The sequence below is a fragment of the Streptomyces sp. cg36 genome (assembly GCF_041080675.1).
GTDB lineage: Bacteria > Actinomycetota > Actinomycetes > Streptomycetales > Streptomycetaceae > Streptomyces.
This window is the reverse complement of record NZ_CP163520.1, coordinates 3869850-3924781: the sequence shown is the minus strand read 5'-3', so window position 1 is coordinate 3924781 and position 54932 is coordinate 3869850. Positions and strand designations below refer to the sequence as shown.

Annotated in this window: 58 protein-coding genes, 3 tRNA genes and 2 pseudogenes (1 of these 63 only partly in view); 21 read left to right on the top strand and 42 right to left on the bottom strand. The window is 72.3% G+C overall.

Features of this window, described 5'->3' with window-relative positions:
* The 12 genes from AB5J87_RS17470 to AB5J87_RS17415 all read right to left on the bottom strand — a co-directional run.
* Positions 1–1392: the 5' portion of a phage tail tape measure protein gene (locus tag AB5J87_RS17470; RefSeq protein ID WP_369383565.1), read on the bottom strand. The gene continues 1023 nt to the left of window position 1, outside the view; 1392 of the gene's 2415 nt are visible here — the first part of the coding sequence; the start codon lies at positions 1390–1392; its stop codon lies beyond the left edge, outside the window.
* A gap of 236 nt (positions 1393–1628) precedes the next feature.
* The gene (locus AB5J87_RS17465) at positions 1629–2111 is read right to left on the bottom strand and encodes a hypothetical protein (protein WP_369377663.1); all 483 of its coding nucleotides are present in this window, start codon (positions 2109–2111) and stop codon (positions 1629–1631) included.
* Positions 2111–2638 carry a phage tail tube protein gene (locus AB5J87_RS17460; protein WP_369377662.1) on the bottom strand — a complete coding sequence of 176 codons (528 nt, stop codon included), beginning with the start codon at positions 2636–2638 and terminating at the stop codon, positions 2111–2113. Before AB5J87_RS17460 ends, AB5J87_RS17465 begins: the two co-directional genes overlap by 1 nt.
* A gap of 11 nt (positions 2639–2649) precedes the next feature.
* Positions 2650–3081 (bottom strand): minor capsid protein, encoded by a 432-nt coding sequence (locus AB5J87_RS17455; protein ID WP_369377661.1) that lies wholly within the window; start codon positions 3079–3081, stop codon positions 2650–2652.
* A complete protein-coding gene (locus AB5J87_RS17450) occupies positions 3078–3434 on the bottom strand; it encodes a hypothetical protein (RefSeq protein ID WP_369377659.1) in 357 nt (118 codons plus the stop codon). Before AB5J87_RS17450 ends, AB5J87_RS17455 begins: the two co-directional genes overlap by 4 nt.
* A complete protein-coding gene (locus AB5J87_RS17445; RefSeq protein WP_369377657.1) occupies positions 3431–3748 on the bottom strand; it encodes a hypothetical protein in 318 nt (105 codons plus the stop codon). The genes AB5J87_RS17450 and AB5J87_RS17445 overlap by 4 nt, the downstream gene beginning before the upstream one ends.
* Positions 3745–4140, bottom strand: coding sequence for a hypothetical protein (locus AB5J87_RS17440; protein ID WP_369377656.1), 396 nt, complete (start codon positions 4138–4140; stop codon positions 3745–3747). The genes AB5J87_RS17445 and AB5J87_RS17440 overlap by 4 nt, the downstream gene beginning before the upstream one ends.
* A 2-nt stretch (positions 4141–4142) precedes the next feature.
* The gene (locus AB5J87_RS17435; protein ID WP_369377655.1) at positions 4143–4340 is read right to left on the bottom strand and encodes a hypothetical protein; all 198 of its coding nucleotides are present in this window, start codon (positions 4338–4340) and stop codon (positions 4143–4145) included.
* Positions 4340–5350 (bottom strand): major capsid protein, encoded by a 1011-nt coding sequence (locus tag AB5J87_RS17430; RefSeq protein ID WP_369377654.1) that lies wholly within the window; start codon positions 5348–5350, stop codon positions 4340–4342. The genes AB5J87_RS17435 and AB5J87_RS17430 overlap by 1 nt, the downstream gene beginning before the upstream one ends.
* Before the next feature lie 20 nt (positions 5351–5370).
* Positions 5371–6078: a hypothetical protein gene (locus AB5J87_RS17425; protein ID WP_369377652.1), complete on the bottom strand. Its 708-nt coding sequence runs from the start codon at positions 6076–6078 to the stop codon at positions 5371–5373.
* A gap of 90 nt (positions 6079–6168) precedes the next feature.
* On the bottom strand, positions 6169–6324 hold the full coding sequence (locus tag AB5J87_RS17420; RefSeq protein ID WP_369377650.1) for an Rmf/CrpP fold protein: 156 nt from the start codon (positions 6322–6324) through the stop codon (positions 6169–6171).
* A gap of 10 nt (positions 6325–6334) precedes the next feature.
* Positions 6335–8578 (bottom strand): phage minor capsid protein, encoded by a 2244-nt coding sequence (locus tag AB5J87_RS17415; protein WP_369377649.1) that lies wholly within the window; start codon positions 8576–8578, stop codon positions 6335–6337.
* Between the two features lie 267 nt (positions 8579–8845).
* Between AB5J87_RS17415 and AB5J87_RS17410 the strand changes: the two genes are divergently transcribed.
* A complete protein-coding gene (locus AB5J87_RS17410) occupies positions 8846–8980 on the top strand; it encodes a hypothetical protein (protein WP_369377647.1) in 135 nt (44 codons plus the stop codon).
* A 19-nt stretch (positions 8981–8999) separates the two neighbouring features.
* Here the strand turns inward: AB5J87_RS17410 and AB5J87_RS17405 are convergent, their stop codons facing one another.
* The 15 genes and pseudogenes from AB5J87_RS17405 to AB5J87_RS17335 form a co-directional block, all read right to left on the bottom strand.
* Positions 9000–10475 (bottom strand): phage portal protein, encoded by a 1476-nt coding sequence (locus tag AB5J87_RS17405; protein WP_369377645.1) that lies wholly within the window; start codon positions 10473–10475, stop codon positions 9000–9002.
* Positions 10462–10899: an HNH endonuclease signature motif containing protein gene (locus AB5J87_RS17400; protein ID WP_369377644.1), complete on the bottom strand. Its 438-nt coding sequence runs from the start codon at positions 10897–10899 to the stop codon at positions 10462–10464. Before AB5J87_RS17400 ends, AB5J87_RS17405 begins: the two co-directional genes overlap by 14 nt.
* Positions 10900–10972: 73 nt before the next feature.
* Positions 10973–12208: a PBSX family phage terminase large subunit gene (locus AB5J87_RS17395; protein WP_369377643.1), complete on the bottom strand. Its 1236-nt coding sequence runs from the start codon at positions 12206–12208 to the stop codon at positions 10973–10975.
* Positions 12208–12654 (bottom strand): hypothetical protein, encoded by a 447-nt coding sequence (locus AB5J87_RS17390; protein ID WP_369377642.1) that lies wholly within the window; start codon positions 12652–12654, stop codon positions 12208–12210. The genes AB5J87_RS17395 and AB5J87_RS17390 overlap by 1 nt, the downstream gene beginning before the upstream one ends.
* A gap of 111 nt (positions 12655–12765) precedes the next feature.
* Positions 12766–13560 carry a hypothetical protein gene (locus tag AB5J87_RS17385; RefSeq protein WP_369377641.1) on the bottom strand — a complete coding sequence of 265 codons (795 nt, stop codon included), beginning with the start codon at positions 13558–13560 and terminating at the stop codon, positions 12766–12768.
* On the bottom strand, positions 13557–13919 hold the full coding sequence (locus tag AB5J87_RS17380) for a hypothetical protein (protein WP_369377640.1): 363 nt from the start codon (positions 13917–13919) through the stop codon (positions 13557–13559). Before AB5J87_RS17380 ends, AB5J87_RS17385 begins: the two co-directional genes overlap by 4 nt.
* Positions 13916–14152 (bottom strand): hypothetical protein, encoded by a 237-nt coding sequence (locus tag AB5J87_RS17375; RefSeq protein WP_369377638.1) that lies wholly within the window; start codon positions 14150–14152, stop codon positions 13916–13918. Before AB5J87_RS17375 ends, AB5J87_RS17380 begins: the two co-directional genes overlap by 4 nt.
* The gene (locus tag AB5J87_RS17370) at positions 14149–14955 is read right to left on the bottom strand and encodes a hypothetical protein (RefSeq protein ID WP_369377637.1); all 807 of its coding nucleotides are present in this window, start codon (positions 14953–14955) and stop codon (positions 14149–14151) included. Before AB5J87_RS17370 ends, AB5J87_RS17375 begins: the two co-directional genes overlap by 4 nt.
* A complete protein-coding gene (locus AB5J87_RS17365) occupies positions 14952–15701 on the bottom strand; it encodes a hypothetical protein (RefSeq protein ID WP_369377635.1) in 750 nt (249 codons plus the stop codon). Before AB5J87_RS17365 ends, AB5J87_RS17370 begins: the two co-directional genes overlap by 4 nt.
* Before the next feature lie 159 nt (positions 15702–15860).
* Positions 15861–16010, bottom strand: coding sequence for a hypothetical protein (locus AB5J87_RS17360; RefSeq protein WP_369383775.1), 150 nt, complete (start codon positions 16008–16010; stop codon positions 15861–15863).
* Between the two features lie 684 nt (positions 16011–16694).
* Positions 16695–17210 (bottom strand): annotated as a pseudogene (locus AB5J87_RS17355) (DNA cytosine methyltransferase); the annotation flags it as partial.
* Positions 17210–18112: a recombinase RecT gene (locus tag AB5J87_RS17350; protein ID WP_369377634.1), complete on the bottom strand. Its 903-nt coding sequence runs from the start codon at positions 18110–18112 to the stop codon at positions 17210–17212. The pseudogene AB5J87_RS17355 and the gene AB5J87_RS17350, both read right to left, overlap by 1 nt.
* Entirely contained in the window at positions 18109–19173 is a 1065-nt protein-coding gene (locus AB5J87_RS17345) for a YqaJ viral recombinase family protein (protein ID WP_369377633.1), read from the bottom strand. Before AB5J87_RS17345 ends, AB5J87_RS17350 begins: the two co-directional genes overlap by 4 nt.
* A complete protein-coding gene (locus AB5J87_RS17340) occupies positions 19170–19406 on the bottom strand; it encodes a hypothetical protein (protein WP_369377632.1) in 237 nt (78 codons plus the stop codon). Before AB5J87_RS17340 ends, AB5J87_RS17345 begins: the two co-directional genes overlap by 4 nt.
* Positions 19403–19609 carry a hypothetical protein gene (locus AB5J87_RS17335; protein ID WP_369377630.1) on the bottom strand — a complete coding sequence of 69 codons (207 nt, stop codon included), beginning with the start codon at positions 19607–19609 and terminating at the stop codon, positions 19403–19405. The genes AB5J87_RS17340 and AB5J87_RS17335 overlap by 4 nt, the downstream gene beginning before the upstream one ends.
* Positions 19610–19858: 249 nt before the next feature.
* Here AB5J87_RS17335 and AB5J87_RS17330 point away from each other — a divergent pair, with 249 nt between their 5' ends.
* The 4 genes from AB5J87_RS17330 to AB5J87_RS17315 all read left to right on the top strand — a co-directional run bounded on the left by AB5J87_RS17330 (position 19859) and on the right by AB5J87_RS17315 (position 24337).
* Positions 19859–20320: a helix-turn-helix domain-containing protein gene (locus AB5J87_RS17330; protein WP_369377629.1), complete on the top strand. Its 462-nt coding sequence runs from the start codon at positions 19859–19861 to the stop codon at positions 20318–20320.
* Between the two features lie 174 nt (positions 20321–20494).
* On the top strand, positions 20495–20779 hold the full coding sequence (locus AB5J87_RS17325; RefSeq protein WP_369377628.1) for a hypothetical protein: 285 nt from the start codon (positions 20495–20497) through the stop codon (positions 20777–20779).
* Positions 20780–20860: 81 nt separating this feature from the next.
* Positions 20861–22600: a recombinase family protein gene (locus AB5J87_RS17320; protein WP_369377626.1), complete on the top strand. Its 1740-nt coding sequence runs from the start codon at positions 20861–20863 to the stop codon at positions 22598–22600.
* Between the two features lie 78 nt (positions 22601–22678).
* Complete coding sequence (locus AB5J87_RS17315) at positions 22679–24337, top strand: long-chain fatty acid--CoA ligase (RefSeq protein ID WP_369377625.1); 1659 nt, start codon at positions 22679–22681, stop codon at positions 24335–24337.
* A gap of 179 nt (positions 24338–24516) precedes the next feature.
* Here AB5J87_RS17315 and AB5J87_RS17310 read toward each other — a convergent pair whose 3' ends face one another.
* Together AB5J87_RS17310 and AB5J87_RS17305 are read right to left on the bottom strand one after the other, a co-directional pair.
* Entirely contained in the window at positions 24517–28467 is a 3951-nt protein-coding gene (locus AB5J87_RS17310) for a PAS domain-containing protein (protein ID WP_369377624.1), read from the bottom strand.
* 303 nt (positions 28468–28770) lie between these two features.
* Positions 28771–29214 (bottom strand): SSI family serine proteinase inhibitor, encoded by a 444-nt coding sequence (locus tag AB5J87_RS17305; RefSeq protein ID WP_369377623.1) that lies wholly within the window; start codon positions 29212–29214, stop codon positions 28771–28773.
* Positions 29215–29467: 253 nt separating this feature from the next.
* Between AB5J87_RS17305 and AB5J87_RS17300 the strand changes: the two genes are divergently transcribed.
* From AB5J87_RS17300 to AB5J87_RS17240, 13 genes and pseudogenes are all read left to right on the top strand, one after another.
* A tRNA-Ser gene (locus AB5J87_RS17300) sits at positions 29468–29561 on the top strand.
* A 305-nt stretch (positions 29562–29866) separates the two neighbouring features.
* Positions 29867–29939 (top strand) — tRNA-Arg (locus AB5J87_RS17295).
* Between the two features lie 170 nt (positions 29940–30109).
* Positions 30110–30250 (top strand): annotated as a pseudogene (locus tag AB5J87_RS17290) (XRE family transcriptional regulator); the annotation flags it as partial.
* A gap of 2 nt (positions 30251–30252) precedes the next feature.
* A complete protein-coding gene (locus AB5J87_RS17285; RefSeq protein WP_369377622.1) occupies positions 30253–30723 on the top strand; it encodes an NUDIX domain-containing protein in 471 nt (156 codons plus the stop codon).
* 94 nt (positions 30724–30817) lie between these two features.
* Positions 30818–31720 carry a DUF2797 domain-containing protein gene (locus tag AB5J87_RS17280; RefSeq protein WP_369377621.1) on the top strand — a complete coding sequence of 301 codons (903 nt, stop codon included), beginning with the start codon at positions 30818–30820 and terminating at the stop codon, positions 31718–31720.
* A gap of 246 nt (positions 31721–31966) precedes the next feature.
* The gene (locus AB5J87_RS17275) at positions 31967–32497 is read left to right on the top strand and encodes an antibiotic biosynthesis monooxygenase (protein WP_369377620.1); all 531 of its coding nucleotides are present in this window, start codon (positions 31967–31969) and stop codon (positions 32495–32497) included.
* A complete protein-coding gene (locus AB5J87_RS17270; protein WP_369377619.1) occupies positions 32484–33374 on the top strand; it encodes an amidohydrolase family protein in 891 nt (296 codons plus the stop codon). Before AB5J87_RS17275 ends, AB5J87_RS17270 begins: the two co-directional genes overlap by 14 nt.
* Before the next feature lie 93 nt (positions 33375–33467).
* Complete coding sequence (locus tag AB5J87_RS17265; protein ID WP_369377618.1) at positions 33468–34205, top strand: response regulator transcription factor; 738 nt, start codon at positions 33468–33470, stop codon at positions 34203–34205.
* Positions 34206–34318: 113 nt separating this feature from the next.
* The gene (locus tag AB5J87_RS17260; RefSeq protein WP_369383564.1) at positions 34319–35950 is read left to right on the top strand and encodes an ATP-binding protein; all 1632 of its coding nucleotides are present in this window, start codon (positions 34319–34321) and stop codon (positions 35948–35950) included.
* A 26-nt stretch (positions 35951–35976) separates the two neighbouring features.
* Positions 35977–37251 (top strand): glycosyltransferase, encoded by a 1275-nt coding sequence (locus tag AB5J87_RS17255; RefSeq protein WP_369377617.1) that lies wholly within the window; start codon positions 35977–35979, stop codon positions 37249–37251.
* Entirely contained in the window at positions 37248–39416 is a 2169-nt protein-coding gene (locus AB5J87_RS17250) for a glycosyltransferase family 39 protein (RefSeq protein WP_369377616.1), read from the top strand. Before AB5J87_RS17255 ends, AB5J87_RS17250 begins: the two co-directional genes overlap by 4 nt.
* A 204-nt stretch (positions 39417–39620) precedes the next feature.
* Complete coding sequence (locus AB5J87_RS17245) at positions 39621–41147, top strand: MFS transporter (protein WP_369377615.1); 1527 nt, start codon at positions 39621–39623, stop codon at positions 41145–41147.
* 166 nt (positions 41148–41313) lie between these two features.
* Positions 41314–42093 carry a TetR/AcrR family transcriptional regulator gene (locus tag AB5J87_RS17240; protein ID WP_369377613.1) on the top strand — a complete coding sequence of 260 codons (780 nt, stop codon included), beginning with the start codon at positions 41314–41316 and terminating at the stop codon, positions 42091–42093.
* A gap of 185 nt (positions 42094–42278) precedes the next feature.
* Here AB5J87_RS17240 and AB5J87_RS17235 read toward each other — a convergent pair whose 3' ends face one another.
* Positions 42279–43919, bottom strand: a complete 1641-nt coding sequence (locus AB5J87_RS17235; RefSeq protein ID WP_369377612.1) for an MDR family MFS transporter — start codon at positions 43917–43919, stop codon at positions 42279–42281.
* A 32-nt stretch (positions 43920–43951) separates the two neighbouring features.
* On the bottom strand, positions 43952–44479 hold the full coding sequence (locus tag AB5J87_RS17230; protein ID WP_369377611.1) for a MarR family winged helix-turn-helix transcriptional regulator: 528 nt from the start codon (positions 44477–44479) through the stop codon (positions 43952–43954).
* Between the two features lie 190 nt (positions 44480–44669).
* Between AB5J87_RS17230 and AB5J87_RS17225 the strand changes: the two genes are divergently transcribed.
* The gene (locus AB5J87_RS17225) at positions 44670–44885 is read left to right on the top strand and encodes a hypothetical protein (protein ID WP_369377610.1); all 216 of its coding nucleotides are present in this window, start codon (positions 44670–44672) and stop codon (positions 44883–44885) included.
* Positions 44886–44910: 25 nt separating this feature from the next.
* Here the strand turns inward: AB5J87_RS17225 and AB5J87_RS17220 are convergent, their stop codons facing one another.
* The 9 genes from AB5J87_RS17220 to AB5J87_RS17180 all read right to left on the bottom strand — a co-directional run bounded on the left by AB5J87_RS17220 (position 44911) and on the right by AB5J87_RS17180 (position 50559).
* A complete protein-coding gene (locus AB5J87_RS17220; protein ID WP_369377609.1) occupies positions 44911–45645 on the bottom strand; it encodes a hypothetical protein in 735 nt (244 codons plus the stop codon).
* A gap of 167 nt (positions 45646–45812) precedes the next feature.
* Complete coding sequence (locus tag AB5J87_RS17215) at positions 45813–46760, bottom strand: RNA polymerase sigma factor SigF (protein WP_369377608.1); 948 nt, start codon at positions 46758–46760, stop codon at positions 45813–45815.
* Between the two features lie 234 nt (positions 46761–46994).
* Positions 46995–47846 carry an RNA polymerase sigma factor SigF gene (locus AB5J87_RS17210; RefSeq protein ID WP_369377607.1) on the bottom strand — a complete coding sequence of 284 codons (852 nt, stop codon included), beginning with the start codon at positions 47844–47846 and terminating at the stop codon, positions 46995–46997.
* A 178-nt stretch (positions 47847–48024) separates the two neighbouring features.
* Positions 48025–48318: a Dabb family protein gene (locus AB5J87_RS17205; RefSeq protein ID WP_369377606.1), complete on the bottom strand. Its 294-nt coding sequence runs from the start codon at positions 48316–48318 to the stop codon at positions 48025–48027.
* An 85-nt stretch (positions 48319–48403) separates the two neighbouring features.
* Positions 48404–48565 (bottom strand): hypothetical protein, encoded by a 162-nt coding sequence (locus AB5J87_RS17200; RefSeq protein ID WP_369377605.1) that lies wholly within the window; start codon positions 48563–48565, stop codon positions 48404–48406.
* A 468-nt stretch (positions 48566–49033) separates the two neighbouring features.
* Positions 49034–49118 (bottom strand) — tRNA-Ser (locus tag AB5J87_RS17195).
* 80 nt (positions 49119–49198) lie between these two features.
* Positions 49199–49627: a tRNA adenosine(34) deaminase TadA gene (gene tadA / locus AB5J87_RS17190; protein ID WP_369383563.1), complete on the bottom strand. Its 429-nt coding sequence runs from the start codon at positions 49625–49627 to the stop codon at positions 49199–49201.
* A 44-nt stretch (positions 49628–49671) separates the two neighbouring features.
* On the bottom strand, positions 49672–50220 hold the full coding sequence (locus AB5J87_RS17185; RefSeq protein WP_369383562.1) for a hypothetical protein: 549 nt from the start codon (positions 50218–50220) through the stop codon (positions 49672–49674).
* A gap of 144 nt (positions 50221–50364) precedes the next feature.
* The gene (locus AB5J87_RS17180; RefSeq protein WP_369377603.1) at positions 50365–50559 is read right to left on the bottom strand and encodes a hypothetical protein; all 195 of its coding nucleotides are present in this window, start codon (positions 50557–50559) and stop codon (positions 50365–50367) included.
* A gap of 112 nt (positions 50560–50671) precedes the next feature.
* On the opposite strand from AB5J87_RS17180, the gene upp reads away from it, so the two are divergent.
* Complete coding sequence (gene upp / locus AB5J87_RS17175; protein WP_101389265.1) at positions 50672–51307, top strand: uracil phosphoribosyltransferase; 636 nt, start codon at positions 50672–50674, stop codon at positions 51305–51307.
* Between the two features lie 583 nt (positions 51308–51890).
* On the opposite strand, the gene AB5J87_RS17170 is transcribed toward upp, so the two are convergent.
* Positions 51891–52523, bottom strand: coding sequence for a LytR C-terminal domain-containing protein (locus AB5J87_RS17170; protein ID WP_369377601.1), 633 nt, complete (start codon positions 52521–52523; stop codon positions 51891–51893).
* A gap of 150 nt (positions 52524–52673) precedes the next feature.
* The gene (locus AB5J87_RS17165) at positions 52674–52970 is read right to left on the bottom strand and encodes a type II toxin-antitoxin system VapB family antitoxin (RefSeq protein ID WP_053725882.1); all 297 of its coding nucleotides are present in this window, start codon (positions 52968–52970) and stop codon (positions 52674–52676) included.
* 96 nt (positions 52971–53066) lie between these two features.
* Here AB5J87_RS17165 and AB5J87_RS17160 point away from each other — a divergent pair, with 96 nt between their 5' ends.
* Positions 53067–54665, top strand: coding sequence for a helicase HerA-like domain-containing protein (locus AB5J87_RS17160; protein WP_369377599.1), 1599 nt, complete (start codon positions 53067–53069; stop codon positions 54663–54665).
* The last annotated feature ends 267 nt before the right edge of the window (positions 54666–54932 follow it).

Here is a 54932-nt window from a genome sequence, read left to right as displayed (position 1 = left end):
GGCGCTCTGGGTGATCCAGCCCCACACCACGAGGCCGGCTGTTGTGACGGCCTGGACGCCCAGGACGATGAGGGTCGGCAGCAGGATGGTGCCGATTACCACGGCGGCGATCTTGAGTTCGGTCGAGTGCTCCCGGATGAATCCGACACTCGCCTGCCATGCCTTGCCGAGACCGCCGGCGCCGACCCAGTCGGCGAGTGTCTCAATTACGGGAATGGCTTTGCCGCCGATGAAGTTGACGACCTTGGTTTCAAGGCCCCGCTTGAACTGCTCGATCTTGGTTGCGGCGTTGTCGCGCATCGCGTCGCCCGCTTTATCGGTGGCGCCCTTGACGTTCCCGAGGGCCTGCACCGCCGTTTTCGGGTCGAGCTTGAAAAGCGCTTGCTGTAGATCCTCGGCTTTCGTGCCGAAGAGTGCGACGGCGGTTGCATTGCGCTCCGCAGGGTCCTTTATCGCCTTGATGCGCTGGAGGACATCGCCGAGGGCTTTGGACGCGTTCGGGCCGCCCTTGGTGAAGATGGCGGCCATCTTCTCGCCGTTGAGGCCGATGGATTTGAAGGCGTCGACCGAGCCTTTGCTCATATCCTTCGAGCGGATCGCGAATTCCTTCAGCGCGTCCGCGACGGTGTCAGCGTCACGCGCTCCGCCCTGTAGGCCCTGCTGCATGAGGCCCATCGACGTCTGCGCGTCGAGCCCCAAATCCCTGAACTGCGTGGGATATTCGCTGAAGGTGTCGAGGAGATCCTCGGCGGCGTTCGTGCCGTTCTGTGAACCCTTGACGAGGACGTCCATTGCCTCGTCGGCGGATTTCGCGATGCCGGATTTCAGCATCGTGCCGACCGCGCGGCTCACCTTGCCGACGTCCTCGCCCATGACGGCGGCAGTGTCGGCAACGCGCTTGCCCATCGTCTGGACCTGCGCCTGTGTGGCCTCGGGCGGCAGGAGGCCGTTCTGGGCTATGCCCTTGATGACCTCGGCGCCGTCCTCGACCGAGTCAACGATCGCCCCCGAGTACAGGGCGCCGGCGACCTTGCCGTACTTGGCGGCGACCGGACCGGTAGAGCCGAGCTGCGCCTGCAACTTGCCGGTGACCTTGCCCTGCTCCATGGCCTTGCCGACCCCGGCCATCAGAGCGGCGCCGATACCGGCACCGATCACGGCTGCGGCAATGCCCTTGAGGGCGGTGGACATTCCGCGGGCGGCGCGGTCGCCGCCGGATGCCGCGCCGGCGGCGACCCCTTGGCCGAGCTCGTCGCCGGCCTGCTGTCCCGCGCGGTCGGCGGTGGCGGCGATCTGGTCGCCGCCGCTCTGGACGGCGGCGCGGGCGCGGTCCATGCCGGCTGCGGCGCCGGAGTCGTCGACGGTGACGGTCGCGGCGAGCTCGCCGACCATGAGCGCCACGGCTCATCACCTCCGGGGGGTCGTGCCTCCCGGTGGTGCGGGGGCTTGCGGCGGGGGTGTGAGCACGCGGGCGAGGCGGGACTCAGCGGAGAGAAGGGCCAGGATGCGGAGACGCAGCCAGCGCCAGGAGCGCGACCGGAGCAGTCCGGGGGCGCCTAGATCAATGCCGTAAAGCTCGTGCAGATCGGCCTCGACGAGCGGCCACTCAGCGAGGATCTGCGCCCACGTCAGCGCCGGTTGGTCCTGCCCTTGGCGCGGGGCCGTGCCGGGCGGGTACTCGTACCACTCGTAGAGCCCCGAGACCGGGTCGAGGTCGCCGCGCCCGATGGGCTGCGCCGTGCCGCTCGGTTCGGGGCCAACCTGTTTGGGTCGCCAGCCGCATTCCAGTACCGCTCAGCAGCGGCCTTGTCCTGCGCGACCCACACCATCGCCGTGAGGGCGCAGTGCTTCAGCACGGGCCACGAGACGCCGTCGAGCACCATCTCGTCGTAGGCGGTGCCGAGCAGGTCCCGGTAGAGATCGCGTTCGGCCGCGTCGCTGAGCACCTGCTCGTCGACGCGTCCGCCGTCGGCGGCGACAGCGGCGGCGTGCACGATCGCCTGCGTGCGCAGACCGACCTCGGCGGACGGGGCGGGCACCGTGTACGTGCCGTCGCCGACGGGGAGTTCGAGCGACTCGTCGAGCAGCTCGCCAAGAGCCTCGAACGCCACTACGCCTCACCCCCCTTGGCGGTCTGGACGGTGGGGCCGGGCGTCTTGGCTACGGGGTTGGTGATCGCGGTAAGCGGGCCGTTGCCGGTGAGCGTGACTTTGATCGTGTCGACCTCGTCCGGCCCTCCGCCGTCCGGTTCCCACGTCACCAGGGCCTGCCCCTGGTACGCGTCGTCGGCGCCGTTGCGGTCGTAGTACCGGACCTTGGCGTACGAGCCAGCCCCGAAGCTCATAGAGGCTTTGCGCAGCGCCTCTTGGGCCGGGTTGAACGCGCCGGTCACGGGGTGGGCGCGGTGCGCGATCGTGGTTTCGATGCTCCACGCGAGCATGGTCACGGCCTGTTCGGTCCAGCCCTCGGCGTCGTACGTCGTGACGTCCTGCTGCGTGGGCTCCACCTTGGGCGTGAATTCGGTGATGCCGGGGACGAGCGACCACGCCGGGGTGCCTGTGATGCTCGTGTCGAGCTCAAGCCGGTAGCGGCGGGCGAGTGCGGTGATCGTCTCGGCCGGGGGCGTCGGGGTGCTCAAGTGGGCGCCTCCTATTCGAGGTTGGGGCCCGCGCGGTGGGCGCGGGCGTAGTAGTTGCTGGTCCGCTCCCAGCGGCCCGAGGCGTCGGCGCCGATCGGGGCGGCCGAGACGCGGTAGACGAGCTGGACCGGAACGGCGCCGAAGGTGTGGGGGCCCGAGCCGTGCAGCAGCGCGTGCACCTGGTCGTCGAGCGCGTCGACCTCGCGGGGGTCGGAGCTCGTCCGGGTGCGCACCTGCACGCCCGTGGTGGTGTCGGTCAGCACCGGGGACTCGGTGACCGGGTAGGCGGACAGGCAGATCACCCGGTCCGGGGCGGGCGGGGTGGCGGCGATGGTGATCGCGGTCTCGCCCGGGGCGTACACGCCGTCGGGCCGGTAGACGCCGAGTCCGTGCTCGGCGAGCAGGAGGGCGAGACCGTCGAGCAGGTCGACGGTGTAGGTCATGAGCGCAGCGCCCGCCGGACCTGCGCGCCTATCAGGCTCTGCACGTCGCCGGCGACCTCGGGCAGCACCGATTCCAGGTACTTGGCCGAACGGCCGGGCAGATGGCGGGCGTTCATGTCCTCGTGCACGCGCACGGCGTACGGGGTGTCGTAAGAGACGACGGCGGCGAGCTGCTGCTCATCGACCGAGGCGGCGCCGCTCCGTTCGAGGACGCCCTCGTTGATGGGCACACGCTGCCTCGATGCGGCGAGGGTGTGCTCGGCGGCGAGCAGCAGCCCGCGCGCGGCGGCCTGCCGGATCGCGTCGCTTGCTGCCTGGCCGGTCCAGTGCAGGCGGGCGCGCTGGGGACTCATTCGCAGCTCACCTCCGTACAGGCCGGAACCGGAAGGCCGGGGGCGGTGTGGTGCGCGACAGTGATCGCGGTCGTCACCCGCCCGCCGGGCAGGGTGAGGCGCGAGCCGGGCGGGCAGTTGAGGCCGGGGGCGGTGATGACTTGTGCGGTCGAGGTGACCTCGCGCCCGTCCGGGGCACGCACGAGGCGCACGGCCTCGCCGACGAGCGCCGGTATGCCGGGCACGGCCTCGCCGTAGCGGGGGCCGTACGCCGAGTCGCCGAGGTAGGGCTCGACGGTGACCCGGTGGCGCAGCAGGAAGGCGGGAACGCTCACCACGCGATCACCCGCCCCGGGGTGAGTCCGGCACGGCGCAGTACCCGGTCGGCGCGCGGCGCGAGCTCGACCCCCGAGGCGGCCGGCGGTGCGCTGCTGCGCCCGGACAGGCTCACGGGCCCGATGCTCACGGAGTCCCACCGGCCCGCCGCGCCCGTTCCGTCGTCCCCGGTGGTGAGCCAGTACTCGACCTGCGCACAGGCGGCGTCCGCGAGCGCGGCGGCGATGGCCGGCTCGGTGGGGTCGCCGTCCTCGTCGACCCGGTAGACGGCGGTCAGCAGCGCGCTGTCGATGTCCTCTCCCGCGCGGGCGAGCAGACGCTCGGCGCTGGGCGGGGCGGGGGTGCCGGTCCATGCGGCGAGCTGTTCAGGGGTGGCGTAAGGGCGCCGCAAGTTCACCCCCTCGGCCTGGACCGGACAGCGGTGCGGCCGGTCGGCTTGTCGTCGAGCTGCTCGACGGCGTAGCCGTGGCGGCGGAAGTAGAGCAGCGCCCCCTCGTCGACGTCGTCAGCGGTGGCACGGCCGTTGGTGAAGGTGACGTCGGCGATCTGCTCGGTGCCCTCGTGCGGCGCGGTGATCTCGTACCGGGCCATCACTGCACCTTAATGTTGCGCAGCACGGCGGCGGCGCGGGTGGCCTTGAGGACGACCGCGACAGGGCCGAGCTCAACCTCGCCGGTCTTCACCGCTCCTGCGGTGGCGAAGTCGGGCAGCCACTGCCGCACGAGCTGCCCGCCGACGGTGGAGACGCCGTGGAAGCCGTCGAGGCCGATCCGAACGGCGTACAGGTCGGACAGGCCCGCGATCGCCGCCCCCTGCCCGGCGCCGTCGACGTCGCGGGACTCGATCGGGATCACCGGCGTGGTGGCTCCGGCCTTGTCGCCGAGGTCCACCAGAGCGATGCCGTTGTACGACTCGACGTTCTGCCCGAACGCGTTGGGCGAGCGGTCGTAGTAGCCGGCCCGGCGCGCGAGGCTGCGTACGCGCGCAATCGTCTTCTTGTTGCCGAGCAGCGCCGAGGGGGTGCCGTCGAGCAGGGAGAGGAACTCGTCGAGGGTGTCGAGCGCGTTGTTCGCCTTGCCCGTATCCGAGCCGATGGCTGCGCCAGTCCAGTCCAGCGACGTACCGGCGCCCATCTCGGTGGTGGAGCCGGCGAGGGCCTTGTCGAGGCCGTCGAAACCTTCCTCCTGGCCCGGGGTAGTGATGCGCTTGCCGTTGATGACCTGGTCGGAGAAGAACGCCCGTGCGCTCTTGATCGTCTGGTCCATCTGGAAGGCGACTTCGTTCGTCGCGGCCGGGCCCTGGTTGGACAGGATGCGGTCGATCTCGAACGCGCCGCCCAGCGGGGACAGGTCGACGCTGTAGCGCTGCCGCTTGGCCTGCGACTTGGGGTACTCGGTGTTCAGCTTGCGGAACTGCGCGGGCCGTTCGGCGACGAGGCGCGTGTAGCCGTAGCTGAGCGTCGCGCCGCCTCCTGCGGGGTTCACGACGTCGTCGAAGGTGAGGTTGTCGAGCAGCCACGAGGACTTGCGGAACTCGTCGATCACGGTCAGGTCGATGTCGTCCTGCGTGTTCAGCTTGGCGTCGGCGAGAGTGATCGCCATAGGTTCAGGGCTCCTTACTGTCAGCCGCCGAGGCGGGCGGCGATGGCGTCGTGCAGGGTGGCGGGCTTGCGCTCGCCGGTCGGGGCGCCGTTGAACTCGGCGCCGCCGCGCGCCGGGCCGGTGGGGGCGGCGCGGTAGAGGTCGGGGTCGGCGTCAACCGCGCTCTTGATCGCGGCGGCGAGCGCGGCATCGAACCCCTTGTCGCCGGGGTCGAGGTCGCCGACCGCGGTAAGGAATGCGCGGCTGTTCAGCAGCCGGTCGGCCCGCGCGCCCTGCTCGCTCGCGGCCTTGTGCGCGGCGAGCTCGACGCGCACTGTGCGCAGCTCGGCGGCGACCTGGTCGAGCTGCTTGTCGCGCTCGGCGACGGCGGCGGCGAGCTTGGCCGGGTCCTGCTCGGCCTCGGCGCCGTCGGGGTGGAGCGCCTTGGTCACGGCGTCCAGGGCGGCGCGCAGCTCGTCGCGCTCGGCGGCGGCCTGCTCGGCCTGCTGGGTGGCGGCGGCGAGCTGCTGCTCGGCGGCCGGATCACCCGCCGGGGCGGGCGGCGTGCCCGGGTCCGTGTTCGGCGCAGGGGCCGGATCGCCGGCGGGCAGGGCGGCCGGGTCGCCGCCCTCGCCGGACCCGCCCTTGATGGGCCAGATCGGGCGCCCGTCGCGGCGGAAGCCGAGGGCGGCCTCGCCCGTGCGCGGGTGGAGCGGCAGCGAGGTGTCGTCGGGGGTGTGCTCGGGCATAGCGGGGCGTGCCTCCGGGGCATGGGTGCGGGCAAGGGAAAAGGGCCCGCCTTCGGCGGGCCCGGAAGAAAAAGGGGGAGGGGCGGCGGCCTAACCGTCGGGCGGGGTGCGCGCACGGGCATACCCGCGGACCCATGCCGAGCGGCGCAGGTCGCCGCGCGGGTAGGGGCACGAGGTCACGGGGGCGGCGTTGCGTCCGGCCTCGATGCCGGCGAGCAGCGCGCGGACGATGTCACCACGTCCCACGGGCACCCCCTCAGAGCCGGTTGTTCTGCGTGTTGCGGGAGGCGCGGGCGGTTTCCGCAGCGTGGCTGCGTACGCCGGTCACCATCTCCTCGTACTCCGCGAGCGTCATGCGGGGGTTGTCCTGCCACCAGCGTTTGAGCTCCTCCGAGGCGCGCGCGTAGGCGACGTGCGCGGGCCCGGAGAACAGCGATGCGGGGTCGACGCCGACGAGCTCGGCGGTCTTGGTGAGCATGTAGCCGTTGGTTGCGGCCTCGGCTTCCAGGGCCTGCGCCCAGACGTGCTCTTGGTACATCTCGCGTATCTGCTCGCGGGTGTAGGCGGTGCGCTGCTGCATGTCGGCGTACTCGCGCTCCGCGATCCACCGCTCGGTGTCGGACATGCCCGCGTACCAGTCGACGGAAAGGCCGTTCCACGCGTCCGGCGTTTCGGCCGGGGCGAGCACCTCGTCGACGGCGGCCCGGTCAGCAAGCTGCCCCGCGACCGTGTGCGGCCCGCGCGCGGCGGGCAGCGGGGCGGGCGGGTACCGGTGGTCGAGCTCGTCGGCGATCCGTACGGCGTCCTCGGGGACGGCGTAGCGCACGGCCCAGCCGAGCACCTCGTCGCCGACCCCGGACAGGTCCGGGGCCAGGCGCCCGCCGGGGAAGACGTCGGTGAGCAGGCGGCGGCGGTGCATCTCGGCGCCGATCGCCGGCCGGTCGCCCTCGATGTGCCGGGCGCGGGCGGCGAGGTCCCGTTCGGACAGGCCGACGAGGTCCCGGCGGGCGCCGGGCAGGGCGGCGTCGACGTCGCGGCGGTCCATCTCCGCCATGACGCGCATCATGTCCTCGTCGCCCAGGTGCCCCGAGACGCGGGCGAGCTCGTAGTCGCTGAACTCGGCGAGGTTGCAGGCGAGTTGGCCGTTCGGGCGGATGCGGCCGAGCAGGTGCTGCTCGTCGCGGCGGTCGCCCTCGGCGCGGATGCGGTCGAGGTCGCGCTGATCGAGCACCCCCGGGCGGATGGCGGCGCCGAGCTGCTCCTCGCTCATCTCGGGCAGGGTCCGCGCGTCACCGGAGCGCACGCGCGCCGCCTCGAACGGGTCCGACCCCGGACCGGTCGGCGAGCCGGTGCGTCCGGCCGTGCCGCCGCTTGGGGGGAGGTTGCCGGCGCCGAGCTGCTCGCGCTCGCGGCGGCGGATCAACTCCGGGTGTTTGGCGAGGTGTTCGCGCTGCCTGGCCTGCCACTGCCGCACACGGGCCTCGGCCGCCCGCTTGCCCTCGGGAGTCGGTGAGCCAGCAGCGCGGTTCTTCCACTTGCGGATACCGCGCTCGATCGCGCGCTGCCGCTGGCTCGCTTCGTAGCCGTCGGGGTCCTCGGAGTGCTCGACCGGTGCCCGGGTGATGCCGGGCAGGTAGGCGCTCAACGAGTGTCGGCAGTTGGGGTGTTGAAATCCTCTCTGCCGTGCCTCGTCGAGGCTGCCGAGGATGTCGACGCGTACAAGCTCGCCGTCGGTGGTGGCGTGTTCGGCCTCGACCGTGCGGGCGCCGCCGGGCCCCGAGAGGCTCAGCACCTTGCCCTCGAACGGCTTGCAGAGCGGGCACTCGTGCGGCGCGTTGGAGGCGATCACGAGGTCGAGGCCGGCCGCGCGCAGCCGGTCGCCGTGCCCCTCGACCGCCGCGCGGCCGACGGCGGTACGGGTGGCCATCTCCGCGTAAGAGGTCATCTGCCACGCGCGCCCGCCCCGGTCAACGAACGTGCGCAGGCCCCGGTCGGCGAACCGCTCCATCGCGCGCTGTGTGGCCTGGCGGCGGGTGTCGACGCCGAGGAGCGGCGTCGCGGCTACCTCGGCGATCACCTGCCGGTATCCGTCCTCGACGCCCCGCAGGATTCCCCGGTGCGTCTGCGTGACGAGCTCGACCGTCTCGGCGGCGAGCCGGTCAACAGCCCGGGTATTAGGCGTGGCCTCAGCAATGCGGCGCAGGTCGTTGTCGTGCAGCGCACCGAGCTCGGCCAGACCCGCACGAGACCCGACGTTGTACGCCTCGGCGACGGCGTCGAACACCTCCAACTGCATGGCCGTACCGAGTGCGTCGACGACCCCCTGCGCGCCTCGGCGCAGGGCCTGAACGTCGCGCAGCTTGGCCGTGGCCCAACCGGGGGCCTCGTATCCGTCGGCGAGCTGCCGGGCGACGATGCCGAGCAGCCGCTGCTCGGCATCCGCGTACAGGTCACGGACGCCGGCCGACAGATCCTCGACCATCCCGGGGTGAATAGGCATGCCCACCCCCAGGATATTTCGAGTAAATGTCGAAAAACTCGGAGATGGGCGAATTGAATTTCACGTGATGTGTATCACTGGAATCCGGTCGCGCTCGGGCGGAGTCCCCTCTGTGGGTACACCTGAGAATGCGTGATTCGGGCGTCTGGCCTGCGGTGATGACGCGGAGCGATTCAGTTAAAGTACATCTCGAAATCCGATTAAGCAACTTAATAGGGTCACTCCATTAGGGGCGAGGGCGTGGAGGCTCGCGTAATGTCCCCGGCCATGAATGAAATGACGCAGGCATTCGCCGCATCCGGGCCGTTACTCGTCGTCGTGCTCCTCCTCGCGGTGGCACTCGCGCACCCTGACCCTGATGTCAGGGCGCGTGCGGAGCGGCTCTTTCGCCGGATCTTCTGACCCCATGCCGGCCGCCGTGTCAGGGGAGGGCGCCGAGCTGCATCGGGTCCGGGGCGGCTTGGCCGGTCTCGGTGAGAATGCGGTCGACCTCCTCTCGCACGGCCGTGTCGTCCCAGTCGGGATGCAGAGCGCGCACCTTGGTGTCGGTGCTGACGGCCTGCGCCTGCTGGAGCAGGGAAAGGGTCTGCGCGGTGCTGGCCGGGTCCTCGCTGACCGAGTCGCCGAACGTCACTCTCGGCCGCTCGGGTACGAGGCCCGGGGTGAACAGGGCGCGGTCGAGCCGCAGCATGACGAGCAGCATGTCGGCGAGCTCGGGTACCCAGTACCGCGACTTCTTGTTGCGGGTGGTCATCGAGCGGCGCTCGCGTGCCTTGACCTCGGTCGCGGTGACGGCGCCGCCCTGGTCGCCGAGCCCGAACGTCTGGGAGCTGTAGCCGGCCGACCGTACGGCCTGCTGCACGATGGCGTCGGCGGTCGACTGGTGCTCGGCGACCCTGATCGCGAACTGCGACAGGGTGATCCCGCCCGCCTCGGTGGGCGGGATGTTGAGCGTCTGCCAGATCTCCCGGTCGTCGTCGAACGAGGCGCCACGGCCGGGGCCGTGGTCGCGCAGGTAGCCGTCGGGCACGAGCAGGCGGGCGCGGGCGAGGCGGATGTCGCGCAGCCAGGACGACCATGTCTCGTCGAGCGCGTCCATGAGGTCATGGAGCGGCGCGGCATAGTCGGAGCGGCCGAACGGCGATCCGCGGTGCCTCCGGTTGGGGCGGATGTTGGGGACGTAGGCGGCAGTCAGCTCAGGTATGCCGGTCTCGATCGCGTCGCCCTCGGGGCCGAGCGAGCCGGCGAGGGCGGCGACCTCGGGGTGCTCGGTGAGCGGCACCCGTGTGCCGAGCCGGTCCGGCGTCCCTTGGTAGAGGCCGTGCAGGATGCGGCCGGGCTCGTGGCGCTCCAGGTGGCGCCACACGGTGGAGGAGTCCGAGGCGAGCTCGTGCCAGAAGGTGACGGCGACGAGCTGCCCGAACCGGAACTCGGGTACCGCGCAGTCGGCGTGCACGGCGGTGAGCAGCGGGCGCGCGGCGAGCGAGGCATCCCAGGTGATCCGCAGGTACACGCCCCCCAAGGCGGCGGCGACCTCGGCCGCTTCCAACAGGGTGTTGGCGACGCCGCCGGTCTCGATGAGGTCGGCGAGCCGGTCCTGCGTTGCGGTGTCGGCGACGGTGAACGTCGGCGGCTCGCTGAACAGCAGGTCGGCGGATGCGGTGGCGATGTCGCCGGCGAGCGGGATGTGCAGCCGTCCGTCGCGCTTGCCGGGCTGCTGGTGGCGGTGGCGTGCCCACAGTCGGCGCCGTCCGTCCTCGCGGTGCTGCTGGTGCCGGTAGACCTCGGAGAGGCGGCGGCGGTCGCCGGAGTACCACGCGTCATCGACGCGCATCTCGCGGTACAGCGGGGCGAGTTGGGCCGGGGGCCACGGCGTGTTGTTGTCAGGCAGGGGCATGAGTGACCCCCTGTCGCTTGTGCGGACGGTGCCGGTCCCCGGTGCGGCAGGCCCGGCAGTTGCGGGCACCGCTTGGCCGGACGTAGGTGTTCGCGGTGTCGAACCGGTGGCCGCGTACGCAGTGGGTGCGCCGGGCGTTGCGGGCGGTCGGGCCCTCGCCGCGCAGGATGTTGGTCCGCTGGGGCACGGGCTCCAGGTGGTCAGGGCGCAGGCACCTGCGGTTGCGGCACAGGTGGTCAATCACGAGTCCCGGCGGGATGGGGCCGACCATCACCTCGTAGGCGAGGCGGTGTACGTGGTGCTTGTGGTCGCCGATACGTACTTGCCCGTATCCGTTGGGCTTGATGTGGCCGGTCCACTCCCAGCAACCGCCCTCGCCGTCACGGATCTTGGCGAGGAATCGGTCGGTCCAGTCGCGCGGCATGGCGGCCCCCCTTGGGCATGGCAGAGCCCCGGGCGCCAACAGCGGCGAACGGGGCGGCAGTTGGCGGTGCGTGCTAGATGGTGCGGGTGAGCAGGTGGCGCCACTCGTTCGCGGTGGAGTGGACGGCGTAGCGCAGTGCGTCGACGCTGTGATCGTCTTTCTTGACGGGCCGGTCCTCGCCCCGGGCGGCGGCCTCGTCGCTCCACACGTAGCCGGGCAGTTCGTCGAGCAGGCCGGCACATGAGCGGTGAATGCGCAGCAGACCGGAGTCGAGGGCGCTTGCCACGCTGCGGATGCCGTCAAGCACGGTGTTGTCAGCGCGCGCGATGCCCGGGTGCCCGTCCGTCCACAGTTGGGTGGAGTACGAGGCGGCGCTCGGGTCAATGAACGTCCACTCTGGGGCGACGTCCAGCTCGGCGAGCCACGCGCGCACAGCGCGGCTGTACTGCGCGTCGGTCATCTGCCGGCGCACAGCGCGCGCGTCATGGCGCCACTCGGCAGCGGCGTACAGGCGGTCGTCGTCGCCGAGGCCGAGCAGGATCGCCGAGAAGGGGTTCGAGGTGCCGTAGTCGATGCCGAGCCAGTAGCGGCGCATCGGCGGCAGCTCGTCGACGACGTGCTGCTGCTCGTCGAACATGTCGAAGACCGCGCCCTCGGCGACCACCCAAGCGCCGTCGATCATGCGGCGGCGCCACAATCCGGAGTACTCCGCAGTAAGCGACGCGACGTAGGCGGGAGCGAGCGAGGGGTTATCAGCGAGGCGGAAGTGCCAGGCAGCGAGATCGAGTTCGGCGGCGCGGTCGAGATAACCGGTCTTGAGCCAGTGCCGGGGACTGTCGGGGTTGGTGGTGCCGAGCAGCTTCGCCCCGGGCACGGACAGGCGGGCGAGGAGCTGCACGAAGAACGGTTCGGGCAGCAGGGTGATCTCGTCGACGTACGCCAGGGATGCCGTCAGACCGCGCAGCCGTCCCTCGGCCCGAGCGTCGCTCGCGCCGATCAGGTGGACAACGCGCCCGTAGATCACGGCCGTTGTCGCGCCCCGGGTGTGCCGGACTTCCGAGGCGACGTCCGCGCCGAAGAGTTCGGGGTCTTGCAGGGGCTCGATGATGTTGCGCTCGACGGTCTGCAAGCTGCGCCCGCAGATCAGGATCAGGCCCGAGGCCGGAGCGCGGCGGACCATGAGCAGGAAGCACAGCAGGCTCGCAATCGTCTTCCCCGAGCGCACGCTGCCGTGCCACACGTTGATGCGGGCGCGTGCCTGGCGGATCGAGGCGAGTTGCTTGTCGGACAGCGGCGGAGGCGCGGCCATCACACCCCCTCGCCATCACCCCCGTCCGGCCCGAGCAGAGCGACGGCGAGGCGGTCGAGCATCGAGGCGCCGCTGCCCCCGGTGCCGGTGTGGCGGGTGAGCTCGGCGACGCGGGCGTGCACTTCGGTCAGGGCGCGGGCGGCGGTGGCATGGTCGCGGGCATCGCGCGCGCTCTCGGCGGCGGTGGTCTTGGTGACCTGCCCGAGGGCGCCGTCGAGGGCCTCGTCGGCGAGCTGCTCGCGCCGTGCGGCGGCGTCCTGGCGGTGCGCCTCGGTGGCGGCGGCAACGCGGGCGCCCCCGGAGAAGGTGAGGCCGAGCTCGGCGGCGATCTTGCTCACGGTGGCGGCGCCGCGCCCGATGGTCCGCGCGATGTGGTTCCGGCTCTTGCCCTCGGCGTGCAGGCGGCGCACGGCCTCACGGTCCCGGCCGGTGATCGGCTCGGCCACGCGCTCACCTCCCGGCGGACATGCGTACGCCCCGCCGCAGGGGGGGAGGCGGCGGGGCGTACGGGATCGGGGGAAGTTTCCGGGCACACCGGAGACGCCCACCAACTTAGGTCACGAACAGATAACGGCGCAAGTCCGTTCGGAATCCGGCTGGGCAGCGAACACGGCGAGCAGTCCGCCCATGTTCTCCCGCTCCCACACACGGTGTCCGTCGAGGTCGAGCGGGACCGGTGCCGAGCAGCTCGGGCCGGTCGAGCAGGTGATGCGCTGCACCTCCCCCTCGGCGGAGTGCAGCACGAGCGGCCCCTCGCACCACGGGCACGGGCGCCGGCCGGGTGCTGCCCGCTCGTCATGCCGCAGCGCCCCCAGTACCCGCCGGGCGCACTGACGCGCGACCCGGTGCGCCTCGTGCAGCAGGTGCTCGGGCAGCGGGGCGAACAGCGGCTCGCCGAGGCGGCCGTCGGCCTGCTGCCCGTCCCCGGTGAACTCGCCGAGCACGCGCCCCTCGACGAACACGGCGGCCCAGTGCGCGCCCTGCGCCCGCGATCCGGGCCCGTGCTGGGTGCGGTAGTTCCAGCGGTGCAGCTCGTCGAGCGGGGTGTGCTCCTGGGTGACGGCGGCCAAGGTGTCGGCAAGGTCAAAGAGCGCGGTCTCGACGGCGACCACGGCATCGTGGGCGGTGACGTTGATCGGCGCGGAGTACGGGCGCAGGGTGAGCGGGGCCCGGTCCTCGACGAGCAGCGGACCCTCAAGGGTGGCGGTCTTGTTGACGAAATCGCTCGTCTCTACCGGCGGCCAGTCTGCGGGCGTCGGCGGCTCCCCGATCGCTGCGTTCAGGTCGCCCCACTTGTCACGTACCAGCCGCAGGGCGGCGACGGTCTCGTGCACGGTGCGGTTGTAGGTCATCGGCGCTGCTCCTCGACGTCGTGCTGTCCGGCGAGCTGCTGCCGCAGGGCCTCGGCCTCGGCGGCGTACTGGTCGCGCTCGGCCTCGGTCTCGGCGATGCACTGCTCGGCGGCGGCGAGGGTGTTGTGCAGCCGCATCGCTGCTGCCTGCTGTCCGCCCGCCGAGCGGCGGTGGGTGTCGCTCTCGGCGACCTCGGCCTCGACGTCGGCGCGCAGGGCGGCGCAGTCCTCGGGGGTGAGCACGCCCCGGTCGGCGCGGGCGAGGAACAGGCGCAGGCGGTTGCGGCGCTCGTCGCGGCCGGTCGCGCGTGCGGTGATGCGGCCCCGGCGGGAGTCGGTACGGATACGGGTGTGGTTCATCGGGTCCCCCGGGTGGTGGTGCGGGCAAGGCGAGCGAGCAGGCGCCGAGCGCGCGAGGTCTCCCGCGCGCGAGGCGCGACCGGTCGCGCGTGCCTGGCGTGGTTGATCTCCCATCCCTCGATGGCGAGCCGGTCGAGAAGCTCGGCGGCCGTGAGGGTGGCGAGGTGCGGGTGCACGTCGAGTGCGTCGGTCAGGTGGGCTGCGATGGTGGCGCGCGCCGCGTCCGGGGTCATCGGTGCTGTCCTCCGGCGGTGTGGCGGGCGCGGGTCTCGCGCGGTGCGGGCGGGGTGCTCATGAGGCGGGCGAGGCGGTTGTGCTCGTCCTCGGCCTGTCCGGCGGCGCGGGCGGCGGTGTCGAGGCGGCAGGGGTGCGGGGTGGGCTTGGGGGCGCGTCCCTTGCCGTGGCGCCGGAAGCCGGTCATGCACGGCTGCTCGGGCTCGGCGCCGCACCACGTGCACTTGTGGGCGTAGGCGTCGGGCAGCCCGGCGGCGACGGCGGCCTCGCGCGCGGTCCGGGTGGGCCGGAACTCGGCGAGCTGCTCGGCGACTTCCGCGGGCATGTACCGGCGCGGCCCGTGGCCAACTCCGCTGACCAGGGCGGCCAATCGTTTCTGCCCGGCGGGGCTGATCTCGGCCCGGTACTGGGCGGGCGGGGTGTGGCCGTGGGCGACCGCGGACCGGGCGCCGAGCAGTTCCTCGCGCCACGCCTGCGGGTCGTCGGGGTCGGCCTCGGGCAGGGGGTCGGTGTGGCGGTTCATGAGCTCGGCGCGGTGCGGCGCCCAGGCGGCGAGCACGTCGTGCGGCTCGACCGGGCGGAACTGCGCCGAGCGGTCGCCGGCGCGCTGCTCGTAGTAGCGGCGCACGGCCTGCGAGGCGTCCCAACCGGTGTCCGTCAGGGTCGCCGGAACGTCGGTGAGTGCGGCGGTCCAATCGGCGATGGTGCGGGCGGACTGCTGCGGGTCGGCGAGTGCGCGGCGCACGCGGGAGTCGAGGCGGCCGGCGAATGCCAACAGGGCGGCGATGTGGTTGTCGATCACGGGGTGCCCTCCTTCTGGGCTTTCAGCAGGGCGAGCCCGGCGGCGAGGTTGTCGGTGTAGGCGGCGGGGGCGCGGTCGAGGTCGCCCCAGACCTTGAGCCAGTAGCGGGCCGGTTTCGGCTCGGTGCCGGTGGTGCGGCGGGCGGCAAGGGAGACGAGGGCCTCGACGCCGTGCGCCTGCACGAGCCGGACGACGTCGCGCTGCTCGCCGAGGCCGAGCGTCCAGCGGACACCGACGCCGGCTGCGGCGAGGGCGTCGCCGAGCGGGTGCAGCTCGGGTATCAGCGGGGACCGGGTCGCGCGCGGCTGCTGTGCTTCTGGTTCTCTCTTGTTGCTTATGTTCTGGGGGCCGATTTCCGATCCCCCCGGGGCCGGATTCCGGCCCTCCCCCGGGCCGGTTTCCGGCCCCCCGGGGGCCGATTTCCGACCCGGGCCGGAAACTGACCCGGGCCGGATTCCGGCCCCCTCCGAGCGGGTGTGACCGACGGCGAGCGGCAGCCGGTACACGGTCTCGCCGCCCGGCCCGACCAGGCCCTCGACGACGGCAAGCTCGCCCGAGCCGAGCAGCGCGTCGACCGCACCCCGCACGGTCGAGCGGGCGGCCCGGGTGCGCTGCATGAGCATCGCGGTACCGGCGTAGGCGGTGCAGTCGGCACCGGCCTTGTCAGCCACGGCGAGCAGCACCACGAGGGCGGTACCCCGGGCGGCGGACTGGGTCCATACCCAATCCGTGGCGTCGAGGCTCAACGGTCCTTCTCCTTACAGGGGTTGATGATCCAGAGGCTTCGGGCTGCCCGGCGAGGGCGGCGGGAGTATGGGCGGGGCAGCGGTGCCCGGTGAGGTAGTGGCGGACCCCGTCGACGGCGTTGCAGTGCTGCCGTTCGGGGCCGATCCAGTGGCCGCAGATCATGCGGCGGCCAGCAGGCCGGAGCGGTCCAGGAGCAGCCGCAGCGCGGCCTCGGCCTGGCGGGGGACTACACCGTTCCCGAGGGCGCGCAGCTCGGCGTTCCGGCCGAGGCCGACACCGGTCACATGGCCTTCGGGGATGCCCTGCATCCACTCGACGAACGCCGAGCTCAGCCGTCCTCGATCGTCAACTGCCCAGGGAGCGGGGCGGGTGAGGGCCTCCCAGCGGGCAACTGCGCCCGCGTAGATCCCCCAATCCCGATCGCGTACCGGGCGAGCTCCGGTCGGCACTGCACCGCCAGGCCGAGCGGCAGACTCGTGTCGGCCGCCGCACCGCTGGGACGCCGGTTGCCGCGACGGCGCAGCCAGTGCTCGGCAGCGTTCGGCCCCTCTTCGTGGTGCGACGCCCGCGGAGTCGGCAGAAGCGCAATCAGCACCGGCAGCGGGGGAGTCCCCACACCGACGCCGTGCCTGGCGCGCATCCGTTCCCGCCGCGCCCGCCACACTTCCGGAGACTTCCCGTCGTCGTGACCCGACGCTGACGGAGTCGGCAGCAGGGCCCCGCTGAACGCCACATCCGACAGGGTCGTGCCCGAGTGGTGCCTGCTGTCCGGGGCGCGGTTCACCGTGGCGTTGCGGGCATTGCGGGAGTCGGCTGCGGTCGGTGTCGGCAGCAGGTGCTCGACCTCGTCCGCGAGCGTCGGCCCGTGTCCGCCCTGCTTCCTCTTGTCCGGGTGCTGCGAGCCACCGTTCGACCCGAGATTCGACGTCGGCGTTTTCAGCAGCGGGCCACGCGATGATGAACGCTCGGTCGCGGCGGTGGGGAGCGCCGATCTCCGACGCGCGAACGCTGCACCACTCCGCATCGAGCCCGAGGCGGGCCACGTCGCCAAGTACGGCACCGAGTGCTCGCAAAGGATGCTGAGTTCCCGCGTCTCCCACACACCACGGGCAGCGTTCCATGTCGCTATGGGCGCGGGCTGCGAAGAGGCCGGGGACATTCTCGATCACCACCAGGGAGGGACGTAGGGCTTCGACCGCACGGGCCACATGCAGCCACAGGCCCGAGCGGGTGTTCTCGGCGAGACCGGCGAGCTTCCCCGCGAGACTCACGTCAGTGCAGGGGAAACCAGCGGTCAGGACGTCGACGGGCTCGACCTGGCCGAAGTCGACGGCGGTCAGATCGCCATGGTTGGGAACCTCGGGCCAGTGGTGCGCGAGGATCTTCGACGCGTTCACGTCGTTCTCGACGTGCCAGGCGACCGAACCGCCGAGCACCTGCTGCACCGCGAGGTCGAGACCGCCGTAACCCGAGCACAGAGACCCGATGCGCGGGCCGTCACTGCTCATCAGGCACCGTCCGCAGCGCCGGCCGGTACGGCGGCCTCGGGCCATCCGGCGAACTCCGCCGGGACGTCCTCGACTTGGCCCTCGGCCGCCTCGGCCTGCTCGACGACCTCGCCCTCGATGTAGTCCGGCGGCACGTCGAGCCCCTCGGGCGTCGCGTCACGGCGCACGGCCTCGTCGTGCGCGACCGCACGGGCAAGCTCCGGGCTCTTGGGCAGGATCTTGAAAAGCTGCCGGATCACGGTCTTCCGGGCCATCGCGTCGTAGTCCGTCGACCACGGGCCCGAGTCGCGCGCCTTGCTGCGCCGCCGGATCGCCTCGACGTCCTCGACGCTCATCACCACGAACGCCGAGCCGCCGTTCGACATCTTCGCGATGGCGTAATAGTCCGTCGGCCGCCCCCGGTTGGAGCGGGCCGGGACGTGCCGCAGCACGGGATTGAGACCGTCCTCGTACGTGAACTCGTCGTTCTCGTACACCGTGCGCGCGGTCAGGCCAGCGGCGGCCGGGTGCTGCCAAAAGAGCTTGATCATGCCCTGATAGCCGATGACGAGCTGCACCTCGTATGCCCGGACACGCTTGTTCCAGAACGGGAGCAGGTACGCCTCGCCCAGCGCGCCGCCCGGCTCCAAGCCGAGCTGCGCGCAGGTCATCAGTGCGCCGCCGAAGCTCTCCTGTGTGCACTCGGCGAGGTGCTCGACCCTGCGCAGCTCGGTCAGGGCGATACGGGCGATGCGCTCGGGGCTGGCGATGTGCGCGGGCAGCGCGCGGGCGATCTCGCCGCGCATGGACTGCACGAACTGCACGAGGCTGGGCTGCTGGTGGGCGACGGTGCCCCGGGAAGTCTGGCGGGCGGGGGTGTGGTTGCGGCGGGCGGCGACGCGCTCGGCAAGGTTGGTGCTCACGCTGCGGGGTGCTCCTTGGAGTCCACCACGACAAGGCGTCGGGCGCGGTGCGCCCGGAACTCGTCGGGGTGCTCGGCGGCGAGGCTCGTGGTGTCGAGCGCGTCGACGCGGTGCGTGTATCGGGCGGCGAGGTCAGGGTGCGCGGCGGCGAACCGCTTCGCCGAGAGCGGGCCGTTCTGCTTCCACGTGAACGCGGTCCGGCCCTGCACTTTGACGACCTCGGCCTCGCCGGCGATGGCTTTCAGGCGGTTGTCGACCTCGCGCAGCTCGGCCTCGGTGCGCTGCTCGCGTGCCTTGAGCTCGCGGCGCCGCTCCAGCAGGGGCAGCACTTCGGCCGGATCGGCCACGGTCACGGCGCCGGCCCTGACCTTGTGGAGACGGCCGAGGAGTTCCTCGGTCGCGGCCGAGCCGTCGACGGGCGGCGGCGTGCGGTCGAGCACGCGCTGCCAGAACTCGCCGACCAGGACGACGAGTTGCTCGATGAGCGCCTCGTCGCGCTCGACGCGGTGCACGACCATGCGGTTACCGCCGAGCAGCGCGGCGACATGCGCGTGCGTGTACCCGGTGACGGCGAGGTACCAGTGCGTTTGCAGCGCCGGGCCGTCCGGGACGCCGAGCAGCCACTCGTCGAGTTGGAAGGCGGACCGGGTCTTGATCTCCAACAGGCTCGACGGCACGGCCTCGCCCGGCTCGATCACGTACCGGTCGACGTTGGCGAGCATCCAACGACGCTCGACGTGCGCGAGCATCCCCGGGCCCTCGACGACGCCGAGACCGGACCGCTCGGCGAACACCTTCGCGATGGTCGGCTCGTGCTGGTGCCCCCAGAAAGCTGCCTCGGCGAGCTCGGGGGAGCGCGGCACGTCGCCGAGCTCGCCGAGCTTGTCGAGGTACAGCTCGACCGGGCTCGTGTACTTGCTCATCCCGAGCACGGCGGCGACGTCCGAGCCGCCGATGCCCGAGCGGCGGGCGGCGAGCCACTGCTCGCGGCCGAGGCCGGGTGGAGCGACAACGACACCGGTCGGCGTGGCCGTAGCCGGCCCGTTCGGTGCGGTGGTCATGCTGTCCCCTCGGCGGGTTGTGCCTGTCTGCGGTGTGCTTGCGGCTGGATCTCGGACATCCGCTTGAGCCGCCGCAAGCGGCGTTCGATCTCCTCGGCGGTGCAGTTGCTGCCGACGGCAGCAGCACGTGCGGCGTCCGCGATGCACAGGGAGTCACGGCGTGCACGGGCGGTGTCGAGGACGGCCCGCGCGTTGCGGTGAGCCTGCGCGCGGGTGATGTGCGGGCGGCTCATTCGGCCACCCCGTACAGGTCTGCGGCGGTGAGGCCGTACTCGCGCTCGATCGCGACGAGCGTCTCGGCGGCTGGCTTGCTGAGCCCCTTGATCAGGCGCCATGCGGTGGCGGGGTGGACGGCGAGGCGCCGTGCCACCTGTGGGCTCTTGGTGTCGCCGGCCTCGGACATCGCGTCGAGGAGACGGCGGTGGTTGTAGGGCATAGGTGTTCCCCCTGGCGGTCACTGTTCGTTCTGCCAGACAAGAACCTAGATCGCTACCTTTCGTGCTGGCAAGAAAATAAGACGGAAAGGTTCGATCCGTTTATTCGGATGCCAGTTCGAGTACCCTCGGCGATAGTGCAGTGACGCAAAGGGATGTTGGGGTCTAAAGTGGCCCCCTTGCTGCATCGAAGGGGGGTAAGTAAGGGTGAACTCTGTCCGCGTACCGTGCTGCGCAGGTACATTGCGAGCATGCGAAGGAACGAACAGGAACGAAAGAACGATGGAGGGGATCACGTCGCAGCGTTCGCAGCATGGTTCGAGAAGAGGCTCTCTGAACTTGGCTACGACATCTCGTCGGCCCGCTCAGGCGGACGCGGGAAGTTCGCGAACGACGCAGGCGTCTCCCACTCCACCGTCTCCCGAGTCCTTAACGCCCAGAAGATCCCGACTCCGGATGTCCTTGCAACCATGGCACCCCACCTCGGAGTCTCCCTCGGTGATCTCCTCGTCCTTGCGGGCAAGGCAACCCAAGACGAGATCAACAGGGCCGCCGCGCCGCCTCCCGTCGGCCGACGCTCCACCCCCGAGGAAGCAGCCACCCACCTAGGCATCCATGACCCGGACTTGGTCGCCTTGTTCGTCACGATGACCAAGCAGATGCAGACCCAACAGGCCGAGCGGCAGCACCACGCAGCCGCAGGCCACAACTAGGAGCAGAGAAGCCGCACAGGCCAGGCCAGGACACCCCTGCCACGCCATCCGCCCCACCGGTTCCGTTACGGCTCGGACCGCACTCCCTCACGAGTGCTGCCCCTGCTCAGTAACAAACTCGGATCTCAAAACGTCATAGCCGTGAGAGATCAGCACAAAGGGGAGGAAAGCGTTATGAAGACTCGGCAAGGGATTGCGGCGGCAACACTCCTCGCATCCCTCGGCGTGGCCTGGATCATGGTGGTAATCGCGGTGGTCGTACCCGGCGAGCAGACCCTGCTCGTCTGGGCCGGCATCCTCCTGGCCACAGGCACCGCGCCCGCCCTCGTCATCACCCAGCGCCGCCGCGCCGCCGAAGCCGCTTACGACAAGGCGTACCGCCTCGGCCTCCAGCATGGCGGGCCCGAACTCCTGAAAGTCCGCTCCCCATCACAGCCGCGAGAGGACGACACCCCGTAGCAGGCGCTACCGCGGGGGGTAGCGCACGCCGCGCACCCAACCCAACAAGCAAGGGAGGGCAGCACGTTGACGCGTGCAGCAGTGCTTGACACAGAAGAGGACTACGAGAACGACCCAGACCTGCAAGACATCCCCGAGACCTTCCTGTCGGACATCGAGATCCCGGACGACATCTCGGAACTTGAGCCCTACATCGGGTACATCAGGGTCTCAACCTGGAAAGAGGAGAAGATCTCTCCGAAGCTCCAGAAGGTAGCCATCCAGGAATGGGCCGTCCGCACGAAGCGCCGGATCGTCCGGTGGATCGTCGACCTGGACAAGACCGGCCGCAACTTCAAGCGCAAGATCATGATCGGCATCGGCGCCGTCGAGCAGGGCAAGGTCAAGGGCATAGCCGTCTGGAAGTACAGCCGGTTCGGCCGCAACCGCGACGGGATCGCCGTCAACCTCAAGCGCGTCGAGAGCGTCGGCGGACAGGTCGAATCCGCAACCGAGCAGATCGACGCCCGAACCGCCCTCGGCAAGTTCCAGCGCGGCATCCTGTTCGAGTTCGCCGCCTACGAAAGCGACCGCGCCGGCGAGCAGTGGAAGGAGACACACGAACTCCGCCGCGCCGCCAAGCTGCCGGCCACCGGCCGCGCACGCTTCGGGTACCTCTGGCACCCCCGGCGCGTCATGCAGCCCAACGGCACATGGACCACGCAAAAGGAGTGGTACGAGCCCGACACGAAGGGCCTCGGCCCCATCGTCGCGGAGCTCTACCGCCGTTACGTCATGGGGAAAGGATTCAGCATCCTGTGCCGGTGGCTCAACACGGCAGGCCACCTCAACGCCCGGGGCAAGCTCTGGCAGACCGAGACGCTCAGGCGCTACATGGACTCAGGCTTCGCCGCCGGGCTCCTGCGTCTGCACAGCCCGAAGTGCCCCAAGCCTGACTGCCATGGGTCCTGCACGAACTACTACTACGCACCCGGAGCACACGAGGAAATCGTCGGCTGGGATCTCTGGCTGCGGTACATGCAGCGCCGCAAGATGATCAAAGAGACCCCAATCCGCAGCCGGGCAGCGACCTACACCCTTACCGGGCTCATGGCACACGACGCGTGCCGAAAGGGCGTCACGGTCGCCTCGGCCACCCGCAAGCGAAAGGACGGCACGACGTACAGCATCCCGGGCCACGGCGTGCGCTGCGGCTACCGCAACGGTACGGGCGGCACAGGCTGCGTAGGGGTCTACAGCTTCCGCACCATCATCGAAGACCGGTTCTTCGAGTGGCTGAGCGGTGAGGCGGCAGGCATCGACAAGGCCCCTGCAAGCGAGCAGAGAGCCCCCGCACCGAAGTCGCCTCACAGTCTCCTCGCCGAGAAGCGCAAGCGTCTGCAAGCCGAGGTCGACCGGATCTCGAAGGCGCTCAAGGTGCTCATGCGGAACTACGCGCTCGCCCCAGAGAGCTACCCCCAGGAGGAGTACGAAGAGACCCGAAGCGAGTTCATGAACGACCGGGCCAAGGCGCAGAAAGCCCTCGACGCCCTGCCCAAGGCCGAGGAACTGCCCAGCGCCGAGGAACTCCGCCCGATCGTCGTCGGCCTCGTCGAGGAGTGGGCGACACTCACCGTCGACGAGCGGAACGCCATCGCGCGTCAACTCGTGCGGCGTGTCGTGCTCACCCGCAACGGTGAGGGTGCCAAGGGCCGCGAGAACGTCATCGTCACCGTGCATCCGGTCTGGGAGCCCGACCCTTGGGGCAAGGACGAGACCGAGTTCGATGATGAGCAGGTCACAGAGGAGGAGGTCGACCTCACTCTCGTGCTCGCGAGCTAGTGACATACCGCGAGACACACCAGCACAATCACCAGGAACTTACCGCCGCGTAATGTCGCGCAGCATGGGAGGCCCCTGGTGCAGAGCACGATGCAAGATGTACCGCTGCTGATCTCACGGATTCTGACCCACGGATCAACGATTCATGGTCAGTCCCAGGTGACTACCTGGACGGGCGAAGGCGAGCCACATCGCCGCAGCTTCGCCGAGATCGGCGCCCGAGCCGCCCAGCTCGCTCATGCGCTCCGTGACGAACTCGGAGTCAGAGAGGCGAGTGCAATAGGGACGCTGATGTGGAACAACGCCGAGCACGTCGAGGCGTACTTCGCGATCCCCTCCATGGGCGCGGTGCTGCACACCCTGAACCTGCGGCTGCCCGCCGAGCAGCTCATCTGGATCGTCAACCACGCCGCCGACCGCGTGGTGATCGTCAACGGCTCGCTCCTGCCGCTGCTCGCCCCCCTGCTCCCGCACCTGCCGACCGTCGAGCACGTCGTGATCACCGGTCCGGGCGACCGCACCCTGCTCGACGACATCGACGGCGCGGGCCCCGAGGTGCACGAGTACGAGGAGCTCATCGCGGGCCACCCCACCTCGTACGACTGGCCGCGGCTGGACGAGCGCACCGCCGCCGCCATGTGTTACACCTCGGGCACCACCGGCGACCCCAAGGGCGTGGTCTACTCGCACCGTTCGGTCTATCTGCACTCGATGCAGGTCAACATGGCCGAGTCGATGGGGCTCACGGACAAGGACACCTCACTGGTCGTGGTGCCGCAGTTCCATGTGAACGCCTGGGGCCTGCCGCACGCGACCTTCATGGCGGGCATCGGCATGCTGATGCCGGACCGGTTCCTGCAGCCCGCGCCGCTCGCCGAGATGATCGAGCGCGAGAAGCCGACGCACGCCGCCGCCGTGCCCACCATCTGGCAGGGCCTGCTCGCCGAGGTCACCGCGCGGCCCCGCGACCTCTCCTCGATGGAGCGGGTGACCATCGGCGGCGCCGCCTGTCCGCCGTCGCTGATGGAGGCGTACGACAAGCTGGGCGTCCGGCTCTGCCACGCCTGGGGCATGACGGAGACGTCGCCGCTGGGCACCATGGCCAATCCCCCGGCGGGGCTCACGGCCGAGGAGGAGTGGCCCTACCGGGTCACCCAGGGCCGGTTCCCGGCGGGCGTGGAGGCCCGTCTGGTGGGCCCCGGCGGGGAGTTCCTGCCCTGGGACAACGAGTCGGCGGGTGAGCTGGAGGTCCGGGGCAGCTGGATCGCGGGCGCGTACTACGGCGGCGCGGGCGGTGAGGACTTCCGCCCGGCCGACAAGTTCAGCGAGGACGGCTGGCTGAAGACCGGTGACGTCGGCGTGATCAGCCCCGACGGCTATCTGACGCTCACCGACCGCGCCAAGGACGTCATCAAGTCGGGCGGCGAGTGGATCTCCTCCGTCGACCTGGAGAACGCGCTGATGGGCCACCCCGATGTCGCCGAGGCGGCGGTGGTGGCGGTCCCGGACGAGAAGTGGGGCGAGCGCCCGCTGGCCACGGTCGTACTGAAGCCCGGCGCGAGCGCGGACTACGCGGCGCTCAAGGAGTTCCTCGCCCGCACGGTCGCCAAGTGGCAGCTGCCGGAGCGGTGGACGATCGTCGAGTCGGTGCCGAAGACGAGCGTGGGCAAGTTCGACAAGAAGGTGATCCGCAAGCAGTACGCGGACGGGGAGCTGGACATCACCGAGCTGCGGTGACGGATGGCCCGGCGGCACGGGGCTCCGGCCCGGTGCGCCGGGGCGGGGCATGTTTCACGTGAAACATGCCCCGCGAGGAAGCCGGTGGGGCGGGGTGCGGAGGTGTTTCACGTGAAACATCCCCACCCCGTTCCCGTTCAACGGGCCTCTCGAACAGCCCGGTTGGCAACGAGGCCGGCCTAGTTGGTGCCGATCTTCGCGAGCAGATCGACGATTCGGCCCTGGACCTCGGTGCTGGTCGAGCGTTCGGCCAGGAACAGCACCGTCTCGCCCGCCGAGAGCTTGGGCAGTTCCGGCTGGTTGAGGCCCGCCGAGGTGTAGACGACGAGCGGGGTGTGGTTCAACTGCCCGTTCGCCCGCAGCCAGTCGACGATTCCGGCACGGCGGCGGCGCACCTGCATCAGGTCCATCACCACCAGGTTCGGCCGCATCTGGCCCGCCAGTGTGACCGCCTCGGTGTCCGTGGCGGCGCGCGCGACCTGCATCCCGCGCCGCTCCAGCGTGGCCGTCAGGGCGAGGGCGATCTCCTCGTGCTCCTCGATCAGCAGCACCCGGGGCGGGTGCTGCTCGCTGTCGCGGGGGGCGAGGGCCTTGAGGAGCACGGCGGGATCGGCGCCGTACGCGGCCTCGCGCGTCGCCTGGCCGAGCCCCGCCGTCACCAGCACCGGCACCTCGGCCGCGACGGCCGCCTGCCGCAGCGACTGGAGCGCGGTACGGGTGATGGGACCCGTCAGCGGGTCGACGAAGAGCGCGGCCGGGAACGCCGCGATCTGGGCGTCGACCTCCTCGCGGGAGTGGACCACCACGGGCCGGTAGCCGCGGTCGCTCAGCGCCTGCTGGGTGGAGACGTCCGGCGCCGGCCAGACGAGCAGCCGGCGCGGATTGTCCAGCGGCTCGGGCGGCAACTCGTCGTCGACGGGCTGCGGGTGCGGCCGGTTGGCGACCTCGACGGCGCCACCGGGCCCGTCCAGCGGCTCCGGCCCCTCGGCGCCCTCGTCGGGTGCTCCTATGGCGTACGCGCGCCCCTGGCCCTCCGAGGGGGGCGAGAGGAGCGAGGTGGGCGACGGGCCGGGCCGCTCGGCGTCGCCCGGTACGCCCGCGCGCTCGCCCTCGTGCGGCGTGCCCAGCTTGCGACGGCGGCCCGAGCCGCTCGGCTGCTGGGGGCCGTTGCCGGTCTGCGGGGAGAACGGCACGCCCTGGCCGAGCGTCCGCACGCTGATGGAGCGGCCCTGCGAGGCGTCGTCGGGCACGGGGGCCGACTCGGCCGGCAGCGGCTGACGGGTGGGCCGGGGCAGGGCGCCGGGAGCCGCCTCCGGCCCGCTCGCGGGCACGGCACCGCCGACGGCCCAGACGGGCGGCTGCTCGACGGGGTGCGGCTGCGGCGGGGTGTGGTCGTCCGCGGCCTCGTTGCGTACGGCGTCGTGGCGGGCGGGACCGGCCGGTGCGGCGGGACCGCCGGCGGGCGGGCGGTGGGCCGGGACGGCGCTCTGGCCGGGCCCGTCCCCCAAGGGGCGGTGTCCCGGGGCGCGGTCCGTCTCGGCCGGGCCCGCGGCGGGCCGGCGGTCGGCGTCGGCGGGCGGCAGGGCGAACGCCGTACGGACGGTTCCCTCGGCCTGCGCGCCCTCGCCCTCCGCCGGAGCGGCGGCGAGCGTACGGCGGGCGCGCCGCCCGCTCGGCTCGGCCTCCCCGCCCTCGGCGGCGGGTGCGGCGGGCGGGGTGGCCCCGGGGGTCGCGGGCAGGGCGCGGCGGGCCCGGCGGCCCGAGGGCGCGGCCGGGTCGGCCCCCGTGCCCTGGGGCGGAACGGTCTCGCTCAGCGCGGCCGGGCGGCCCGGTCCGGGCTGGCGCGCGGGTTCGGCGGCGGTGACGACCGCGCCTTCGGCGGCGGGTGCCGCGGGGGCCTCGGCCGGGCTGGGCCGCCCGCGCCGCCGCCCCGTGCCGGAGCCGCCGGTGTCCCCGGCCGGCCCGGCGCCCGGAGCGTCGCCCACGGCGCCGTCGGGCGCGGGTGCGCCGGGTGCGAACGGATGGCCGCCGGGGCCGCCCATGACGGCCTGGGGCGCGCCGCCGGGCCCGCTCGCGGGCACATCGCCGCTCGCACCGCCGGGGCGGCCGGGAGGAGCGCCCGGCGCGCCCGCGGCCGGTCCCGGCGCGCCGCCGGGCCCACCGGTCGCGGGAGCCGCGCCACCGGAGCCACCGGGGACCCCGGCGGGCCCGGTCGGCGAGCCGGGCACCGCGGCGCCCCGCGGACCGCCGGGACGCGCGGCCGGGCCCTGGCCGGGCGGGAGCTGGTGGGGGGCGCCGGGCGGGGTTCCCCGGCCCGTACCGGCGTCCGGCTGGGGGCCGCGGCCCGCCGGGGCGCCCTCGCCCGCCTGCTGGGCGGGGATGTGCTCCAGGGCGGCCGGGGACGCGGTGGCGCCGTCCTGCTCCTGGGCGCGGGCGCGGCGGCGGCCCGTGGGGGACTTCTCCTCCTCGACCGGGCTCTCCAGGAACGCGTCCGTGGAGGCCCGGCGGGCCCGGCGGCGACCGCTGCCCGTGGCCTCGGAGGAGGGCGCGCCGTGCACCTCCAGCTCGGCCGCCGCGGGCTCCGGCACCGAGCCCGCGCCCTCGCCCAGCGGCACTTCGAGCACGTACGCGCTGCCGCTCATGCCCGGCACCTCGACGGTCTGGAGCACCCCGCCGTGCGCGCCCACGATGCCCCGGACGATGGGCTCGTGGACCGGGTCTCCCCCGGCGAACGGCCCGCGCACCTCGATGCGGACGACCTCGCCGCGCACCGCCGCCGCGACGACGACCGTGGAGTCCATGTAGCCGCCCGCCGCCACCGGGGCGTTGCCGGTGGCGTCCACGCCCGCGACGTCGGCCACCAGGTGCGCCAGCGCCGTGGAGAGCCGGGCGGGGTCGATCTCGGCCTCGATCGGGGGCGCGTGGACGGCGAACTGGGCCCGGCCGGGGCCGATCAGCTCGACGGCGCCCTCGACGCCCGCCGCGACCACGGTGCCCACCAGCACCTTGGCCTTCTTCAGCTCCTCCGTGCCGGAGTCGAGCCGCTGATAGGCCAGGACGTTGTCGACGAGGGTGGTCATCCGGGCGTAACCGGCCGCCAGGTGGTGCAGGACCTGGTTGGCCTCCGGCCACAGCTGGCCCGCGTCGTCCGCCGCCAGCGCCGACAGCTCGCGCCGCAGCTCGTCCAGCGGGCCGCGCAGCGAGCCGCCGAGGACCGAGAGCAGCTGCTGGTGGCGGGCGGCGAGCGCGTCGTAGCGGGACGTCTCGCGGCCCAGCACCTCGCGGTGCTTCTTCGCCTGCTCCTCGTAGGGGCGGCGGTCGGTGAACGTCATCACCGCGCCGACCAGCAGGTCCCCGTCCCGTACGGGCGCGGTCGTCAGGTCCACGGGCACGCCGGTGCCGCTCTTCGTCCACAGCACCTGACCCCGTACGCGGTGCTTGCGGCCGGACTTCAGGGTGTCGGCGAGCGGGCTCTCCTCGTACGGGAAGGGCTCGCCGTCGGCGCGGGAGTGCAGCACCAGCGGGTGCAGCTCCTGGCCGCCGAGGTCGCTGGCGCGGTAGCCGAGGATCTGCGCGGCGGCCGGGTTCACCAGGACGACGCGGCCCTCGGTGTCGGTGCCGACCACGCCCTCCGCCGCCGCGCGCAGGATCATCTCGGTCTGCCGCTGCGAACGGGCCAGCTCGGCCTCGGTGTCGACGGTGCCGGAGAGGTCCCGTACGACGATCATGAGCAGCTCGTCGCCGGAGTAGTGCCCGGCGCCGCCGTACGAGGACGCGGACGGCGAGGCGTACGCGTCGCGCCCGTCCTCCAGGTTGGCGCTGGTGACCTCGACGGGGAACTCGCTGCCGTCGGTCCGCCGCGCCACCATCCGGGTCGGCCTGGTGCGGCCCTGCCCGTCCTCGGTGTCGGGGCGGCGCATGGAGCCCGGGATCAGCTTGGAGTCGAACGAGGGCAGCAGGTCCAGCACGCCCCGCCCCACCAGACCGGTGCCCGGAGACTCGAACATCTCCAGGGCGACGGTGTTCGCGTTGACGACCGTGCCGTTGCAGTTGACGAGCACGAGCCCGTCCGGAAGGGCGTCAAGTATGGCTGCGAGGCGAGCAGCGCCTCGGGATGGCCTGCTGCTCACGACGACGCTTCCTCCCTGAACCACTGCACCTTGCGGCCTGTCACTGGGAGGGAGTCTAAAGGCAGGGGATGTGCGAGCGGCGGCGGATGAGGGGGAGCTCTCACCAATGTTCTGTGACCACGGCGTATGCCGGGAGATTGAGCCGAACGGGTGAGGGGGTGGGGGCGGCGTCCCGGCCGGCGGGGCCGGGGCGGCGTGTCGCGGGCGCCCCGGCGGCGTACTCACCGCACCGCCGCCCGTACCGCGGGCCGGGCGGCGGTGCGCGGACGTTCACCGCACGGCATCGATACCTTCACCGCACGCTCACCGCGCGCCCGGCAGCAGCGGCACCATCGCGTTCCAGCGGCTGATCTCGCATCCGTTGCGCCGGTTGTACGTGGCGTCGACCGGGCGGCCGGCCCAGGTGCCGGTGACATGGGCGGTGGCGTCCCCGCCCGAGATCATCGTGCAGACCGCGTCCGGGGGGACCGGGGCGAACGGGTCCTTGCCCCAGGTGCTGACCTTGTCGAGGTGGTCGCACGCCTGAACGATCTGCGGATGGTCGCCGCCGGCCGGATGGCACTCCAGCTCGTACGTCCCGTCCGTCTCCGCGTTGTGCGTGACGGTGACCGTGAGGTGGTCGCCCTGGTGCCCCAGGAGCGGCAGCGGCGGCAGCGGCAGCGGGGTGGCCGCCAGGGCGGCGGGCGCCCCGGCGAGGGCGGCGGTGGCCGCGGTGGCGAGCGCGGTGACGACGAGTCGGCGCAGCATGCGTACTCCCGGGGAGGGGACGGTCCGGATTCCGCCGTGCCTAACGCGCGGCGGGCCGGGGCGTTGCGGCGCGGGGGTGAGGCGCGGGGGGAAGTGGGGGGCGGGGCGGGCCGTGGAGGAGTGCGGGAATTGCGCCGCCCTAACGCTTTGCTCTGGCGCCCGCCTGCCTAGTACCGTGGGGTGCGATTGGTGACGCGGAGCAAGGCTGTGTCATCATCTGCACGCACCACTCGCGCATGCGAGAGGGTGTGCTGGAGGCGTCGCCTAGTCCGGTCTATGGCGCCGCACTGCTAATGCGGTTTGGGTCTTAAAGCCCATCGAGGGTTCAAATCCCTCCGCCTCCGCCAGCTCGACCCGAAGCCCCGGCCCCACGGCCGGGGCTTCGGCCGTTCCCGGCCCGGTACGCGCGGCGAATCCCGCGCCCGCGCCCACGCGCCCGCCGAAGAGGCGATCATGCGGTGACCCCGGTCACATTTCCCCACTTAGAGGCACACCGCCCTGCCGGGGCCCACTTGCCCGCCCATGCCCACCCAAGAGCGTTTCCGCAGGTCAGAGGGGGTGCGGCCAATGGATTTCGCGTCACGGCGCAGGTCATGTAATGTTGTTCCCGCAACGCCGACCGGGAAGAAAAAAACCGGGAAGCAAGCAACAAGCACTCGTAGCTTAACGGATAGAGCATCTGACTACGGATCAGAAGGTTGCAGGTTCGAATCCTGCCGAGTGCACAGCAGGCCAGAGGCCCCGGAGAAATCCGGGGCCTCTGGCGTTTCCGCGTCGTACAGCAGCGAAGTGCAGCAACGGGGGCGTCGCGGGCGTCCCTGGGCGAGTAGGTGGGGCGGGTACGACTCGCGGTGCTCCCCGGCGGTCGCTCAGGCCGTGGTGGGTACCAACTGCGGCCTTGATGCACTACCGCCCCCTGATCGGGGTATCCGGCATCGAGGTGCGGACTCACGGCACGACGCTACAACTCCCTACTTACGCCGACAGCTTCAGCTCGGTGTGGGAGACAGCCAACCCGGTGCAGCAGGAAGGATGACCGTGGCGCGGACCGAGTACTACGACGATCCGGACGCACCCGAGCCGAACAGCCTGGTCGTCGCGGCTTCCGCCGTTGTGGGTGATGAGCGGGGGCGCATCCTGCTCCAGCGCCGGCGGGACAATCACCTGTGGGCGCTGCCCGGCGGAGGCATGGACCTCACGGATTCCCTGCCCGGAGCCGCTGTTCGCGAGGTCAAGGAAGAGACCGGCCTGGACGTGGAGATCACGGGTCTGGTCGGTACGTACACCGACCCGAAGCACATCATCGCCTACACGGACGGCGAGGTCCGGCGCCAGTTCAACGTCTGCTTCACCGCCCGGATCGTCGGTGGCCGGCTTGCGATCTCCGACGAGTCCACCGAGCTTCGGTTCGTCCTGCCGGAGGAGATCGACGATCTGCCCATGCACCACACGCAGCGACTCCGGATCCGGCATTTCCTGGAGCGCCGCGAGGGGCCGTATCTCGGATAGCGGGAAGCGCTCCCGACCGGCATGGGCGCGGCGAGTTCCGGAGGCTCCGTGCGCTGAGCCCCGCGTTGTCAGTGGTGGTCGCTACCGTCGGGGTATGGCTGGGGTTTGGCGTAGTGGTGGGTTGCGGTGGGGGGACGCGGGGGTTGAGTTCGGCTGGGTGGGGGGCGGTGGGGGGCTGCGGGGGAGTCCCGTTGTGGTGGGGGGTGACCTTGGGTTTCGGGTAGTGGGGGAGCGGGTCTGTGTGGGGGCTCGGGGGAATGCCTGTCCCGGGCGGGTCGAGGTGTCCCGGGGGAGTTCGCAGGCCCGGTGTGCGGAGTGCGCGCGGCTCGACCGGGTGCACTCCGTCGCCGCCGACCGGGTGCCCGACGACCCCCGGGTCTACCGGGTCTATCTGGCCTGGTTCGGGCCCGGACTCGTCAAGGTCGGGATCACCGCCGAGGAGCGCGGTGCGGTCCGGCTGCGGGAGCAGGGCGCCGTCGTGTTCAGCTGGCTGGGGCGCGGGCCGCTGATGGCCGCCCGGCGGTGCGAGGAGCTGCTGCGTGCCGCGCTCGGCGTGCCGGACCGGGTCTCGTACGAGCAGAAGCGGCTCGTCCGGGCCGCGCTGCCCGGCCCCGGCGAGCGGGGCGCCGAGGTGCGGGAGCTGCACGCCCGGGCCGTCGCGCTCGGGGGGTGGCCCGAGTCCCTGGAGGCCGCGCCCTGCCTGGTCGTCGACCACGGGGACCTGTTCGGGCTCGACGGGCTGCCGTCGCCGTACGGGGTGGTGCGGGAGCTGGTGCCCGACGGGGTCGTCGCCGGGCGCGTGCTGGCCGCCGCCGGGCCCGATCTGCACCTGGAGATGCGGATGGAGGGGGACCGCGCCTCCGGGGGCGGGCGCCCGGTCGTCCTGGACACCCGGCTCATGAGCGGGTGGGGGCTCGCCGCCGTCCCCGCGCCCCTCCCCACCAGCGTGCCCGTGCGGATCCTGCGCGCCCCCGACGTCCAGGATCAGCTCTTCTAGGTCGATTGCCGATTGCCGATTGCCGAATGCCGTTTGTTGGCGGTTGGCGGTTGGCGACCGAGTGCCTATTGCCGTTTGGCCGCGCCCGACAGTCAGCGACCAACGCCCGGCCGCCACCGCCGGCGCCTGCCTCGGGCGCTCCCCCCCTGCCGCCATGCCGTCCGCCATCCCTCCCCAGGTCAAGACTTGGATCCCTTTCGTAAGGAGCCTGGACACGTTCACCACTGACAGCGGAAGGTGTGAGCCATGAGCGATCATCTTGTGGGCGGCCTCGTCGCGGGGATCGAACCGCCCTACTACACCGTCGTGTTCACCTCCCTCCGCACCGACGTCGACCACGGTTACGGGGAGACGGCCGGGCGGATGGAGGAGCTGGTGCGGGAGGTGCCCGGGTTCCTCGGGTACGAGAGCGCCCGTACGCCGGGCGGGATCGGGATCACCGTCGGGTACTTCCGTGACGAGGAGGCGATCGTCGACTGGCGGTCGCGCCTTGAGCACCAGAGCGCCCAGCGGCAGGGGCGGGAGCGGTGGTACGAGAGCTACAGCGTCCATGTCGCCAAGGTCGAGCGGAGTTACAGCTTCCAGCGGCCGGCCGACCAGGGCACCCGTCACGGCGACCGCGACGCCGCCGAGAGCGGCCGGGGCACGACCGAAAGCAGCCCGAACCCCGCCGCCCCCAACTCCGCCTCCCCGGGTCCCGCCTCCCCGAACTCCGCCTCCCCGGACTCCGCCTCCCGCAACTCCATCTCCCCGGACCCCGTCGATGCCCACCGCTGACGACGCCGTCGCCGCGCGCGCCTTCGCCGGGCGGCTCGGGCTCCCCGGTCTCGTCGACGTGCACACGCACTTCATGCCCGACCGGGTGATGCGGAAGGTGTGGGCGTACTTCGACTCGGCCGGGCCGCTCACCGGGATGGCGTGGCCCATCGCGTACCGGGAGGAGGAGGCGCGGCGGGTCGAGCTGCTCGGGGAGTTCGGGGTGCTCGCCTTCACCTCGATGCTGTACCCGCACAAGGCGGGGATGGCGCAGTGGCTCAACGGATGGGCGCGCGACTTCGCCCGCCGCACCCCGGGCTGTCTGCACACCGCCACCTTCTTCCCGGAGCCGGGCGCGGGCGCGTACGTGGCGGACGCCCTCGGCGCGGGGGCCCGGGTGTTCAAGGCGCACGTCCAGGTGGGCGGTTACGACCCCAACGACCCGCTGCTCGACCCCGTGTGGGGGGCGCTCGCCGACGCGGGCGCGCCCGTCGTCGTGCACTGCGGCTCCGGGCCCGCCCCCGGCAAGCACACCGGGCCCGAGCCGGTCGCGCGGCTGCTGGCCCGGCACCCCCGGCTGCGGCTGATCGTGGCGCACCTGGGGATGCCGGAGTACCTCGACTTCCTGGCGCTGGCGGAGGCGTACGAGGGGGTCCTGCTCGACACGACGATGGCGTTCACCGACTTCAGCGAGCGGTTCGCGCCGTTCCCGGCCGCCGCGCTGCCCCGGCTCGCCGCGCTCGGGGACCGCGTGCTGCTCGGGTCGGACTTCCCGAACATCCCGTACGGCTATCCGCACCAGCTCGAAGCGCTGGAGCGGCTCGGCCTCGGGGACGACTGGCTCAGGGCGGTCTGCCACGACAATGCCGCCCGGCTGTTCGGCCTCCCCCTGGGCTGAACCCCGGGCCCGGCCCCAACCCCCTCCCCGTTTCTCAGCAAATTCACAGGATCGCGCAAGGACGTTCTCAGGGGGCGCTCACAGGGTGGTGGCATGACCATCACCTCCCCGCAGGGGCGTACCGAATTGCTGAGGCCGGACGGGACCGCCGTCCGGGTGCTCGTCGTGGACGACGAGGCGGCCCTCAGCGAGCTGCTGTCCATGGCGCTGCGCTACGAAGGGTGGGAGGTGCGCAGCGCCGGGGACGGGTCCGGTGCGGTGCGGGCCGCCCGGGAGTTCCGGCCCGACGCGGTGATCCTGGACGTCATGCTGCCGGACATGGACGGTCTCGCCGTCCTCGGGCGGCTGCGGCGCGAACTCCCGGACGTGCCGGTGCTGTTCCTCACCGCCAAGGACGCGGTCGAGGACCGGATCGCGGGTCTGACGGCGGGGGGCGACGACTACGTCACCAAGCCGTTCTCGCTGGAGGAGGTCGTGGCCCGGCTGCGCGGGCTGATCCGGCGCTCGGGCACCGCGACCGCGCGGAGCGAGTCGCTGCTGGTCGTCGGGGACCTCACCCTCGACGAGGACAGCCATGACGTGACCCGGGGCGGGGTCAACATCCACCTCACGGCGACCGAGTTCGAGCTGCTGCGGTTCCTGATGCGCAATCCGCGCCGGGTGCTCAGCAAGGCGCAGATCCTGGACCGGGTCTGGTCGTACGACTTCGGCGGCCAGGCCAACGTGGTGGAGCTCTACATCTCGTACCTGCGGCGGAAGATCGACGCGGGGCGCTCCCCGATGATCCACACCCGGCGTGGGGCGGGGTACCTCATCAAGCCCGGCGAGTGAGCCGGGTGCGTTCCCGGCGCCCGCGCACTCCGAGGCAGCCGCGCCCGCGCACTCCGGGGCAGCCGCGCCCGCGCGCCCCGAGGCCGCCGCGCCGGTGGACGCTGCGGACGCGGCTGGTGGTCTCCGCCGTCGCGCTGCTCGCCGTGGTCGCGGCCGTGATCGGCACGGTCACCGTCATCGGCATGCGCGCCAACCTCACCCAGCAGCTGGACGACTCGCTGCGGCCCGCCGTGGCGCACGCCGGGCGCGGCCCGCTGCCGTCCTCCCCCGGCGGCGGCCAGGTGTTCGTGGCCGGTCCCGGGCAGCCGATCGGTACGGTCGGGGCGCGCGCCGACCGTGCCGGACAGCTGGTCGACGGCGTGCGGAGCATCCGGGGCGAGCCGGGCGAGCCCCGCACCAACGTCACCGAGCTCACCGACGGACAGGTGCGGGCCCTCGCCTCGGTGCCCAGGGACGGGCGGGTGCACACGCTCTCCGTGCCGGGCCTGGGCTCCTACCGGGCGGCCTGGACGATGGACGGCTCGGCCGTGCTGGGCTTTCCGCTGAAGGACGTCGAGTCGGCCGTCGACAACCTGGTCGTCGTCATCGTGTGGGTGACCGCCGCCGGGCTGGTCGCGGCCGGGATCGCGGGCGCCGCCATCGTCGGGGTGGCCCTGCGTCCGCTGCGCCGGGTCGCCGCGACCGCCACCCGGGTCTCCGAACTGCCGCTGCACAGCGGCGAGGTGGCCCTGCACGAGCGCGTCCCGGACGCCGAGGCCGATCCCCGCACCGAGGTCGGGCAGGTCGGGGCGGCCCTCAACCGCATGCTCGGGCACGTCGGTTCGGCGCTGGCCGCGCGCCAGGAGAGCGAGACGCGGGTACGGCAGTTCGTCGCCGACGCCAGCCATGAGCTGCGCACCCCGCTGGCGTCCATCCGCGGGTACGCCGAGCTCACCCGGCGCGGTACGGAGGAGATCGGGCCCGCGACCCGGCACGCCCTGGGGCGGGTCGAGGCGGAGGCCGAGCGGATGACGGGTCTGGTGGAGGATCTGCTGCTGCTCGCCCGGCTGGACGCCGGACGCCCGCTCTCGTACGAGAGCACTGATCTCTCCATGCTGGTCGTGGACGCGCTGAGCGACGCCCGGGCCGCCGGCCAGGACCACCTCTGGCGCCTCGAACTGCCGCCCGGACCACCGGACGACGTACGAGACGTACGCGACGGCGAGCCGCGCGACGACGAGCCGGGCGGCCCCGCCGCCCCCGCACCGGCCGACGGCGCTCCCCCGCACGCCCCCGTCCCCGTCCCCGACAACGGCACCCCCGTGACCGTCCACGGCGACCCCTCCCGGCTCCACCAGGTCCTGCTCAACCTCCTCGGCAACGCCCGGACCCACACGCCCCCCGGCACCACCGTCACCGCGCGGGTGGCGCGGCGGGGGCCGTGGGCCGTGCTGGAGGTCGAGGACGACGGGCCCGGCATCCCGGCCGCGCTGCTCCCGCACGTCTTCGAGCGGTTCGCGCGCGGGGACGCCTCCCGCTCGCGGGCGCACGGTTCGACCGGGCTCGGGCTCGCCATCGTGCACGCGGTCGTCTCCGCGCACGGCGGCGGCGTCACGGTCCGCTCGGCGCCCGGACGTACCGTCTTCGAGGTCCAACTTCCGTACGGGGCAAGGCCCGGGGCGGGCGCACGGCCGCTCTCCGGCACCGTCGTGCGCCCGCTGCCGCCCCACTCACAGCCTGTGCACAGTCGCACCACACAAGTGTGACAGCGGCCCTCGCGAGGGTCGGTGGCATGCGAACCGACATCTCCGCGGGCACCCTGCCGGCACGGGAGCACCTGCCCGTCGGCGCGGCGGGCGGGCCCGTGCTCGACGTGGTGATCCCCGTCCACAACGAGGAGCGGGACCTGGAGCCGTGTGTGCGCCGGCTCCACGAGCACCTCGCCCGCACCTTCCCGTACGGCTTCCGGATCACGGTGGCCGACAACGCCTCCACCGACCGCACCCCCGAGGTGGCGGCGCGGCTCGCCCGCGGGGTCGAGGGCGTGCGCCACGTCCGGCTGGAGGAGAAGGGGCGCGGGCGGGCGTTGCGGGCCGTGTGGTCCGCCTCGGACGCGCCCGTCCTCGCCTACATGGACGTGGACCTCTCCACCGACCTCAACGCCCTGCTCCCGCTGGTGGCCCCGCTGATCTCGGGCCACTCCGACCTGGCGATCGGCTCCCGGCTCAGCCGGGCCTCGCGGGTGGTGCGCGGGCCGAAGCGGGAGTTCGTCTCGCGGGCGTACAACCTGATCCTCAAGTCGTCGCTGGCCGCGCGGTTCTCGGACGCGCAGTGCGGGTTCAAGGCGATCCGGCGGGAGGTGGCCGAGCGGCTGCTGCCGCTGGTCGAGGACACCGGCTGGTTCTTCGACACCGAGCTGCTGGTGCTGGCCGAGCGGGCCGGGCTGCGGATCCACGAGGTGCCGGTGGACTGGGTCGACGACCCGGACTCGACCGTCCACATCGTGCGGACGGCCGCCGACGACCTCAAGGGCGTGTGGCGCGTCGGGCGCGCCCTCGCCGTCGGCGCGCTCCCCCTGGACCGGCTCGCGCGCCCGTTCGGCGACGACCCGCGCGACCGGCGGCTCGCCGGGGTGCCGGGCGGTCTGGCCCGCCAGCTGGTCGGATTCTGCGTGGTCGGGGCCCTCTCCACCCTCTGCTACCTCGGCCTCTACTCCCTCTTCCGCACCGCCGCCGGACCCCAACTCGCCAACGCCGCCGCCCTGCTGGTCTCCGCCGTCGCCAACACCGCCGCCAACCGCCGGCTCACCTTCGGCGTACGGGGGCGGGAGCGCGCGGTGCGCCACCAGGCGCAGGGGCTGGCCGTCTTCGCGATCGGGCTCGCCCTGACCAGCGGTTCGCTCGGGGCGCTGGGCGCGGCGGGCGGCGACCCCGCGCACTCCACCGAGCTGGCGGTCCTGGTGGCCGCGAACCTGGCGGCGACGGTCCTGCGGTTCCTGCTCTTCCGCGCCTGGGTCTTCCCGGACCGCGCCCCCTCGCTCCCCCACCGGAAGGACGCCTCCCGATGACCACGACCTCCTGTCCGGCGGGCGCGTCCGAGGGGCTCGTGGCCGCCCGGTCCCGGGCCGCCGCGCACCGGCTGTGGCGCGGCCGTCCGGCCGACCCGGCCTGGGCGCGCCCCGCCCTCCTCGGCCTGCTCCTGCTCACGCTCCTCTCGTACGCCTGGAACCTGAGCGCCTCCGGATACGCCAACTCCTTCTACTCCGCGGCCGTCCAGGCGGGCAGCCAGAGCTGGAAGGCGATGTTCTTCGGCTCGCTGGACTCGGCGAACGCGATCACCGTCGACAAGCCCCCGGCCTCGCTGTGGCCGATGGCCCTGTCCGTACGGCTCTTCGGCCTCGGCTCCTGGCAGATCCTGCTGCCGCAGGTGCTGATGGGCGCCGGGACGGTGGCGGTGCTGTACGCGGCGGTGCGGCGCCGGTTCAGCGCGGCGGCGGGGCTGATCGCGGGCGCGGTGTTCGCGCTGACCCCGGTGGCGGCGCTGATGTTCCGGTTCAACAACCCGGACGCGCTGCTCGCCCTGCTGATGACGGTCACGGTGTACTGCGTGCTGCGGGCGCTGGCGGACGCGCGGACGAAGTGGCTGGTGTGGGCGGGGGTCGCGGTCGGGTTCGCGTTCCTGGCCAAGACGCTGCAGGCGTTCCTGATCCTGCCGCCGCTGGCCCTGCTGTACGCGGTGTGCGCGCCCACGGCCCTGCGCAGGCGGCTCGGCCAGCTGGCGCTGTCGGGGCTCGCGGTGCTGGTCTCCGGCGGCTGGTGGGTGGCGGTCGTGGAGCTGTGGCCGGCGTCCTCGCGCCCGTACATCGGCGGCTCGCAGAAGAACTCCTTCCTGGAGCTGACCTTCGGCTACAACGGCCTCGGCCGGATCAACGGCGACGAGACCGGCAGCGTGGGCGGCGGCGGCCGGGGGCCAGGCGGCGGGGGCGGTGCCTGGGGCGAGACCGGCCTCGGCCGGATGTTCGGCACCGATGTGGGCGGCCAGATCTCCTGGCTGCTGCCCGCGGCGCTGGTCCTGCTGGCGGCCGGTCTCGCGGTCACCTGGCGGGGCGGGCGCACCGACACGGCCCGGGCCGCGTTCCTGGCCTGGGGCGGGGCGCTGCTGATGACGGCGGGGATCTTCAGCTTCATGGCGGGGATCTTCCACCAGTACTACACGGTCGCCCTGGCCCCCTACATCGCGGCGCTGATCGGCATGGGCGCGACCGTGCTGTGGGAGGAGCGGAACCGGCTCGCGGCGGCGGTGGCGCTCGGGGCCGCGGTCGCGGTGACCGCCTGGTGGTCCTATGTGCTGCTCGGCCGCACGCCCGGCTATCTGCCGTGGCTGCGGTGGGCGGTGCTGGCCGGGGGGCTGGCGGCGGCCTTGGTGCTGGTGCTCGCGGGGCGGCTGGACCGCAGGCTGGCGCGGGGGACGGCGGCGGTGGCGCTGGCGGCGTCGCTGGCGGGCCCGTTCGCGTACACGGTGAGCACGCTGCGGACCGGCCACTCCGGCTCGATCGTCACGGCCGGTCCGGCGGGCGCGGCCATGGGCGGCGGGCCGGGCGGGCGGATGCGGGGCGGACCGGGCGGGTTCGCCGCCCCGGGCGGCCAGAACGGCCAGAACGGGCGGATGCCGGCGCTGCCGGGCGGCAGCGCCGGACAGCCGGGCCAGGGCGCGGGCCAAACCCCCGGCCAGGGCGCCGGACCGAGCGGCGGTCAGGGCGCGCCCTGGGGCGGGGCGACTCCGCCCGGCGGGGCCGGGCAGGGCGGGAACGGCCGGGCCGGACAGTTCCCCGGCGGCGAGCGCGGCGGCACGGGCGGCGGCATGGGCGGGCTGCTCAACGGCGCCCGGGTCGGCGCCGGGGCGAAGGCCCTGCTCAAGAAGGACGCGGGCCGGTACACCTGGGTCGCGGCGGCGGTCGGCTCGCAGAACGCGGCCAGTTACCAACTGGCCACCGGCAGGCCGGTGATGGCGATCGGCGGCTTCAACGGCAGCGATCCCTCGCCCACGCTCGCCCAGTTCAAGAAGTACGTGGCCGAGGGGAAGATCCACTACTTCCTCGCCGGGGGCGGCATGGGCGGCGGCCCCGGCGGGTCGGGCGGCGGCAGTGCCATCGCCGGCTGGGTGGCGGCCACCTTCACCGAGGTGAGCGCCGACGGGGCCACCTTCTACGACCTGACGGCCCCCGCCAAGTAGCCGCACGTCCCCGTCCCCCGAGGGCGGTGGCCCGGGAACGCCCCGGGCCACCGCCCTCACGCATGCCGCCGCGCGCCCGGCCTCCGGGGCGGCCCCGGGGAGCGCGCTCCACACCGCGGAGAATTCGCTTTACACCGTAGAACTGGCTCCTCTACGGTGTACGACACGTCCCCCATACGCTGTACAACTCCACAAGGAGCCCGCATGACGGCCACGGCCGCCGAGAACCCAGCCGCCCCCACCGGGCATCCGCAGCGCTGGCTGATCCTCGGAGTCATCTGCCTCGCCCAGCTCACCGTGCTGCTCGACAACACCGTCCTGAACGTCGCCATCCCCTCGCTCACCACCTCGGTGGGCGCGTCGACCGCCGACATCCAGTGGATGATCAACGCGTACTCGCTGGTCCAGTCCGGCCTGCTGCTCACCGCGGGCAGCGCCTCCGACCGCTACGGCCGCAAGAAGATGCTGGCCGCCGGTCTCGCCCTGTTCGGCATCGGCTCGCTGGCCGCCGGACTCTCGCAGAGCGCGGGCCAGTTGATCGCCGCGCGGGCCGGCATGGGCGTCGGCGGCGCGCTGCTGATGACCACCACCCTCGCCGTCGTCGTGCAGATATTCAGCGACGAGGAGCGGGTCAAGGCCATCGGCATCTGGGCCACGGTCAACTCCCTCGGCTTCGCGGCCGGACCGCTGATCGGCGGGCTCATGCTCGACCACTTCTGGTGGGGCTCGATCTTCCTCATCAACATCCCGGTCGCGGCCCTCGGCCTGGTGGCCGTGGTGGCCCTGGTCCCCGAGTCGAAGAACCCGCTGGGCGACCGGCCGGACCTGCTGGGCGCGCTGCTCTCCACGGTCGGCATGACCGGTGTGGTGTACGCGATCATCTCCGGCCCCGAGCACGGCTGGACCTCCGCGCACGTGCTGGTCCCGGCGGCGGTCGGGCTGGCCTTCCTGGCCGCGTTCGCCCGCTGGGAGCTGTCCATCGAGTACCCGATGCTGGACATGAACTTCTTCCGGAACAAGAAGTTCACGGGCGCGGTCGCGGGCTCGATCCTGGTCGCGTTCGGCATGGGCGGCTCGCTCTTCCTGCTCACCCAGCACCTCCAGTTCGTCCTCGGCTACGGGCCGCTGGAGGCGGGGCTGCGCACCGCGCCGCTGGCGCTGAGCGTGATCGCCCTGAACGTGGCGGGCGTCGGCGCGCGGCTGCTGCCCAAGCTCGGCACCCCGAAGACGATCGCGGTCGGCATGACGGCCAACGCCGCCGGTCTCGCGATGATCGCCCTGCTCGGCGGCGACCACTACAGCGGCATGCTGCTCGGCCTGGTCGTGATGGGCGCGGGCATCGCGGTCTCCATGCCCGCCATGGCCAACACGCTGATGAGCGCGATCCCGCCGGAGCGCGCGGGCGTCGGCGCGGGCGTCAACGGCACCCTGGCCGAGTTCGGCAACGGCCTCGGCGTGGCGGTCCTGGGCGCGGTCCTCAACTCCCGCTTCGCGGCGCTGATCCCGTCCGTGGTGGGCGCGGCCTCGCTGCCGGCCGCGCTGGCGGCGGCGGGCGACGACGCCGAACGCGGCCGGATCTCCGACGCGTTCGCCTCCGGCCTGGAGACGAGTCAGCTGGTCGGAGCGGTGGCGGTGCTCGCGGGCGGACTGCTCGCGGCGGCCCTGCTGGCCCGTGCGGAGCGCGGCGAGCAGGACCGGACCCCGCAGCCGCAGGCCGCACCCGCGGCATAGCATCAAGGAGGCGGACGGCAGCATTCCGCCGGTCCTCGCCGACCGGGGAGCGCTGCCGCGCCGCCGCTCCACCACCGCCGCAGGAAACGCCGTACGGCCGCCGTACGTATACGTAGCGAGAGCCGTGTGCGTACGACGGTCCGACGACCCACGAGGAGGGCACGCCATGGTGTCGGCAGCCGACCGCGCGAAGCATCCGACGCGTACCAGCGTGTGGCTGGAGGGCGGCAAACCGGCGGGCCGCGTCCGGCGGTCCGACCAGCCCGCGTCCGCGCTCGACCGGGACCGGATCATCGCCGAGTCGGTGCGCCTGCTCGACGCGGAGGGCCCGGCGAAGTTCTCCATGCGCCGGCTCGCGGGCGAGCTCGGGGTGACCGCGATGTCCCTGTACTGGTACGTGGACACCAAGGACGACCTGCTGGAGCTCGCCCTGGACTCGGTGTTCGCGGAGCTGACCGTGCCCGACGTCGAAGCCGCGGGCGCCGACGCGGACTGGCGCGACCAGCTGCGCGAACTCGCCGTCAGCTACCGCTCGGTCATGGTCCGCCACCCCTGGGTGTCGCCGCTGGTGGGCCGCTACCTCAACATCGGGCCGCACTCGATGCGGTTCGCCACCGCCGCGCAGCACATCCTGAGCCGCTCGGGCCTGCCCGCGCACGGCGTCACCGGCGGCCTCTCCGCGGTCTTCCAGTTCGTGTACGGCTTCGGCACCATCGAGGGCCACTTCGTGGCGCGGTGCGCGGAGGCCGGGGTGACCCAGGACGAGTACTTCGCCCATGCGATGGGCGCGCTGCGCGAGCGCCCCGAACTCCACAAGCAGATGGAGCGCTCCGAGGAGCTGATGGAGGCGCGCGGCGGGGACACGGTGGAGGAGATGCGCGACCGGGACTTCGTCTTCGCGCTGGAGATCCTGATCGCGGGCATCGAGGCCAAGCGCGAGCGGTGACCCGCCCGCTCCGCTCCGGGCGGGAGCGCTGACGCGGCGCTTCCGGGCGGAGCCCGCCGCTCCTGGCCGGGCCGGACGCGGCAGAGCCCCCGGGTGTTCCCGGGGGCTCCGCCGTGGGTGCGGGGCGGCGGGCCGTCCCCTGCCCGCCGCCCCTGTCGGGTGCCTCCGCTCGGGGCACCCGAGTCCTATTCGGCCGTCGCGGCGGCGGTCCGCGGCGCGTCCGTCCGCTCGGCAGCGGCGGCGGCGGTCTGCTCGGCGCGGGAGCGCAGCGCGACCTCCTTGATGAACAGCGTGACGAAGAAGGCCAGCAGGGTGCAGGGCGCGGCGTACAGGAAGACGTCCGCCACACCGTGGCCGTACGCGCTCTCCATCACCGTGCGCAGCGGCGCGGGCAGCTTGTCGAGGTCGGGGATGCCGCCCCCGCCACCGCCCTGGGCCGCCGCGGCGGCCTTCGGGCCGAGGTCGGCCAGGCCGTCCTTGACGTAGTGGGTGACCCGGTTGGCCATGACCGCGCCGAGCGCCGAGACGCCCACCGCGCCGCCGAGGGACCGGAAGAAGGTCACCACCGACGAGGCGGAGCCGAGGTCGGCCGGGGAGACCTGGTTCTGGGTGCAGAGCACCAGGTTCTGCATCATCATGCCGATGCCGAGGCCCATCAGCGCCATGTAGATGGCGAGCTGCCAGTACGCGGTGTCGTACCGCATGGTGCCCAGCAGCGCGAGGCCCGCCGTGACCAGCGCGCCACCGCTGACCAGCCACGCCTTCCAGCGCCCGGTCTTGGTGATGACCTGGCCGGAGACGGTGGAGGAGATGAACAGACCGGCGATCATCGGGATGGTCAGCACGCCCGACATGGTCGGCGACTCGCCCCGCGCCAGCTGGAAGTACTGGCTGAAGAAGACCGTGCCGGAGAACATCGCGACACCGACGAAGAGCGAGGCCAGCGAGGCCAGCGTGATCGTGCGGTTGCGGAACAGCCGCAGCGGGATGATCGGCTCGGCCGCCCTGGACTCCACGTAGACGAAGACCGCGCCCAGCAGTACCGAGCCGCCGACCATGGCGGCCGTCTGCCACGAGATCCAGTCGTACTTGTCGCCCGCGAACGTCACCCACACCAGCAGCAGCGAGACGGCCGCGCTGATGAAGAACGCGCCCGCCCAGTCGACCTTGACCTCGCGCTTGACCACGGGGAGCTTCAGGGTCTTCTGGAGCACGATCAGGGCGATCACCGCGAACGGCACGCCGACGTAGAAGCACCAGCGCCAGCCGAGCCAGTCGGTGTCGGTGATGACGCCGCCGAGCAGCGGGCCGCCGACCGTCGCGACCGCGAACGTGGCACCGAGGTAGCCGCTGTACCGGCCGCGCTCACGGGGCGCGATCATGGCGGCCATGATGATCTGGGCCAGCGCGGAGAGACCGCCGACGCCGACGCCCTGGACGACGCGGCAGGCGATCAGCATCCCTGCGTTCTGGGAGAGACCGGCGACCACCGAGCCGCTGACGTAGATGATCAGGGCTATCTGGACCAGCAGCTTCTTGCTGAAGAGATCGGAGAGCTTGCCCCACAGCGGCGTGGTCGCGGTCATCGCCAGCAGCGACGCCGTGACGACCCAGGTGTACGCGGACTGGCCGCCGCCCAGGTCGCCGATGATGTGGGGGAGCGCGTTGGAGACGATGGTCGAGGACAGGATGGCGACGAACATGCCGAGCAGCAGCCCGGACAGCGCCTCCATGATCTGCCGGTGAGTCATCGGCGCGCCGCCGGAGGGGTGTCCTCCGTGGGCGGCGCCGCCGTCCCGCACACCGGCCGGTGTGGATGTAGCCATGAACTTCCTTCTCTATGACGTCTGGTGGGCCGTTACGCCTGCTGTGCGGCGGGTGTACGGGTGAGCGGCGCGGGACGGGTGAAACGTTCCCCGCGGTCGCGCCGGTCCTCGCGCCGGTCGTCCCGCCGCTCCTCGCGGCAGTCGAAGCTCTCCCTGAGCCGCGCGAGCATGGCGTTCAGCTGTCCGACCTCGTCGTCGGACCAGTCCCGCAGGGTCCGGGCGAACATCTCCGCCGTGCGCCGCCCGAGCTCGTCGAGCATGGCGCGGCCGGCGGGGGTGAGCCGCAGGATGCGGGAGCGCTTGTCCAGGGGGTCCGGGTCCCGCTCGATCCAGCCCCGCCCGGCGACGTGCGCCACATGACGGCTCGTCACCGACATGTCCACATCGAGGAGTTCGGCGAGTCTGCTGATCCGCATCTCGCCGTGCCGCCCCAGGAGGGTGAGCACGGCGGCGGAGCCGGACGGGCACTCGGCGGGCAGGATCCGGCCGAGCCCGCGCTTGACGGCCCCGATGGCGCTGAGCTGCCGGGCCAGCTCCTCGTAGTGGCTCTGCGCGGCCATCGGGTCCTCCCTATCTTCGTTGCTTTGGGCAACCATAGAATTGTTGGTTGCTGAAGGCAAGCGAAATGACGCCGCTCCGGGCAAAGGAACCGCAAAGCATTCGCATATGAAAAGTCAACGACCAGGTCAGCGCGGTCGGAGGGGGTGCGGGGGTTGGGCGGAACCCCCAACTTCGCTAGGGTCGCGTTCCATGGCACACAACACCCCCGGTCCCGAGGGCAACTACGACCCCGCGGGCAGCACTCAGATGTTCCGCGCCTTCGTCGACGAGGGCGCGCCGCAGGGCCGTCAGAGCCGTCAGGCGACCCCGGCGGCGACGCCGGCCGGTCCGCGCGTCGGTCTGATCGTCGGCGTCGTCGTCGTCCTCGCGGTGCTCGCGGGCGTCGCCTGGCTCGCGCTGGGCTGATCCCGCCGCCGCCCCTCCGCTCCGGTCACCGCCAGTCGGCGGTGACCGAGCGCGTTTCTATGTGCATGCCGAGCGGCACCCGCCAGGAGTCCACGCAGATCGTGTACGTGGGCGAGGCCGACGCCCCGGCGGCGAGCGGCGCGGGGAGCGGCCGGGTCGATACGAGCGTCGCCCAGTCGACGCCGAGCAGCCCGATGACATGGGTGGCGAAGGTGAGCGTGCCGCCCGCCACGGCGGTGCCGCCGGTGTTGCGCAGCGGCACGGTGACCTTCTCGCACCAGCGGTCCCCCGCCGGGGCGCGCACGGGCGCGCCGACGCCGAGCGCGGCGGGCTTCGGCGGCTCGGACGGCCTGCCCGGTGCGGGCGGAGCGGTCGGCGGCGACGGCCGGGAGGGGTCCGCGGGGCCCGACGGGGTCGCCGGGGCCGTGGCGCCGCCGCCCGGCCGGGACGGCGTCGGGCCCGCGTCCGGTCCGCGCGTGGGGCCGGAGCCCGTGGACGTACGGCCGTCCCCTGGCGCGGAGGCTTCCGGGCGCGGGGCGCCGCTCGCCGAGGGGCCGGTACGGGGCGGGCCGGGCGGGCCCGGGGTGCCGGAGCCGTCGAGCGGGATCAGGGCCACCTTGCCGTGCGGGGGCGCGGCCGTGGCCGGGGCGGACTCGGGTCCGCCCACCGCGATGTAGGGCCTGCCCGCACTGCCGCCGCAGGCGCCCAGGGCGAGGGCGGCGGTCGCCGACACACCGATGAGCACAGCACGTCGTCGCATCGCGCCAGTTTCACTGACGGACTGTCAAATGGGAACCCTGGGGCGCGGGTTGCGATCCGCACGCGAAGGGGCGCGATCCGTACGGGAAGGGCCCCGAGCCATACGCGAAGGGGCGCGGGTGGTACGAGAAGGGGCGCGGCCTTCGGATGCGGGCCCCGCCCCACGCGTCAGTCCGCGATCAGGCCCTCGCGCAGCTGTGCCAGGGTCCGGGTCAGCAGGCGCGAGACGTGCATCTGGGAGATGCCGACCTCCTCGCCGATCTGGGACTGGGTCATGTTCGCGAAGAAGCGCAGCATGATGATCTGGCGCTCGCGCGGCGGCAGTTTGGCGAGCAGCGGCTTGAGGGACTCGCGGTACTCGACGCCTTCGAGCGCCGCGTCCTCGTACCCCAGGCGGTCCGCGAGGGAGCCCTCGCCGCCGTCGTCCTCGGGGGACGGGGAGTCCAGCGAGGACGCCGTGTACGCGTTGCCGACCGCCAGGCCGTCGACCACGTCCTCCTCGGGGACCCCGAGGACGGCCGCCAGCTCCGGGACCGTCGGCGAGCGGTCCAGCTTCTGGGCCAGCTCGTCGCTCGCCTTGGTCAGCGCGAGCCGCAGCTCCTGGAGGCGGCGCGGGACGCGGACCGACCAGCTGGTGTCGCGGAAGAAGCGCTTGATCTCCCCGACCACCGTCGGCATCGCGAACGTCGGGAACTCCACGCCCCGTTCGCAGTCGAACCGGTCGATCGCCTTGATCAGGCCGATCGTGCCGACCTGGACGATGTCCTCCATCGGCTCGTTGCGGGAGCGGAAGCGGGCCGCCGCGTACCGCACCAGCGGCAGGTTGAGCTCGATCAGGGTGTCGCGCACATACGTACGCTCCGGGCTCTCCTCGGCGCCCAGCTCGGCGAGCCGCAGGAACAGGGAGCGGGAGAGCGTGCGCGTGTCCAGCTGCTCGCGGGGGGCGGTCGCCGTCTCGCGCCGGGCGGCGGGGGAGGGGATCGCGGCGAGCGGCGCGCCGGTGTCGAGCGGCGCGCGCGTGTCGATGGCTTCCGAGCTCTCGCGCACATCGGGCGCGGGCGCGCTCTTCGTGAGCGTGAGCACCTGCACCTTCGAGCTGCCCTGTTCTGCGGACATGCCACCCCCTTGAGGTCGCGGACGGTCGCGGTGGCCACGACCATCGGAGGAACGCAGCCTCCACCTGAATACCGGAGGCGGAGCTGCGCCAAACGCGGTTCCAGCAGAATGTCACATGTCGGCAACGCGCTGTAGTGACTTGTCGACAAGTGAGGGGTGGATACGTGCAGTTAGCAGGGGGTGTGCGGCTTTTTCCGGTCCTTCGTTCACCCGAAGGTGGATCACCCGATCCGGTTATGCCTCGATTCGATTTGCGGATCGAAGTCGAGCGAAACTCCTGGCCAGCAGCCTGGACACATGCATCTGGGAGACCCCCAGCTCCTGGCTGATCTGGGACTGCGTCAAATTGCTGTAATAGCGCAGCATCAGGATCCGCTGCTCCCGCTCGGGCAGTTGTACGAGGAGGTGCCGGACCAGGTCGCGGTGTTCCACCCCGGCGAGCGCCGGGTCCTCGTAGCCGAGCCGGTCGAGCAGTCCGGGCAGCCCGTCGCCCTCCTGGGCCGCCTCCAGGGAGGTCGCGTGGTAGGAGCGGCCCGCCTCGATGCAGGCGAGCACCTCGTCCTCGCCGATCTTCAGCCGGTCGGCGATCTCGGCGGTCGTGGGCGAGCGGCCGTGAGCGGTCGTCAGGTCCTCGGTGGCGCCGTTCACTTGGACCCACAGCTCGTGCAGCCGGCGCGGCACGTGGACGGTGCGCACGTTGTCGCGGAAGTACCGCTTGATCTCGCCGACGACGGTCGGCATGGCGAAGGTGGGGAACTGCACCCCGCGCTCCGGGTCGAACCGGTCGATCGCGTTGATCAGCCCGATCGTGCCGACCTGGACCACGTCCTCCATCGGCTCGTTGCGGGAGCGGAAGCGGGCCGCCGCGTACCGCACCAGCGGCAGGTTCGCCTCGATCAGCGCCCCGCGCACCCGGTCGTGCTCCGGGGTGCCCGGCCGCAGGCCCTTGAGCTGCCCGAAGAGGACCTGGGTGAGCGCCCGGGTGTCCGCACCCCGGGTGCTGGTCCGGACGGGGGCCCGATGGCCCTCCGGAGCCTCCTGGGGCTCGTTCTGGGGCGGCACTTGAGGTGCGGTACTGGCCGGCACGGTCAACGCCACCCCTTTGAGGTCACTGCGCGGTCATCATCCGTCAAAAGCGGTCATAGCATCACAAGACATGTCCACTGTGTGCAAGCACCGGATAACCACGTGTTGAGGGCAAGTTGGGCGCAAGGTGTGCGAAAGGCCCCGCACCACTCGGGTGCGGGGCCCTCGGGCGTACCGGCTAGAACGGGTAGTCGGCGATCACCCAGGTGGCGAACTCGCGCCACTGGCCGGCGGCGGCCTGGTGGGCGGGGTGTTCGAGGTAGCGCTTGAGCGCGTCCGCGTCCTCGACCGCCGAGTTGATGGCGAAGTCGTAGGCGATCGGCCGGTCGGTGATGTTCCAGGCGCACTCCCAGAACCTCAGCTCGGGGACGAGCCCGTCCAGTTCCTCGAACGCCTTCACCCCGGCGGCCACGCGCGGTTCGTCGCGCTCGACGCCCTCGTTGAGCTTGAAGAGGACCAGATGGCGGATCATGTTGGCTCCTTGCCGTACGTACGAGTCAGCGCCCCGCTGATCGTACGTACCGGCGGCCCCCAGGACCCCGTGGGGCCCGCGGGGCTCAGCGGACCAGTTCGGTCATGAACTCGCCTATGCCCTTGGCGGCCGAGGAGATCCCCTCGAACCCCGTCTGGACCATTCCCGCGGCCTCCACCGGCGAGGTGATGATCGTGTACAGCACGAAGACGACCGCGCAATAGAGCAGGACCTTCTTCACGTCCACGTGCGTGCACCCTCCCCGGCTCCCCTGTGCGATCGCGTGAGTCTAACCAACGCCGCCTCCCGCGTCCTCACCCCGTCTTTAAGGACCAAGGACCCCCTGATCAAGGCCCTTCGCCGGACTCTACGGACGCGTGTTCGGCGCAGGATGGTTCCTGAGCCCGGCGGATCTGGCAGGAATCTCCGGGCCAGGAACAGGACCTCACTGCGGGGTCCGCGCCGCAGACTTCCCCCCTGACTGGCGGCGCCGACTTGCGGGTCCTGTTCTCGTCGGGGGGAGCGGCTGTCCCCCCGATGCCGCTCCCCCCGTCCCAAGCGGAGCGGACGAAGAGCCCCGGTCGCCGGTCGACCGGGGCTCTTCCGCGTGCGCGCCGCGGGGTGAGCCCGTGGGCGCACGGGAAGGCGGCGGGCGCGCGGGACGGGGAAACGGCACGCAAGAAGGGCCCCGACGCTGTCGGGGCCCTTCTGAGAGCGGTAGCGGAGGGATTTGAACCCTCGGTGAGTTTCCCCACACTCGCTTTCGAGGCGAGCTCCTTCGGCCGCTCGGACACGCTACCGAGAGAGAGCTTAGCCCAAGGTGGCCCCAGGTTTGAAATCCGTATCCGGCGACCGGGGTGAGACGTGGGTCACCGCGCCCTCAGCGGTCCCGGAAGAAGGCCGTCAGCTGCCGCGCGCACTCCTCTTCGAGCACGCCCTGCACCACCTCCGGGCGGTGGTTGAGCCGGCGGTCGCGGACCAGGTCCCAGAGCGAACCCGTGGCACCCGCCTTCTCGTCGCGCGCCCCGTAGACCACCCGCTCGACCCGGGCCTGGACCAGCGCGCCGGCGCACATGACGCACGGCTCCAGGGTCACCACCAGCGTGCAGCCCGTCAGCCGCCACTCGCCGGTCCGCGCGGCGGCACGCCGCAGCGCGAGCACCTCCGCGTGCCCCGTGGGGTCGCCGGTGGCCTCGCGCTCGTTGTGGGCCGTGGCCAGCACCGTGCCGTCCGGGGACAGCACGACGGCGCCGACCGGCACGTCGCCGGCCAGCGCGGCCCGCCCGGCCTCCCCCAGGGCGGTGCGCATCGGCTCCGCCCAGGGGTCGCGTACGGGATCGTGCGCCACGGCCACTAGCGCACGGCCTCCAGGACGTCGGCGGCTCCCAGCACGTCGGCGATCTCCACCAGCGCGTCGGAGTCGAGCGTGAGCAGCTGGCTCTCGCTCACGCCCAGGTCGGCGAGGATCGCGGCGTCCCCGACCGGGCCCGAGGGCACCGGGGGCAGGCCGTTCGCCGCTTCGTCGTCGGAATCCTCCTGTTCGTCGAGGTCGCCGTCCTCCGTGCCGTCGAGGTCCAGCGCGTCCAGCTCGTCGGCGCTGTCGTCGGAGGCCGGATCGCGGCCGAGCAGTTCGTCGGTGAGGAGGATCTCCCCGTACGAGGAACGGGCCGCCGCGGCGGCGTTCGAGACGTAGATGCGCGGGTCCTCCTCGCCGTCCACGCGGACGACGCCGAACCAGACATCCTCCTGCTCGATGAAGACGAGCACCGTGTCGTCGGCCCCGTCGGCCGTGGCCTCGCGGGCCAGGTCGGCGAGGTCGGCGAGGGTCTCCACATCGTCGAGCTCTGTGTCGCTCGCTTCCCACCCGTCTTCGGTGCGCGCGAGCAGTGCGGCGAAGTACACCGTGACTCTCCCACTGGTCATAGGCGTGCCGGTTGGGGGTCCCCCCGGCCGTGGCTTCACTGGAATCGTTGCAGAAACAACGCCGTCGCGAGAGTTCTTCCGCGGTTGCGTTTCTCCGGTCGCCGCGCTGGTCGGATTCTCAGGTCACCAGCGGAAGGTTCGCATGCGCATGGCCTGGCGCATACGGGCCGCGCGGGCGCGGCGGGGCTGGACGCGGTCGCGCAGGGCCTTCGCCTCGTTCAGCTCGCGCAGGAACTGGGCGCGCCTGCGCCGGCGCTCCGCGTCGCTCTCGGGCCGCTCCTGCGCCGGTCGGCCCGGCTCCTGCTGGTGTTCCGCCATGGGTGCGCACCGCCCCGGGGGTGAGTCAGTCCCTCCCACCTTCCCCCGGGTGGGTGGTTTGATGCCAGCGCGGACGGCGCGACGGGGCCGTTGCCCCGGTTACTGTGGGGTTATGCGTCTCCACGTCGTCGACCACCCCCTGGTCGCCCACAAGCTCACCACCCTGCGCGACAAGCGCACCGACTCGCCGACCTTCCGGCGCCTCGCCGACGAGCTGGTCACCCTGCTCGCCTACGAGGCCACGCGCGACGTGCGCACCGAGCAGGTCGACATCGAGACCCCGGTGACCCCGACGACCGGCGTGAAGCTGTCGTACCCGCGCCCCCTGGTCGTGCCGATCCTGCGCGCGGGCCTCGGCATGCTCGACGGCATGGTCCGGCTGCTGCCGACCGCCGAGGTCGGCTTCCTGGGCATGATCCGCAACGAGGAGACCCTGGAGGCGTCGACGTACGCGACGCGCATGCCGGAGGACCTCTCCGGGCGCCAGGTGTACGTCCTGGACCCCATGCTCGCCACCGGCGGCACCCTGGTCGCGGCGATCAAGGAGCTCATCAAGCGCGGTGCGGACGATGTGACGGCCGTGGTGCTGCTGGCCGCGCCCGAGGGCGTCGAGGTCATGGAGCGGGAGCTGGCGGGGACGCCGGTGACGGTGGTGACGGCGTCGGTGGACGAGCGGCTCAATGAGCACGGGTACATCGTGCCGGGGCTGGGGGATGCGGGGGACCGCATGTACGGCTCGGCCGAATAGCCGGTACCCCCGAGGACTCCGTCCCCGGAACACCCCTGGGGGTGGACGTCCGCCCGCGGACCGGCGCCTCTTTTGGGCCGGGGCTTCGTCTGCGGGCCGGTGGTGGGTTGCTCGCGCAGTTCCCCGCGCCCCTGGGAAACCCGCCTTTGTCTGCGGACCGTGGTGGGTTGCTCGCGCCGTTCCTCGCGCCCCTGAAACCCCCCGTCTGTCCGCGGGCCGTGGTCGCTTCTCGCGCAGTTCCCCGCGCCCCTAAGAGACGGGGCTGAGGTGGGGATTTCGGCTGGCGGGTCACCCCATGAGGGGGGTGGGGTGGTCGAAACGGTTCGCTCGGCCACCGGCTTTTAAGGGGCGCGGGGAACTGCGCAACCAGCCACGCACGGCCCGCAGACGAAAGCGGGTTTCCAGGGGTGCGGGGAACTGCGCGAGCAAGCCCCACCGGGCCGCAGGTGAACGGGATTCCCGTTCAGGGGGTGCAGGGGCGCAGCCCCGCGTTCTTTGGGGGCGCGGGGCAACCCCCCGTCGGGCGGCGGCGGCTTCGGCCCCCCCAGCCCCCGGAGGGTTTAGGGAACGGGCGGGGTGGGGGTCAGCACTTTTGGGGCGCCGCCGCCGGCTTCGCCAGGGACGCCAGCGCCGCCGTGGCCTGCTGAGCCGAATCCAGGGCCTGGAAGGCCGACCCCAGGATGAGGTCGACGTCCGCCGTGGTCCGCGCGTCCGTCTTCTGCGAAGCCCCCTTCAGCTGAGCCCCCAGCACGGAGAAGCTCCCCCGAGCGGCCCCGGGCGCGCCCAGCAGTATCCCGTTCCCGCTGACCTTCTTGTCGTACTCCGCCGGCGCGTTCCCCACCTTGCCGATGGCGAAGCCCCGCTTCTTCAGCTCGTCGGCGGTCTCCTTGGCGAGCCCGCCGCGCGGCGTCGCGTTGTAGACGTTGACGGTGATCTGCGCGGGCCTGGGCAGCCCGGCACCGGCGGCCGTGGCCGTCGACGGCGCGGCACTCGGCGCGCACGCGTGCTTGGCCGCCGTGTCCTTCTTGGTGTCGTCCGAGCCGCCGAAGACGTCGATGAGCTGGATCGTTCCCCAGCCGATCAGACCGAGGGCCACGACGGCGGCGACCGCGGCGAGCAGGAGCCGGCCGCGTCGGCGGGGGCGGCGCATCCGCGGGTACTTGTCGCCCGTGATGCGGTACTTTCCGCCCATGCCGGGGGGAGTGAGCATGCTCATGTGCGCAGCGTAGTGCGACCCGGTGACGATGCCTACTAAACGATCAGCTGATGACGCCCGTATGCGCCGTAAAGGGCCCGAAAGGATCAGTCACGGTCCCGGCGGGGCCGACGGCGGCGGCTGCCCGTGCGCCGCCCGTACGCCGTCCGCTCAGTCCATTTCCAGCACGCGCGCGTGCAGCACCTGGCGCTGCTGGAGCGCCGCGCGCACCGCGCGGTGCAGCCCGTCCTCCAGGTACAGGTCGCCCTGCCACTTCACGACGTGGGCGAAGAGGTCACCGTAGAACGTCGAGTCCTCGGCGAGGAGGGTCTCCAGGTCGAGCTGGCCCTTCGTGGTGACGAGCTGATCGAGCCGGACCGGGCGCGGCGCGACGTCCGCCCACTGCCGGGTGCTTTCCCGGCCGTGGTCGGGGTACGGCCGCCCGCTTCCGATGCGCTTGAAGATCACACGGAAAGCCTACCGGGCAAGCGGCTCCGGGCGCAGCCATGGTGCGCCAGTGCGATCCTGGGTCAAGTGCCGCAAACCCGACATAGGGGGCTCGCCATGACCGAGAGCGATCAGCCACGGACGCCCCCGGGGGCATCGCCGGATGCCCCCGCGGATGCCCCCGGAGAGACCTCCTCCGTCGCGCTGCCGCCGCCCGTCGCCGAGATCGTGACCGGCTACTCCTTCGACGGGCCGGCGCTGGAGCTCGGGGCGGTGCTCTGGGACGGGGCGTGCCACGCCGACGCGCCCGTACGCGTCCCCCTCGGCATGCTCAACCGGCACGGCCTGGTCGCCGGGGCCACCGGCACCGGCAAGACCAAGACGCTCCAGCTGCTGGCCGAGCAGCTCTCCGCGAACGGCGTGCCGGTCTTCCTGGCCGATGTGAAGGGCGACCTCTCCGGGATCTCCGCGCCCGGACAGGACGGCGAGAAGGTGCGCGAGCGGGCCGGACAGGTCGGGCAGAGCTGGCAGGCGGCCGGCTTCCCCAGCGAGTTCTACGCGCTGGGCGGCATCGGCACCGGCATCCCGCTGCGCGCCACCGTCACCGGCTTCGGGCCGGTACTGCTGTCGAAGGTCCTCCAGCTCAACCAGACCCAGGAGCAGTCGCTGGGCCTGATCTTCCACTACGCCGACTCCAAGGGCCTGGAGCTGTACGACCTCAAGGACCTCAAGGCGGTCACCGGCTTCCTGGTCTCCGACGTCGGAAAGCCGGAGCTGAAGGGGATCGGCGGGCTGTCGGCCGTGACCGCCGGGGTGATCCTGCGGGCGATCACCACATTCGAGCAGCAGGGCGCCTCCGAGTTCTTCGGTGAGCCGGAGTTCGACGTCAGCGAGCTGCTGCGGCTCGCGCCGGACGGGCGCGGGCTGGTGTCCGTACTCGAACTGCCCGCCGTCCAGGAGCGGCCCCAGCTCTTCTCCACCTTCCTGATGTGGCTGCTGGCGGAGCTGTACAACGGGCTGCCCGAGGTCGGTGACGTCGACCGGCCCAAGCTCGTCTTCTTCTTCGACGAGGCGCATCTGCTCTTCAACGGGGCGTCCAAGGCGTTCCTGGAGTCGATCACCCAGACGGTCCGGCTGATTCGCTCGAAGGGAGTCGGCGTCTTCTTCGTGACGCAGACCGCGAAGGACGTACCGGCCGACGTCCTCGGGCAGCTGGGCAACCGGGTGCAGCACGCGCTGCGCGCCTTCACCCCCGACGACGCGAAGGCGCTGAAGGCGACCGTGCGTACGTTTCCGAACTCGGCGTACGACCTTGAGGAGCTGCTCACCGGGCTCGGCACCGGGGAGGCCGTGATCACCGTGCTCAGCGAGAAGGGCGCGCCCACGCCGGTCGCGGCGACGCGGCTGCGGGCGCCGCAGTCCCTGATGGGGCCGGTGCCGGCGGAGGAGCTCGAACGGGCGGTCAAGTCCTCCCCGCTCTACGGGCGTTACGCGGAGGCGGTCGACCGGGAGTCCGCCTTCGAGAAGCTGACGGCGGCGGAGCGGGCGCGGGAGGCGGCGGCGGTGGAGGCGGTGGTGCCGGCGGCCAAGCGGGGGGAGAAGTCGTTGGCCGAGCAGGTGGTGGGGAGTGGGGTGTTCCGGTCGTTGGCGCGGTCCGTGGGGACGCAGTTGGGGCGGGAAATCACCCGCACCCTATTCGGCACCCGCCGCCGCTGACCCCCACCCCCCGGTCCACCACCCCGGGGCGCGGTGGTCACCACCCCGGCCCCCCTTGATCGGGGCTGCGCCCCCGCACCCACGCCCGGGGCAGCGCCCCCGCACCCCCACCCAGGGCTGCGCCCCCGCACCCCTGAGCGGGGCCTGCGGCCCTCGCCCCGGCTTTCGCGTTCGCCTGCGGACCGTGCTGGCTTGCTCGCGCAGTTCCCCGCGCCCCCAAAGAACGCGGGGCTGCGCCCCTGCACCCCCTGAACGGGAATCCCGTTC

What these genes read in the sequence shown, in the direction of transcription:
- AB5J87_RS17305 (WP_369377623.1), bottom strand. Translation starts at nt 29,214, where the DNA reads ATGCTGCGCCGACTCGTCGTCACCGCGCTCGCCACCGCGGCCACCGCC.
- AB5J87_RS17400 (WP_369377644.1), bottom strand. Translation starts at nt 10,899, where the DNA reads ATGCCGCGCGACTGGACCGACCGATTCCTCGCCAAGATCCGTGACGGC.
- AB5J87_RS17220 (WP_369377609.1), bottom strand. Translation starts at nt 45,645, where the DNA reads ATGCGACGACGTGCTGTGCTCATCGGTGTGTCGGCGACCGCCGCCCTC.
- AB5J87_RS17265 (WP_369377618.1), top strand. Translation starts at nt 33,468, where the DNA reads ATGACCATCACCTCCCCGCAGGGGCGTACCGAATTGCTGAGGCCGGAC.
- AB5J87_RS17435 (WP_369377655.1), bottom strand. Translation starts at nt 4,340, where the DNA reads ATGGCCCGGTACGAGATCACCGCGCCGCACGAGGGCACCGAGCAGATC.
- AB5J87_RS17275 (WP_369377620.1), top strand. Translation starts at nt 31,967, where the DNA reads ATGAGCGATCATCTTGTGGGCGGCCTCGTCGCGGGGATCGAACCGCCC.
- AB5J87_RS17180 (WP_369377603.1), bottom strand. Translation starts at nt 50,559, where the DNA reads ATGGCGGAACACCAGCAGGAGCCGGGCCGACCGGCGCAGGAGCGGCCC.
- AB5J87_RS17395 (WP_369377643.1), bottom strand. Translation starts at nt 12,208, where the DNA reads ATGGCCGCGCCTCCGCCGCTGTCCGACAAGCAACTCGCCTCGATCCGC.
- AB5J87_RS17380 (WP_369377640.1), bottom strand. Translation starts at nt 13,919, where the DNA reads ATGAACCACACCCGTATCCGTACCGACTCCCGCCGGGGCCGCATCACC.
- AB5J87_RS17170 (WP_369377601.1), bottom strand. Translation starts at nt 52,523, where the DNA reads ATGAGCATGCTCACTCCCCCCGGCATGGGCGGAAAGTACCGCATCACG.
- AB5J87_RS17230 (WP_369377611.1), bottom strand. Translation starts at nt 44,479, where the DNA reads ATGGCCGCGCAGAGCCACTACGAGGAGCTGGCCCGGCAGCTCAGCGCC.
- AB5J87_RS17455 (WP_369377661.1), bottom strand. Translation starts at nt 3,081, where the DNA reads ATGACCTACACCGTCGACCTGCTCGACGGTCTCGCCCTCCTGCTCGCC.
- AB5J87_RS17280 (WP_369377621.1), top strand. Translation starts at nt 30,818, where the DNA reads ATGGCTGGGGTTTGGCGTAGTGGTGGGTTGCGGTGGGGGGACGCGGGG.
- AB5J87_RS17235 (WP_369377612.1), bottom strand. Translation starts at nt 43,919, where the DNA reads ATGGCTACATCCACACCGGCCGGTGTGCGGGACGGCGGCGCCGCCCAC.
- AB5J87_RS17160 (WP_369377599.1), top strand. Translation starts at nt 53,067, where the DNA reads ATGACCGAGAGCGATCAGCCACGGACGCCCCCGGGGGCATCGCCGGAT.
- AB5J87_RS17375 (WP_369377638.1), bottom strand. Translation starts at nt 14,152, where the DNA reads ATGACCCCGGACGCGGCGCGCGCCACCATCGCAGCCCACCTGACCGAC.
- AB5J87_RS17360 (WP_369383775.1), bottom strand. Translation starts at nt 16,010, where the DNA reads ATGCAGGGCATCCCCGAAGGCCATGTGACCGGTGTCGGCCTCGGCCGG.
- upp (WP_101389265.1), top strand. Translation starts at nt 50,672, where the DNA reads ATGCGTCTCCACGTCGTCGACCACCCCCTGGTCGCCCACAAGCTCACC.
- AB5J87_RS17325 (WP_369377628.1), top strand. Translation starts at nt 20,495, where the DNA reads ATGAAGACTCGGCAAGGGATTGCGGCGGCAACACTCCTCGCATCCCTC.
- AB5J87_RS17385 (WP_369377641.1), bottom strand. Translation starts at nt 13,560, where the DNA reads ATGACCTACAACCGCACCGTGCACGAGACCGTCGCCGCCCTGCGGCTG.
- AB5J87_RS17425 (WP_369377652.1), bottom strand. Translation starts at nt 6,078, where the DNA reads ATGCCCGAGCACACCCCCGACGACACCTCGCTGCCGCTCCACCCGCGC.
- AB5J87_RS17245 (WP_369377615.1), top strand. Translation starts at nt 39,621, where the DNA reads ATGACGGCCACGGCCGCCGAGAACCCAGCCGCCCCCACCGGGCATCCG.
- AB5J87_RS17415 (WP_369377649.1), bottom strand. Translation starts at nt 8,578, where the DNA reads ATGCCTATTCACCCCGGGATGGTCGAGGATCTGTCGGCCGGCGTCCGT.
- AB5J87_RS17225 (WP_369377610.1), top strand. Translation starts at nt 44,670, where the DNA reads ATGGCACACAACACCCCCGGTCCCGAGGGCAACTACGACCCCGCGGGC.
- tadA (WP_369383563.1), bottom strand. Translation starts at nt 49,627, where the DNA reads ATGCGCACCGCCCTGGGGGAGGCCGGGCGGGCCGCGCTGGCCGGCGAC.
- AB5J87_RS17215 (WP_369377608.1), bottom strand. Translation starts at nt 46,760, where the DNA reads ATGTCCGCAGAACAGGGCAGCTCGAAGGTGCAGGTGCTCACGCTCACG.
- AB5J87_RS17270 (WP_369377619.1), top strand. Translation starts at nt 32,484, where the DNA reads ATGCCCACCGCTGACGACGCCGTCGCCGCGCGCGCCTTCGCCGGGCGG.
- AB5J87_RS17345 (WP_369377633.1), bottom strand. Translation starts at nt 19,173, where the DNA reads ATGACCACCGCACCGAACGGGCCGGCTACGGCCACGCCGACCGGTGTC.
- AB5J87_RS17340 (WP_369377632.1), bottom strand. Translation starts at nt 19,406, where the DNA reads ATGAGCCGCCCGCACATCACCCGCGCGCAGGCTCACCGCAACGCGCGG.
- AB5J87_RS17255 (WP_369377617.1), top strand. Translation starts at nt 35,977, where the DNA reads ATGCGAACCGACATCTCCGCGGGCACCCTGCCGGCACGGGAGCACCTG.
- AB5J87_RS17250 (WP_369377616.1), top strand. Translation starts at nt 37,248, where the DNA reads ATGACCACGACCTCCTGTCCGGCGGGCGCGTCCGAGGGGCTCGTGGCC.
- AB5J87_RS17430 (WP_369377654.1), bottom strand. Translation starts at nt 5,350, where the DNA reads ATGGCGATCACTCTCGCCGACGCCAAGCTGAACACGCAGGACGACATC.
- AB5J87_RS17450 (WP_369377659.1), bottom strand. Translation starts at nt 3,434, where the DNA reads ATGAGTCCCCAGCGCGCCCGCCTGCACTGGACCGGCCAGGCAGCAAGC.
- AB5J87_RS17335 (WP_369377630.1), bottom strand. Translation starts at nt 19,609, where the DNA reads ATGCCCTACAACCACCGCCGTCTCCTCGACGCGATGTCCGAGGCCGGC.
- AB5J87_RS17205 (WP_369377606.1), bottom strand. Translation starts at nt 48,318, where the DNA reads ATGATCCGCCATCTGGTCCTCTTCAAGCTCAACGAGGGCGTCGAGCGC.
- AB5J87_RS17330 (WP_369377629.1), top strand. Translation starts at nt 19,859, where the DNA reads ATGCGAAGGAACGAACAGGAACGAAAGAACGATGGAGGGGATCACGTC.
- AB5J87_RS17405 (WP_369377645.1), bottom strand. Translation starts at nt 10,475, where the DNA reads ATGCCCCTGCCTGACAACAACACGCCGTGGCCCCCGGCCCAACTCGCC.
- AB5J87_RS17410 (WP_369377647.1), top strand. Translation starts at nt 8,846, where the DNA reads ATGAATGAAATGACGCAGGCATTCGCCGCATCCGGGCCGTTACTCGTC.
- AB5J87_RS17240 (WP_369377613.1), top strand. Translation starts at nt 41,314, where the DNA reads ATGGTGTCGGCAGCCGACCGCGCGAAGCATCCGACGCGTACCAGCGTG.